Source organism: Ruegeria sp. CG1 (genome assembly GCF_056537265.1).
In genome coordinates, this window is record NZ_JBQFRF010000001.1 from 114,552 (window position 1) to 169,299 (window position 54,748).

The following is a 54,748-nucleotide window of genomic DNA, read 5'->3' on the forward strand; positions in this document are numbered from 1 at the left end:
TCTGACCGATGAATTGGCCATTGAGGTTGAGCTTGAAAAGCAACGAGAGCTGCTGTTCCAGAACGAAAAGATGTCTGCGCTTGGCGAACTACTCGCCGGTGTGGCGCATGAGCTTAACAATCCGTTGTCGGTTGTTGTGGGTCATTCGTTGATGTTGAAGGAAGAAATTTCTGACCCCGATCTCGGTGTCAGGATTGAAAAAATCGGCAATGCCGCTGAACGCTGCGCGAAGATTGTAAAGACCTTTCTGGCGATGGCGCGCCAGCAGCCCAGCAAGATCGAGCAGGTTGATGTTCCCAGCATGATTGAAACAGCTGCGGATGTCGCCGGGTACGGTAGCTCATCAGGCGAAATTCGCATTGAGCAAAGTCTGCCAGCAGACCTGCCCGCAGTTGCCGGGGATGCGGACCAGCTTACGCAAGTCGTCTTGAACCTTATCATCAATGCCGAGCAGGCCATGACCGCATCCGGCATCGGCGACCACATCATGCTGTCTGCCGAGGTGAAGCCTGCCATCGGAATGGTTGAGATCACGGTTCAGGACAATGGCCCAGGTATCCCCAAAGCCATACGCGCACGTATCTTCGAGCCGTTCTTCACCACAAAGGAGGTGGGTGACGGCACCGGGATTGGGCTTGCTTTCTGTCACCGGATCATTCTGTCCCATGGCGGTCAGATCAGGCTTGATCAGGCCGCAATGTCCGGCACCTGCTTCCGGATAACTCTGCCCGTCGCAAAGATGCAAAATGATGTGGCTGAAGAAAAACCCGAACCCGCCGCGAATTTTGCCAAGCACCGTGCATTGGTCGTGGATGATGAGGTCGAAGTGGGTGAGATCAATGCCGAGATACTGCGGAAGGACGGCTTTCACGTTGATTTCGTTACCTCAGGAGAAGAGGCGCTCAGGCAACTGCAGTCCGCCAGCTACGATGTATTCCTAAGTGATATGAACATGCCCGGTGTTGACGGACGCAAGATTTATGAGGCGCTGGTGGCGCGTTTTCCGAAAATGCTGACCCGGACAGCATACATCACCGGGGACACCATGGGTGAAAGCTCATTGGGACTGCTGAAGGAATCCGGTCTGCCCTATCTGGAAAAACCCGTCTCGCCTTCGGAACTGAGAATACTTGTCGGAAAGCTGCTCGCCGATCAGAAGGATCAAACGGATGAATGACCAGAAAACCCATATCCTGGTTTGCGATGACGAGATCGACGTGCGCGAGATGCTTCAGGAATATCTGAGCAAACGCGGGTACGAGGTTTCTGCAGCCGCTGGCGGAGAAGAGCTCCGGTCTGTCATCTCCTCTCGAGCTGTTGATGTCATGATCATGGATATCAATATGCCAAAGGAAGACGGTCTTTCGATCCTCAGATCGCTTCGTCCTGAAAACACGACGCCCGTGATCATGTTGACTGCAGCAGGCGATGTAGTGGACCGGATCATCGGGCTTGAGATGGGGGCAGATGACTATCTTGGAAAGCCGGTTGATCTTCGGGAACTGGAAGCGCGGATCAAGGCCCTATTGCGCCGAGGGGCCATCAACGAAAGTCTGCCCGCAGATGCCTCCGAAGGCAATTTGGCCCTTTTTGGCGACTACACGCTGGATAAAGAGGCAGCCAAACTTCTTGCGCCGGATGGATCCGAGGTCCCGCTAACGGCGATGGAGTATAGTCTGCTCAAGGTGTTTGCTGAAAACAAAGGGCGTGTTTTGAACCGTGATCAACTGCTTGAACAAGCGCATGACCGGTCCTGGGATCCGTTCGACCGCAGCATTGATATCCGAATATCCAGACTGCGCCGGAAGCTTGAAACCAACCCGGAAAAGCCGGAAATCATCAGAACCGTGCGGGGTATAGGTTATGTCTATGATCCCAAATAGGGTTTGCCGTTCCGAGCAAGCACATTGCGAGTAGCACCGTGGAAACCAAGCTCGTCACAACCATAATTGCTGACATTTCTGACAGCACTCCGTTCTACGAAGAAATGGGGGACGATCAGGCGCAGCAGTTGATTCAGTTTGAAATCGATCGATTGCGTGAGGTTCTACTTGGGTTTGGCGGAGTTCCTGTGGGGCAGAAAGGCGATGACGTCTTGTCCTATTTCAAGGAACCCGAGGCCGCCGTAAACGCGGTTGTAGAGATGATTCAGAAACCGCCTGGAACATTACTGTCGGTCCACGCGGGTGTTCATCAAGGTCCTGTTGTTATTGGCGATAATGGGATATTTGGCGAAACAGTTAATCTGACCGCACGTTTGGCGGCCGCGGCCAATCCGGGTGAAGCTTGTGTCAGCGAAAGCGTCGCCAAGGATCTAAGCCCCGAAAGTCTCCAGATGCTCACCCCAATCGGATCGCTTCGCCTGAAAGGTGTGAGTGACCCGGTCAAAGCTTATTCAGTCCTGGCCTCAACGGACGGGTTAAGCACCGTGATGCATCTGCCGACGCAGACGGCCAGCGGATCTGAGGGCATGCAGCAGAATGAAAGCTTTGCGCTCATTCTTTATCACGACGATCATACCTGGCGGTGTCGGGAAGGCGGGGAGCTAACGATCGGCAGATCCAGTCAATGCGATGTCATCCTGCCTGAGCTGTGGGTTTCGCGACTGCATGCGGTACTCAGCATGAAAGGCGGGAAGCTGATGCTGGCGGGTCGCAGTTCGTCGGGAACTTACGTACAATTCGAGAATGCGCGTGAAATCCAGCTTAAGCGCGAGAACATAATGCTGGCCGATAGCGGGCTGATATCGCCTGCACTATCAATTTTGCACTCTGATGCGCGCCCATTAGAGTTTGAGGTCGTCCGCCGATAAACGACGTGGCACGCCTGAATTCTGGCTTCTGTGGTGAAAGTCTCAGAAAGAAACTCGCGATTGTGCTAGAATCGGCACCAATTGCGTATTTCAACCAAGATTGGGAGGGAATGATGTCATTGAATACTTCAGGAAACCAGCTTCGTCAGGGCGCTCTGATCCTGGGTGCAATTACACTCTTGTATGGTGCTGATGCAACTGCCCAGTCAGCGATGCCCAATGCCTGCCCTGTGGATGGGTGTGAGGTGCAGATTGTATCGGTCGCCAAAGAGGGCGACGAACTGCTTGTAAACAATGACGCAAATTTCACTCCGGACGTATCGAAGAACCATTTCCATACATGGTGGGGCGACGGATGTTGTCTTTTTGGCGGATGAGGCAACCTTGGTGGCAATCGACCGATCTGGGGAACTGCATTGGTGGGATATCGCGACGCACCGTCGGCTCATGCCTGTCGAAAAGATCCATGCAGGCCCGACCTGGCGTATTGCGCTGGCACCAGACGGAAATTCTTTTGCGACAACCAGCGAAGCCGGTGTTGTTCGGGTTTGGGACAGGTTGAGCTTAGAGGTCGCATGTGCGTTGGGCAGTCCAACCTTCGATGAAGGGCGCAGGGTTCAGTATTTGGGAAGCGATGAGCCAACAACGACCTGTGATGCCTTCGCGAATTGATCACATGGCGAGTATTGAAAAGCACGGGCGGGCGCTTGGATTTGAAGCGGAACTAAGCAGGCGTGATCAGATTATGGTCGGTTCACAACGAAATCCGGCATGATCTGCGCCTGTGTGATTGCGTCATCGACGTCATGCCCTGCGAAAAAACCGTACCCCGAAATCAGGGCCGAGGCGATTCCGGCAGCATGGGCCCCCAATATGTCGGTATGCAAGCTGTCACCAACCATAAGCACGCGAGTTTTATCGACCCGGCCAAGTCGCTTAAAAGCCAAGTCAAAAATATTCTCAAATGGTTTGCCGAAGAATTCGGGTACAACGCCGGTTCGATCGGCAAGACGATGCGCGAACAGACCGGGTTCGTTTGAAAATCCGTGCTCGCGTGGTGCGACTATGTCCGGATTTCCAACCAATACAGGACGCGGGCGTTTTAGCAGGGCTGCTTCCAGATGGACTTGACGTGCCTCGGTCCAGACGGCTGAGCCGATCATCAGAAACCCCTCAACCGAGTCATAGGGCTCGGGATCGTCATCGAGATAAGTCAGGTTCAAATCTTCCAGATCGCGAAGGCCGGTGCTGGGTGTTGCCATCAAACCCCAATGCAGCGCGCGTTGACCGCCTAGCTCAGCCAGCAGTGTTGCGCGGCTTGTGATGATATCCTCTGGCGCAAAATCATATCCCAGCCGGGCGTATTTCTCGACGAGCGCCGCATGAGGGTGACCAGCTGCATTCGAGACGACCAGAACACGTTTACCCATGGCTTTGAGCTGATCAATCCGTGCGGCTGTACCGGGAATCGCAGTCTCGCCGATATTGAGGACACCGAACGCATCCAGAAGGAATACATCGAAGCCTTCAGCAATATCCATCAAAGTGTTCGCATGCTGATAGGATTGAACAGCTGGTTCAGCAGCCGGAAGTCGATGCCGAACGGCCTCGTAGGCTTCGAAAGCCTCTTGGGTCGTGAAGCGGCTCAAATAATTGCCCCTCGTACTTTGGCAGACACCCATTCGCTGATCATGACGGCAATCAGAATGACGATCAGGATAAGGCTGACCTGCGGCCATGCCAGAACGTTCAGCGACGCCGACAATTGCAGCCCGATGCCGCCTGCGCCCACAAGGCCAAGAACCGTAGACTCGCGAATATTGATGTCCCAGCGGAATACGGCGATCCCGGCAAAGGCGGGCAATATTTGCGGGACGATTCCATATGCCATGACCTGCCAGCGGGATGCGCCGGTGGCGGTGATGGCTTCGACTTGGGTGTGATCAATTTCCTCGATGGCTTCATAGAGAAGCTTGGCGCAGAAGCCGATCGAACGAATGGCTATGGCGATAACACCTGCGAATACTCCGGGTCCAATGATTGCGATTAACAAAAGCGCCCAGATTAGCGAGTTGATCGAGCGGGTTGAGACGATGATCAGTAACGCGATGGGGCGGATGAACACGGCCGACGGCGTGGTGTTGCGGGCGGCCAGAAAGGCGACCGGTACGGCAAGGAACAGCGCAATGATCGTACCAAGTGTGGCGATGTTCAGCGTGTCCCAGATCGGGCGGCCTAACTGCGTGATGTAATCCCACTTTGGTGGTGTCGCGCGGGTCCAGATATCGTTCGCGATCCGGGGTGCGTCCCACACAAAGAACCATGTCGTCGAGGCCGAGATGATCTGCCAGCAGTAGACAAAGACCGCCACACCCAACAGCCAGCAAAACCAACGCACAAGGCTTTGACCGGTCGTGCGTCTGCGCCAGATTTGCGTACTTTCATGTTCAAGCACTGGCATTACTGGACCCTCGCGCGGATGATACCCGAGAGGTATTCGAGCGCCATGACGATCCCGATGATCAGGATCAGAATGGCTGCCGCAGTGTCATACTCATAACGGTCAAACGCCGTATTCAGCGTGGCGCCAATGCCGCCGGCCCCCACAAGCCCAAGAATTGCACTTTCGCGAAAGTTGATATCGATCCTGTACATCGACAGCCCGACCAGTCGCGGCATGACCTGTGGCTGCACGCCGTAGTTGATCCATTGCATCCATCGCGCGCCCGAGGCTTTGATCGCCTCGGCCTGCACTTTGTCCATGGCCTCGATGTCTTCGGCCAAGAGCTTGGACAGGAAACCGATAGTGGCGAAGGACAGTGTCAGGAAGCCGGCCAAAGGTCCGAACCCAAAGATGGCAACCAGAAGAATGGCGACGATGATCTCTTGCAGGGCGCGGCTGATCGCAACAATGCCTCGGCAGATCACATAGACCGGGAGAGGCGCAATATTGCGTGCAGCGCCCAGTCCGATCGGGATCGATATCAGGATGCCCACCACCGACGCTGCAACCGTCATCACGATGCTCTCGAGAAGACCGCTCCAGATATCGCTCCAGCGCGATATGAAATCCGGGCTTGTGAAAGCAAGGACAAAAGCCCAACCGCGATCCAAGCCTTCATAAACCCGGCCCCAATCCACCTCGATGGTCATAAATGCCGCAATCAGATAGGCGACGAATCCAACGATCAAGGTCCAGCGCAGTAAGGCGTTTTTGACGAAGGCCGGTTTCCGCCAGCCTTTGCCCAGCAGGTCATCAAGTTCGGGATGGCTCATTCCGCGGCCTCGATCTCTTCGTCGTCTTCAACTTTCTCTATGGTCGCTTCCCAGTCTTCTTCGCCATAGATTTCGGTCAACTTGTCAGGCGTAAGCCCAGAGGGGAGGCCGTCAAATACGATTTCACCAAAGCGTAGGCCAACGACGCGCGGTACGAACATTTGCGCAAGGGCCACGTCATGAATGTTGATTATCGCGGCTAATCCGCGTTCCTGACACAGCTCGGTAATCAAGCGCATGATCTGACGGCTGGTTTTTGGGTCCAGTGAGGCGGTCGGTTCATCGACCAGCAGAAGCTTGGGATTTTGGATTAGCGCCCGGCATATTCCAACCCGCTGACGCTGACCACCTGACAGTTCGTCCGCTCGTTTGTCGGCCATATGCAACAGACCCACGCGATCCAGCAGGCGGAATGCTTCATCCACGTCAGACTGGGGGTAACGTCGCAGAAAGCTGCGCCAGAACCCGACATATCCCAACCGCCCTGACAACACGTTTTCCATCACCGTCAGGCGCTCGACCAGTGCATATTCCTGAAAGATCATCCCCATCTCGCGGCGCGCTTTTCTCAGCGCGCCCGAGCCGAGTTTTACCAGATCCACGTCGTCCAGCAGAACCTCGCCACTTGTGGGTTCAACCAAACGGTTAATGCAGCGGATCATGGTGGATTTGCCAGCACCGGAAGGTCCGATCAGCGCCAGAACCTGACCCTTGGGCACATCAAGATCGATCGCTTTCAGGGCCTGATCGCCGGTTTTATAAGTCTTTGTAAGCTTTTGAAGCCGCAGCATTTATGCCCCCGGTTCGGGTGGTAACGGGCCCCGCAGGGCCCGCCATATTAGAAATCGATTACTGACAAGCGTAGGAAACGCCGTTGGCCGCGTCGATCTTGCGGATGACGTCCCAGAACTCTTGATAGGTCATCTCAAGGAACTGACCTTCGTTCGACTTCGAGAACTCTGCTTCAAGAGTCGTGCCCTCCCAATCGAAGCTGAAGAAGGCATTGCGGATTTTCTCCTGCAGTTCCGGCGTCAGGTTGTAGACGGTGCCAAAGCCTGTCGTCGGGAAGGTCTGCGACTTGTAGATCGTGATGACGTCGTCTTCGTTGATCACATCGCGCGAGATCATCCGCGATTTGACCGAATTGGCGATCGAAGCGGCCAGATAATCCTTGTTGGCGACACCCAGGATCGAGTTGTCGTGTTTGCCCGAATAAACCGGTTCAAAATCGCGCTCGGGCAGCAGATCAAAGTCGCTTTTCAGGATCGCTGATGGCGCTTTGAAGCCCGAGTTTGAGGTGGGAGAAGTAAAGGCCAGTTGCTTGCCCTTGATATCCTCGACCTTTTCGATGCCCGAACCGGGATAGGTGATGATCTCCATCTCGTATCCGAAGTTTCCGTCTTTCGACGCCATGATCGTGAAAGGCCGGAATCCTGCGCAGTTCACAGCCAACGGGTTAGAACCAGTGTTGAAGCCAGCGATATGCAGACGCCCCGAACGCATGGCCTCAATCTGGGCCGCGTTGTTCTGAACCGGAAAGAAAACAACGTCTTTGCCAGTTTCCGCTTTCAGATGATCAAGAAAGTCTGACCATGCGGTTTTGTAAACAGCGGGGTCTTCGACTGGGGTGTAGGCAAAGATCAGGGTATCAGGATCAATCTGATCGGCAGGATCGGTGGGGATATCCGCGATCAGATCGCCGTCGGCATCGCAGAATCGTGCATCCAGATCACCGCGTGGGCAGTCCTGCGCTGAAGCGGTGCCCGATAGCGACAAGAGCGCGATTGCGGAAGCTCCGATCAGTAGTTTGATATCAAATTTCATTTCTTCCTCCCAGTCATGCGTGGCTTTTCTGTCCACGGTTTGTCGTTCTTTGTAAGGACTGCTCAGCGACAAGGATCTTCACCCCGGCGTCGTTGATCGCGCCCAGCAAATCCCCTGTTGGTTTGGTATCAGTCACGATTGAATTCAGCCCGTCAAGATCGCCCACACGGGTCAAACCTTTGCGGCCGAATTTCTCGGACCCGATCAGAAGATGTCGCGTTGCGGCACGTGTCAGCATCATCCGTTTGACGGTTGCGAAACCGCGCACGGTCTCTGACGGTCCTTCTTCCGAGAGGCCGGACGCGCCAATCATGCAACGATCGACGTTGAATCGAGATAGAAAGTCCAGCGTATCTGTCCCGATCGTGGCGGACTCGGCGGTCAGATATTCGCCGGGACACAGAATGACCTCGACCGGTGCGTGGCCAAGGGTCATGGCCACCGGTATCGAATTCGTAATCGCCGTGCAGTGGATACCCCGATACGCCAGCATACGGGCCATCTCGATCGTGGTTGAGCCGGAATCGATCATCACCGTCTCGCCTTCCTGAATCAGGTCAGCTGCGCATTTGCCGATCTTTTCACGCTCATCAAGGCGGGCGTGGGTGCGCTCATCCAGACTTGGATAACGTCCTTGTATCGGGGCAGAGGCACCGCCATGCGCCCGCGAGATCAGCCCATCATCAGCTAGGGCATCAAAATCCCTGCGCACCGTTTCCGCCGAAACATTGAAACGCTGCGCCAATTCGCTGATCCGGACGTGTGGGCGAAGCTTCAACTCCAACAATATCTCACGGCGGCGGTCGGATTTCTTGAACCGACTCTGGCCCTTGTTGGTTTTCTTATCGCGCGTTTCCGCTTTGGGCATCTGGCAATCCGACTCGGTTTCAATCTCACTTTTGTGGCGTTTCAGTCGTTTTGCAACAATTTCTGTTGCAAAGCCCACGATTCATTGTGAGACTTCAAAGAACTGTTTCTATTTCGAGGCGTAGCAATCGAAGTGCACCGGCGTTCTGGATGTAGCCACCTTGTTCAACAGCACGTATGTGTTGCCATTGCCCTTTGCGTAGTGCCAGAGCCAAGAGCGCGCGCATGAGCAAGACCGAATTCACAGATCAGATCGGTGCGCTTCCAGTGCGATGGGACAAGTCCGACAAGCTGCGGGTTCTCATGGTCACTTCGCGTGACCGGGGGCGGTGGGTCATCCCCAAAGGTTGGATGATGGATGGTAAGAAGCCTTGGCATGCCGCTGAAATCGAAGCTTTGGAAGAGGCCGGAGCTGTTGGCTTTATCTCCAAGAAATCGATCGGGTGCTTTCACTATGACAAGCGATACGAGGGTAAAAGCAGCGTGCCTTGCCGCGTAACGCTTTATCCGTTGATTGTGGAACGGCTCAAACGCCGTTGGAAGGAACGCGACGAACGCAAGCGCCACTGGTTCTCACCTGCCAAGGCCGCAAAGCTTGTCGAAGAGAAAGAACTGGCGCGTTTGTTAAAGAGCCTGTCAGATAATCAAGAGACGTTGGCTGTTATCGAAAAATTGCGAAAGGCCGCATGAGGAAGGGCATATAAGAGCCGGGAAATCCGGACGCAGTGAACTTAAAGGGAGAGAAATCAATGAAGAAATTTACATCCACAACGTTGGGATCGCTTATTGCCCTTGCCGCATCGATGTCAGCGGCACAGGCTGACAAGTTGACACTTTATTGTTCTGCGCAAGAGGATTGGTGCCAGCTTATGGCGCGCAGTTTCGAAGATGCGACTGGCATTGACGTCAATATGACCCGTAAATCCTCAGGTGAGACATTTGCTCAGATCCGTGCAGAAAGCTCCAACCCCAAGGGTGATGTCTGGTGGGGCGGAACGGGTGATCCGCATCTGCAGGCCGCAGAAGAGGGCTTGACGATGGAATACATGTCGCCGATGCGTGACCAGCTTCATGATTGGGCGATTTCTCAGGCGGAAAGCGCTGGTAACAAGACCATCGGCATCTATTCAGGTGCGCTTGGTTACGGCTACAATGCCGATCTTGTCGCCGCGAACAACCTTCCCGAACCTGCTTGCTGGAAGGACCTTCTGAAGCCCGAGTACAAGGGGCACGTTCAGATGGCGAACCCGAACTCATCAGGTACGGCCTACACGACTCTGGCCTCGATGGTGCAAATCTTCGGCGAGGACGAAGGATTTGAGTTCATGAAGGGGCTACATTCGAACATCAACCAATACACCAAATCGGGCTCGGCACCGATCAAGGCTGCTGGTCGAGGCGAGAATACAATTGGTATCGTTTTCATGCATGACGCAGTAAAGCAGGCGGTATCGGGTTTCCCGATCAAAGTCGTCGCGCCATGTGAAGGTACTGGTTACGAAATCGGTTCGATGTCGATCATCGAAGGCGCGCGCAACGAAGAAGAGGCCAAGAAGTTCTATGACTGGGCGTTGTCGCCCGATGCGCAGAACCTCGCCCTTCAGGTAAATGCCTTCCAAGTGCCGTCAAACAAAGGTGCTGAAACTTCGGAAAGCGCGCCTGACATGAGCCAGATCAAGCTGATCGACTATGACTTCAAGAAATACGGCTCGTCGGATGAGCGCAAGCGCTTGCTGCAGAAATGGGACGAAGAGGTTTCGGTACTGCCGCAGTAAATGACTGACGACACGACAAAAACGACCCATCCGGTTCTGATCTTCTGGGTCATCGCCGGGTGGGTCGGATTCTGCCTGCTGCCGTGGTACATGGTTGACGGTGGCCTGTGGTCGTTCGAGTGGCTGCTGGACGGCTACCCTTTCGACGAAGATTATGCGCCTGCTGCCTTTCTAATCGGGCAGGGTGAAAAGCTGTGGCTTGCTCCGCTTCTTATTGCACTCCTGCTGCCACTTCTGGTGTTAAGACGCGCCAAATCAGATCCGCTTTATGCCCGAATTTTGATCCTGTCAGGGGCGCTGGGCTTCGGCTGGCTGATCGCACAAGGGTTCAGCATCGGAATCCGAGGCTACAACTTCGACTGGCTCGAAACCCTGTTTGGCGAGCTCGGTGATCGGCAGTTCGGCATGGGCTATGGCGCGATGATCTGCGCGTCGAGTTTTCTGTTCCTTCTGACCCAGGGTGTCGCCGCACGTGGGGCGATTAACGGAGACGTCTTCGTGGTCAGCGCCATCGGTGGTGTGATCACCATCGTCACCGCGTTTGTATTCTTTCCTATCGCCAAGATGCTGTTCGCTGCCTTTGTGACGGAAGAGGGCGCGTACTCCATCGCAGTGTTCTTCTCGAAATTCTTTGACGACCGGCTTTGGGGGCTGGGATGTTTCTGGGGCGCACGATGCGGGGCGGCATGGAACTCACTGTTTCTGGCCATCCTCGTCGGCTTCATCACCACTGCGCTCGGCTTGTGCTTTGCGCTTGTCGTGACCCGCTCGGGCTTTCGGTACAAGCGCGCGTTGCGCGCACTGACGGTTCTGCCGATTATCACGCCACCGTTCGTGATCGGCCTAGCGCTGATCCTGCTGTTTGGATTGTCGGGTTCAGTAACGCAGTTCTTTGCCGAATTGTTCGGCACCCAACCCACTCGCTGGCTGTATGGCATGCCGGGTGTTCTGATTGCGCAGACGTTGGCATTTACACCCATCGCCTTCCTTGTACTGATTGGCGTCGTTGAAGGGGTGTCTCCCTCGATGGAAGAAGCGGCACAGACACTGCGCGCCAGCAGGTGGCAGACGTTCAAAACTGTGTCCCTGCCGTTGATGCGCCCGGGCCTTGCTAATGCTTTCCTTCTGGGCTTCATCGAAAGCATGGCCGATTTCGGCAACCCACTTGTGCTAGGTGGCAATTTCGATGTGCTGTCGACCGAGATTTTCTTTGCAATTGTTGGTGCGCAATATGATCAAGGCCGCGCTGCGGTTCTGGCCATGGTGCTTCTGTTCTTCACGCTTTCAGCCTTCTACGCGCAGCGAGCCTGGCTGGGTAAGAAAAGCTACACCACAGTCACGGGCAAAGGTGACGCTGGCGTACATCCATTGATGCCAACCGGCCTTTCCATCCCGGTGCTAACCGTCGCCCTTGGCTGGGCGGTGTTTACCATCGTCGTCTACGCCATGATCGTCTACGGCAGTGTGGTCGAGCTGTGGGGGGTCAATAATTCCCTGACGTTCAAGCACTACGTCACTGCCTTCTCGGTTCGGTTCGAGGCGGAAGGAATTCGCTGGACAGGGGCCGCATGGGACAGTTTCTGGACCACCATAACAATCGCCGCAATCGCCGCGCCGCTTACGGCTGCAGTTGGGCTCGTGACGGCCTATCTACTAACCCGGCAGAGTTTCGCAGGCAAAGACGCTTTTGAGTTCGGCACCATGCTGTCCTTTGCCATCCCCGGTACCGTGATCGGTGTCAGCTACATTCTCGCCTTCAACGTGCCACCGATCGAGATCACGGGCACGGGTGTCATCCTTGTTGTCAGCTTCATCTTCCGCAACATGCCGGTCGGTGTCCGGGCCGGCATCGCCAGCATGTCGCAACTGGATCGCAGCCTGGACGAATCCTCGCTGACGCTGGGCGCAAATTCCTGGCAGACTTTCCGCCGGATCATCCTGCCTCTGCTACGCCCGGCAATTCTTGCCGCCCTTGTCTACAGTTTCGTGCGGGCCATGACGGCGATTTCGGCGGTGATTTTTCTGGTCAGCGCGGAATATGACATGGCGACCAGCTATATCATCGGGCGGGTCGAGAATAACGACTATGGTCTCGCCATCGCCTATTCCACCACACTGATCTTTGTGATGCTGTCAGTGGTTGCCCTGATGCAGTTGATCGTGGGCCGGACCAAGATCGGGCGACGAATGACGCAGTCGCGGACCAATGTTTAGGAGAGTTTGACATGAGCCTGCAGTCCAAAGCCGCGCCGGTTCGGTTCGAGTCCGTGACAAAGATGTTTGGCAAGGATGTCGTTGCCGTAGACAACATTAACCTGCATGTCGAAGCCGGAAAGCTGGTCACGCTGTTGGGCCCGTCGGGCTGCGGCAAGACGACGACGCTGAGGATGATCGCAGGGCTCGAAATGGCCACCTCGGGAAAGATCACCATCGGGGATCGCGATGTGACCAAACTGCCCGCGACGGACCGCGACGTATCCATGGTGTTCCAGTCCTACGCGCTGTTTCCTCATATGAGCGTGCTTGAGAACGTGATGTATGGCCTCACGTTCTCGGGTCTTGCTAAAGACGAGGCCCGCCGCCGCGCTTTGGACGGTTTAGAGCTGGTTGGACTGAAAGGTTTTGACGGCCGCCTCCCGTCAGAACTGTCTGGTGGCCAACAGCAGCGCGTCGCTGTAGCGCGGGCTTTGGTGTTGGAACCACAGGTGCTGTTGTTTGATGAACCGCTTTCTAACCTCGACGCGAAATTACGCCGCCAGGTGCGCGAGGACATCCGGGCCATTCAGCAAGACCTTGGCCTGACCGTCGTCTACGTGACACACGATCAGGAAGAGGCTCTGGCGGTGTCCGACGAAATCGTCGTGATGCGGAATGCCGCGATTGCCCAGATTGGCACGCCCCGCCAGCTTTACGACGCCCCAAATGATCGCTTTGTTGCTGATTTTATTGGTGAGGCAAATCTGCTTGCCTGCCAGATCATCTCGGTCGACGGCGACATGGCCACCATCGAGATCGAAGGCTACCGCCATACCTTGGCATCCCGTGGCTTGACCGAAGGGCCTGCGACCGTCGCCATCCGGCCTTCTCGACTTGTGATTGGAGCCGCGCAAGGGGTTGCAGCGACCGTCTCCAAAGCCACCTATGTGGGTGTCCGAATGGAGTACACTCTGACTGGTGCGTTCGGCCAGGTCTTTGCAGTCCATGACGATGTCGATGCGCCGCTAGAGCCGGGTACAGAAGTACAGATGGCCTTCGCCGAGAAAGGTCCGGTGCTTTTGCCCGAATAGATGCCCTGTCTTCTAATCATCACGCACCCCGAGGTCATCATTGACCCGAACACCCCCATTCAGGACTGGGGGCTTAGCGCGGTAGGCCGCCGCCGCGCTGCGGCCTTCGCAACCAGCGGAATTTTTGCAGAAGTTACCCACCTATGGGCCAGCACCGAGCAAAAGGCCCGCGAGACGGCCGACATCCTGGCTGCGCCCCGAAGCCTGCGGATAAAACAAGATGCCGCACTTGGCGAGAATGATCGAAGCGCCACCGGTTTTTTGCCGCGTGACCGGTTCGAAGCTGCCGCTGACGCATTCTTTGCCCACCCCAACACCAGTTTTCGCGGCTGGGAAACTGCCGCTGCCGCCCAGCGGCGGATAAACCAAGCAGTAACTTCAATTATCGAAACGCATGATGGCAGTGACCTCGCCATCGTTACCCATGGGGCCGTCGGGACCCTTCTGTGGTGCTCCTTGTCGGGCCGCCCCATTGATCGGAGGTATGATCAGCCCGGGCAAGGCCATTATTGGCAAGCCGATCTAACGGACCTTAAACCGCTGAGCGGATGGCGCTCAATCGACTAGATTGTCAGGCCTGCCATGCGTTCTCAGAGATTTCACGCAAAGTATCAAACACATCCGGAGTACCAGCGATCACCCGACCGCCGTTGCGGATCATTACACCTGCGTCCTGATCTTCAACCACGCCGCCTGCTTCCGCGATCATCAATTGACCAGCCAGACAATCCCAGGCGTTCATATGTTCTTCGACATAGCCAAGCAGCCGGCCCGCTGCGACATAGGCCAGTGACAGCGCGCCACTGGCGTTTCTGTGAAACATGGCCCCACGCTCGATCAGGTTCGCGACGATTGGAACAATGTTACGGTTATCCACCCGGTTCGAATAACCCACTGCCACCGTTCCTTGATGCAGCGCGACACCCGAAGCGACCCTCATTGGCGCATCATTCAGTGTTGCCCCGCCTCCGCGCGAGGCTACGAAGGTCTCATTGATATTTGGGTCATGGATCACACCGATCTCCGTATTTTCCTCAGCGACGCCCGCCAGAACGATGGTCCAGGCCGGAATGCCATTGACGAAATTCGTGGTGCCATCAATTGGATCGATCACCCAGTCAAATCCGCTTGAGCCTTGTGTTTCACCATGCTCTTCGCCAAATATGCCATCGTTGGGCAAAGCCTCGGCGATCCTCTGGCGGATGAAGGTTTCGACATTCCGGTCTGCCTCGCTGACCCAATCCTGTGCGCCTTTTTGATCGACGATCAAACCGCCCCGGTCGGAGAAATATCTGGAGGCGATTGTGCCAGCTTCCTTGCAGATCGCGATCGCGAAGTCTTTGCGTTCTTTGAGGTAATCCATTGGGAATCCAAATCATATCTGTTGTTGGCCAAAACTGTGCAGGCTTGGTGATGGAATGGCAAATACCAAATGCTGGTGAACTCGGTCCGGGGCAGCCATTTACAGGCGTGCCTTCAACCGCATTTCGCGTCTTCAAAACGGGGCGCGCAGGTTTCGTGCTAAACACGATGCTGTAAGAATACGTCGCCGGGAACGATTTTAGCATTGAAGAAAATGGTAGCCCGTAGGGGAATCGAACCCCTCTTTCCAGGTTGAAAACCTGGCGTCCTAACCGATAGACGAACGGGCCATTTAGACCAGACAAGCACAAGTGGTAGCCCGTAGGGGAATCGAACCCCTCTTTCCAGGTTGAAAACCTGGCGTCCTAACCGATAGACGAACGGGCCACGCTGGCTTGTGGAGGGCCTTTTACGGTTTACCTTCCCCCCCCGCAAGACGAAAAACGCAAGGCTGTGAAACTTTTTTGGCCGTTCCTGAGCGGCGTTGAAACGGTTGTCAGACAGCTTCTGCCGCGTCTTCCAGTCGCAGCTGCACGCTCTGTCGTCCGCCCCAGGTATTCACCTCAAGCCGACCCGCGAAATGGAACCGCGCACCGCCGTGATTAGACAGGCGATCCCCCAACGGACCGTCGAACGCGCCAAAGGCGATGGCATCCAGTCCGCCAGACATTCCATCCGAAAGTGACAGCTTCAAATGTGTTTCGCCCACGCGTTTAGCAAAGCGCACTTGCAGATCAGGCAGCGCATAGCGCGGGGCAGGGGCACCGGCCCCGAAAGGACCCGCTTTCTCTACCTGTTCGATCAGATCGACTGTCGCGGCCCCGGGCATCAGCGCCCCGTCCAGTTTCAAGTCGCCGGGACCGCCTTGGCCTGCACCTTGTTTGGCCAGAAGCTCGGACAGGCGCGACATTGCAGGCTCCAACTGATCACGCATCACCGTCAGACCGGCCGCCATCTTGTGGCCACCCCCCTTGACCAGCAGCCCATCGGCAGCCAGTCGCTGGATCGACGCGCCCAGATCAACGCCCGAGATCGACCTGCCTGAACCTTTGCCCTCATCCCCGTCGAACCCGATCACGATAGCGGGCCGGTTTGCCGACTCTTTCAGTCGCGATGCAACGATACCTACCACGCCGGGATGCCAACCTTCGCCTGCAGCCCAGACCAGCGGCCCATCCAACCCACGGTCCTCGGCTTGCGCCAAAGCCGCCGCGCGGACCGCGTTTTCGATCTCGCGCCGTTCCGAATTCAGGGCATCCAACCGCTCGGATAAGGCTTTGGCCTCAGTGATCGAGTCCGTGCTCAGCAGCCGCGCGCCAAGATCAGCCTGCCCAATGCGACCGCCTGCATTGACGCGCGGCCCCAGAAGAAACCCCAGATGATAGCTATTGGGCGCGGTATCCATGCGCGCCACGTCTGACAACGCGACCAAACCAGGCCTTTGCCTTTGGGTCATCACTTTCAGGCCCTGTCGAACCAGCGCCCGGTTAGCGTCGATCAACGGCGCAACGTCCGCCACCGTGGCCAGCGCCACCAGATCGAGCATTGCCATCAGATCCGGCCCCTTGGCCCCGGCCTCACGCAACTGACGACCCGCCTCGACCAGCATCAGGAACACCACCGCAGCAGCGCAGAGATAGCCCAGATCGCCGCTTTCGTCCTGTCGGTTCGGGTTCACCACGGCGACGCAATCCGGCAGGGTTTCTGCACCCAAATGGTGATCCAAAACGATCACATCCGCACCCTTCGCCGCCGCGATAGGTTCGTGGCTCAGCGTTCCGCAATCCACGCAGATGATCAGGTCATGGCTAGCCGCCAGTTCCTGCATTGCAGGCACATTTGGCCCATAGCCTTCATCAATCCGGTCGGGCACATAAAGCGTCGCGGTAAGCCCCATCTGGCGCAGCCACACCAACAACAACGCAGCCGAACTGCCCCCGTCCACATCATAGTCAGCAAACACTGCGATCTTTTGGCGCTTGCGCACAGCCTGTAGAAACCGGGCCGCAGCGACGTCCATATCTTTCATCGATCGCGGGTCGGGCAGCAGTTCCTTCAACTTAGGTTCCAGGAAACCGGCGGCCTCCATCACCGGAACACCACGCCGTGCCAAAACCTGACAGACGGCGCGAGGCAGATCTGTCTGCTGCGCCATCATTTCTGCTGACCGCTCGACCTCAATCCCCGGTCCGATCCAGCGTCGCCCCGTCAGAGATTGCTCTACGCCCAGAAATGCCACATCTCACCTCATGCACTAAGGCCGGACCCCTGCGGATCCGGCCTCTTGGTCTTTTATGAATACTCTTGCTGAAGGCGCTGGCGCAAGCCGCTATGCTTCGTTGTGTGGCCACATCGGCGTGCGGTAGGACATCCGCCGCACCGAGCCCGTTTTTGATCGCATGAGCAGCGTCGTTGTTTCAACCCAACCCGGTTCCCGCTTGATGCGCGGCAGCAGTGAACCTCCGGTGACCCCAGTAGCGGCAAAGATTACATCCGCCGTTACCATCTCGTCGCGCGCATAAACACGGTCCAGATCTGTGATGCCCGCCTTGGCCGCCCGGCCACGTTCGTCGTCATTACGGAACAACAGGCGGCCAAAGATCTGACCGCCCATGCATTTCAGCGCGGCTGCGGCAAGCACACCCTCGGGCGCACCACCTTGACCCATATACATGTCGATGCCGGTCACTTCGCTTTCGGCGCAATGCATCACACCTGCGACGTCGCCATCTGTGATCAGGCGGATCGACGCACCGGTATCGCGGACTTCAGCAATCATCGCTTCGTGGCGGGGACGCTCCAATATGCATACGGTAATATCCGCAGGCTCACAGCCTTTGGCCTTGGCCAGCGCTTCAACTCGCTCGCGCGGGCTCATGTCCAAGCTTACGACACCTTCGGGAAAGCCCGGACCAATGGCCAGTTTGTCCATGTATACGTCCGGAGCGTGTAGCATTGAGCCGCGCGGGCCCATGGCAATGACGGTCAGCGCGTTGGGCATATCCTTGGCGGTCAGGGTTGTGCCTTCAAGCGGGTCCAGCGCAATGTCTACGCCCGGGCCGTTACCAGTGCCAACCTCTTCGCCGATATAGAGCATTGGCGCTTCATCACGCTCGCCCTCACCAATGACAACGACACCCTCAATGTCCAGAAGGTTCAGTTGTTCACGCATAGCGTTGACGGCAGCCTGATCGGCAGCTTTCTCATCACCCCGGCCAACCAGAGAGGCGGACGCCAGCGCGGCCTGTTCTGCCACCCGTGCAAGGCCCAGAGACAGCAGGCGGTCGTTGAAATCGATCTTGGCAGCGTTCATCTTCGCATATCCTTTGGTCAGCTAAGGCGTTTTATCCGGCATAGCCTGCGCGCAGCATAGGCCGCAAGGGGTCAGACTTGTTCGATACGCAGGGCGACGGGTTCTCCGGCCACCACATCGGTGGCGCGCAGGCCATCCAGTGCATGGTCCAGCGTCGCCCGCGTGGTTTTGTGGGTCACGATCAGCACGGGCGCTGTGCTTTCTGTGTGCCCATACTGCCGCATCCGGTCGATCGAGACTCCAGCATCGCCCAGAATCGCCGCGACCTTTGCCAGAGCGCCGGGTTTGTCCAGAAGACCGAGCCGCAGATAGTAGGGTGCAGGTAAGCCAGTAACGGCGGAGGCAGCGTCTTGCAGGGTCGTCGCGGGGCGGCCAAATGTCGGTATATGCAAGCCTCGCGCCAGATCGCAAACGTCGCCCATCACCGCGCTGGCAGTGGGACCTTCACCGGCACCGGGCCCGCGCAGAACGATCTGATCAACCGCATCCCCATCCAGCACAACCATGTTGGTCCCGCCTTCCAACTGACCTAGCGGAGAATTGCTCGGCACTAGACAGGGTTGCATCCGCTGTTCCAGTCCGCGCGCCGTTCGCTGTGCTACACCCAACAGCTTGATGCGATACCCCATGTCGTGGGCCTGATGGATGTCATCGAGGCTAATATGCTGAATGCCCTCGATCTCGATCCCGTCGAAATTCGGCTTGGTGCCAAAGGCAATCGAAGACAGCAGCGCCAGTTTGTGCGCCGCGTCGATGCCGCCAACATCCAGATTAGGATCAGCTTCAAGATAGCCAAGCTGCGCGCATTCCTCGAACAGGGCGTTATAGCCCAACTCCTGCGATTGCATCCGGGTCAGAATATAGTTGCAGGTACCGTTCATGACGCCCATGACACGCGTGATCTCGTTACCCGCCAGTCCTTCGGTCAGAGATTTGATTACCGGGATACCACCCGCGACAGCCGCTTCGAAGCGAATTACACGCCCTGCGGCTTCGGCCAATTCCGCCAATTCCTGCCCGTGAATCGCCAGCAGCGCCTTGTTTGCGGTGACGACATCCTTGCCACTGGTCAGCGCCGCCTCGACCGAAGCTTTCGCGGGGCCGTTCTCCCCGCCCATCAGTTCGACAAAAACATCGATGTCTTCGCGTTTGGCTAATGCAACGGGATCGGTTTCCCATGCATAATCCGAGAGGTTTACGCCACGGTCCTTGCTGGCATCACGGGCCGAAACTGCGGTGATCTCGATGCGACGCCCGGTGCGGGCGTGCAACAAATCGGCATGACGACGCACAATTTTGACCACACCCACGCCAACGGTTCCCAATCCGGCAATTCCAAGCCTCAGCGCCTGTGTCATTCCCTTGGGTCCTTTCTGCTCGCAATACCGCCCGCGATGGCGAAGTGTCCTTTGCGGGCTGCCTTAGCGGGTTCGAGGCAGGGGTGCAATCCGTCTAATCTTTTGGAGCTAGTGGCGTGGCCGAAATCCTAGTTAATCTCGGCATTCTGCAGCGCTTCGGCCTTTTCCGCCAACGCTTCGCTGCGTGCTGTCAGGTCTTCTTCTACCTCTTCCGCTTCGCTGATTGGATCGGTCGGAGGGCCGAGGGCGGGATCTAAAGCAATAAGCTTGGGGTAGGGTGCCTTGCGCAATGCGGCGGTTTCGCTGCCTTCCAACTCAGGGATATTTGCGCAGCCGGCGGTGGCCAGCACAAAGAGAATGGGCAGCAAAAGCTTCATCGTAGTCCTTCGGGTCGCAGCGTGTATCCCGTGATGCACGTTTTGTCGGAATGGTTCAAGCGGGGTTCTATCTGAACGTCTGTTCAGATACGATCGAAGCATGGCGCGTACACAAGGTTCTCATTCCGATATCACCGGCCCCCGTATTCGCGAGGCCGCACTGGGGCTGTTTGCCCGTCATGGCTATGCTGCGGTTTCAATGCGGCAGATCGCAGGCGAGGTGGGGGTGCAGGCTGGGGCACTCTATAATTACACGCCCGACAAGCAGAGCCTGCTGTTTCGGCTGATGCGCGATCACATGCAGGATCTGATGGCCGCCTATGACGATCTCGACCGGTTTGATAATCCACAAGATGCGTTGCGTCAGTTTGTCGGGTTCCACATCCGTTTTCACCTGCAGCGTCCCGACGAGGTGTTCATCGCTTACATGGAGCTGCGCAATCTGAACCCCGAAAATTTTGCCGAAATCGAGGCCCTGCGCCGCCGTTACGAGGACTCGTTAGAGCATATTCTGCGTAACGGGCAGCAATCGGGTCAATTTTCGGTCACCGATACTAAGATCGCCACATTAGCGGTGATTGCCATGCTGAATGGTGTGATCACTTGGTATCGCAGCGGCGGCCGCCTGTCGCTGGATGAGGTCGAGCAGGTGTATTGGGACATGGTCCGCAAAGCGGTTACCGCCTGACCAGCCCTTAGTGGGCCGGGCGGATGAACGTTCCGTTCCGCAACTCCCGAAACGCTTGCTGTAATTCTGCCTGCGTATTCATCACGATCGGGCCATGCCACGCCACGGGTTCATCGATCGGAGCGCCCGAGATCAAAAGAAACCGTACACCCTCGGGCCCGGCCTGAACCGTGATTTCGTCTCCGGTCCCGAACCGAACCAACGTCCTGTCTCCTGACATGTCGCGGATGTTGACCTCTTGCCCGGCGATCTCTTTCTCTAGAAGAATTCCAGTTGGCTGAGACGCATCCGCAAAGGCAGCGCTGCCTTCAAAGATATAGGCGAAGGCCCGGCGGTATGTGTCGATCGGAATGGTTTTTTTCACCCCTGCCGGTATGCTGATATCCAGGTATTGCGGATCGGCAGCGATACCGTCCACTGGGCCCGTACGTCCCCAGAATGTACCGACAATCACACGGACCTTTGTCCCATCATCATCGATGATTTCTGGAATATCAGTGCTTTGAACGTCCTGATAGCGCGGGGTGGCCATTTTCTGATCTGATGGCAGATTGCCCCACAGCTGGAACCCATGCATCTGACCGCTGGCTGACCCCTTGGGCATTTCCTGATGCAGGATACCTGACCCGGCGGTCATCCACTGGACATCTCCGGCACCCAGCGTGCCGCTATTGCCCAGCGAGTCGCTGTGTTCGACTGTACCGGACAGGACATAAGTGATCGTTTCGATGCCCCGATGCGGATGCCACGGAAAACCGGCCATATAGTCCAATGGGTTGTCATTCCGGAAATCATCGAACAGCAGAAACGGGTCCAGTTCCGACGGGTCCTGAAACCCAAACGCCCGGTGCAATTTGACGCCCGCGCCTTCCATTGTCGGGACCGCCTTGCGGAATTCCAAAGTTGGTCTGAGTGACATAAACGCCTCCTGATCCTTTGACCGGAACTTATGCGTCGGCCTGAGGCAGTCAATTTGCGCAGGAACACTGAAGCTGTGCGAAGATGCTCAGACAGGTGACGCGGTGCTGTCCTTTGCGTATCAAAGCGGTTAAAGCGGGCGGACAATCAGGAGAACAATATGCAAGAAGAAGTGCTGGCTACAGTCGCGGCCTCGGCACCGCGGCGCTGGACTGGGGTAGGGATGCTGGTAACGGTCGGGGCGTTGGTCATTTACGTCGCGTTGGCATCGCCGCCTGAGTTTGGCTGGCAGGTCTTCTTACTGGTTTCCGGGGCAGCCGCGTTCTGGTTGGCCCGTCGCATGTGGTACGCGACCGAAGACAGGATCGAGCTGACCCAATCCCAATTGCGCACAGGCTCGGGGCAGGTGATCTGCAATATCGAGGATGTCGAAGGCGTAGACCGGGGCGTGTTCGCATTTAAGCCATCAAATGGCTTCTTGGTAATCACTCATGCACGAAGCTCAAACCAGTGGGCGCCCGGTCTTTGGTGGCGTGTCGGACGAAGGATTGGCATAGGCGGCATGACAGCCGCCGCCGAGACCAAATACATGTCGGAAATGCTGTCGGCGATGCTTGCTGAAAAGAGTTAGACACCCAAGCAAGCAGGGTCGGTATTGACGATCTGGTCGAAAACACGCGGGTGTGTGAAGACCAGATTATCCATTTCAAAGTCAGCAAATTTGAATGCCATCTGGAATGGCGCTTTATATGTATTGTTGGTTTCGACCAGGATCATTGAGCCGTTATCAGGCATTACCGGAAGCCGTTGTTTGATTTTCACGATCTCTGCGTCGGTCCATTTCTGATATCCGGTGCCCCGCACGCAGGACCATAGAACATCGTGGAGATCGTTATCACCATCATAGGTCAGATAGGTCACACGCATCGAGACCGGTGCTCTGGTATCAACCATGTTTTCCAGAAGGTCGTACATGGTGTTGATATACGCGGCGTTAACATCTTCAGCTTCGCGTGAGAGCACATCCGCAACTGCGTAGGCTCCTTTGATGTTGATCGCGCTTTGGCGATAGCTGTCATAATAGGTGTAAGACGCAAACATTGACCAGAACAGCAGCGGCAATATCAGCATTGCCTCGACCGATAAGGCGCCGTCTTCTCGTTTGAGAAAGCGGTTCAGCAGTGCCTTGGGAAGGTTGCGATTCTCTTTGTTAATTCGAGGCATCGGCCACATCCACTGTTGTGTCAGATGAATCGTCAGGATCAGCTGATGAACCACCAAATGGTTCATGAACAAATACGGTCGTCGCCTGCAGTTCCCATTGGCCGTCGTTGTCCTGCTTCGCAATGCCGCTCAGCATCGAAAGCCCAAAAACAGGTGAAACCTCAAGACAGGCGCGGATAATCATAAGCTCATTTGAAGTCCCTTGTTCAAAAACAACTTCGTCCGGCTTACGAATTGTCTCCGGAGTGTCGACGCAATAGGGGGTTGGATCCAACTGATTGCCGACACGCGGATCAATGGACTTCATCTCGAGCGCAAGGTTTTCCGAGCAATTGGTTATCAGCGCTTCGTCACAGATCATTTTCTTCAGCAGCGCGTGATCCCATTCATCTTCCCCTTCAGGAAGGCGATTAAGCCGAACCTCCCGAATTGTCATATCCAGAGATCGTTCAAGATCGGCATGGTGGAAGGATTGCAATCCCAGATCCATGCCTGAATAAGCGACATACAGGAAGAATGGAAACCAGAAGATAAACTCGATAGACGAGTTTCCATCCTCATTCTTTCGAAATCTCCGAAGCCGATTCCGCAGTGTCTTTGTCATTGGGTCAGCCTCAGGTTTTGAATGGAGGTGCTGATTGAATCGAAGACGCGTTCAATCTGATTGCCGGTCGCTTCATAGTAACGGGCAGGTTTGATCGCGCAGTCTTTCAGCATCTGCTTAACACCGTAGGGTGCCTCAAAAGCGATCGAGAAGATGATGACATTATCTTCTTCAGCTTCTTCGCAGAGATCTACAACATTTGGATTTTTGGTCGAAGGACCAATTTCGGTCGTGGAGTCAGCTGCAAATTCTTCGCCGCGATCCCAGCCATAAGCGTGACGCAACATATTCCGAATTGCGTATTTTTCAGTATGCGCCCAGACATCAGGCCATTCCAGTTCTACCGGATCGGAATCTGTTGAAAGCCCTTCGGAGTCTTCGCGTGTTTGCGATCGATCCATCGAATAGCAGGTGCCGTTGTAGTAATCCGTACAGCGGTAGCGCATATAAGTCCCATTGCCATGGGCATGATCTTGGTATTTGTCGCGGGTCCAGCGCCTGTACGAACTGTCCCGCACAGTTGTGGCGACATTAGGCCAAGCCCAGCGGTCATACTCTTCATCGTAGATAGAATACGTTTCGGCATCTTCATTCCAATAGATGTCCGAGGGGCCGTCATTATAAGGCGGATTCACTTTGTGCTGATAAGTGTTTTCGCCATCCGTCATCAGCACCAGAACCTTGAGGGTGTCCGTGGTCTTGTTAGGGGCTGGCCGAATTGCGAACGAGTCCGGAATTTCTGAACTGTCTGCAATCTGAGCGATCAGCGGTTGGATACTATCGTCAAGCAAAGTTAGACCCCACTTGAGGCCCACATCGATCGAAGTCCAGCCGCTTGCCACAAGATTCTGGATCTGACCTTTCAGAATGTCAGGATCATTCTGGATTACCGTCATCTCTCGCCGATCTGTGGTGGTTTCAAGACGGCACGTATTGCTGGTTACCAACGTGTCGCTGAACCTTTTGTCGCTGGAGCCATTATCCTTGAAATGAAGAGTTTGCGGGACATAATCCCCTTTTGTGATGATGTTTCCTTCGTCGTCCACGATGTCGTAATAGTTGAAATCGGTCGTTGTGTAGTCCGAAGCCTGGAAATCGATGCAATTGGCCCTTTCGTTAGCCCCGATCGTGTTCAAAGCATTCATAAGGTAGTCAGGCACCGACACCTGTTCCGAATAGGGCACGATTGAGATCGACAATCTACCATCTTCAGATTTCAGGATCATCTCATCGATAAAGTCCTCAGCGGCACTTTTGAGGTTGGTCAGCTTTGTCCCGCGCATCGAACCCGAGACGTCCAGAACCAATGAAATTTCGACGTTACCAATCGATTCTTCGGCGATGCTGGTGGCGGTTGTATCAATGTAATCGACGCCACTCCATTTCATGAAGTGTGTCTCAATGCTCATGTCGGCGCTGGCTTCGACTTTCCGCTTTCCTTCAAGTTCTGCAACCTGAGTCACGGTTCCGTCGTCGTTTGTCGTGCATGTCTCGGGCTCGACCTTGATATTTTTGATGATATTCGTATCGAAACCTTCTTTGCGAATGTAATCATTCACCACGACCCGTGGGCAAAGCTCTTGGTCCAGGTCAGCTGCGGCAAGGACCGCGCGGTCCAGTGCGTATTGTAGCCTTACCCTTTCGCGATCATACCGCATGACGTCGACCGCGAACCCGGCCACGGTGAAGACTATCACGATCAGGAAAAGGGCAAGGATCGTCATCGTGCCTTCTGTCGAAGAAACAAAGTGCCGCAAGTGCCGCGAACAACTGTTTTCGCGGCAGAGACGGTTGAATTGGGCCTTCAAATCAAACTTGCGCATAATTGGTTCCTCGGTCGATCAGACACACTGATGCCAGCACTTCGCAACTTTAATAATTTACTCACGGATCGTGGCGAGATTTGGGCGCAGTGGACACTATGCTGCTCGTTTTTAACGAGATTCAGCTTTATTCCCGGTGTTATTGGTGGTTTTGTTTCGCGCCTTTGGACAATCGCGCGGCTTTCGTTAACGCCCGACTCACCAATGGAGCTGAAAAGTAAAGTTCACAAACTGATGAAAATACGTGCAGTTACTGATTGCGGTATTTGGCAAGCAGTGCGACAAAAAGTCATGACGTATCTCGTCTACCGGCACGGAGGATTTTATGACCGGCATTAAAGAACCCAGCTTTCGTGAGAGTGTTGATTTGATGTTCAACAGAGCGGCGTCTCTGATGGATTTGCCGCCCGGGCTAGAAGAGAAGATACGGGTTTGTAATGCCACCTACACCGTTCGGTTCGGGGTTCGTCTGCGGGGGCAGATCCACACCTTTACCGGATATCGTTCGGTTCATTCGGAACATATGGAGCCGGTAAAGGGTGGCATTCGCTATGCCTTGGCGGTGAACCAGGATGAGGTCGAAGCGCTCGCTGCGCTCATGACTTACAAGTGTGCACTGGTCGAAGCGCCCTTTGGTGGCTCGAAAGGGGGCCTTTGCATTGATCCTCGCCAGTATGAAGAACATGAGATGGAACAGATCACGCGTCGTTTTGCCTATGAGCTGGCAAAGCGCGATCTGATCAACCCATCTCAGAACGTCCCTGCGCCCGATATGGGAACCGGCGAGCGCGAAATGGCGTGGATGGCTGACCAATATGCGCGGATGAATACGACCGATATCAACGCGCGAGCCTGTGTGACAGGTAAACCGCTGAACGCGGGGGGCATCGCGGGCAGGGTCGAAGCAACCGGGCGCGGCATCCAATACGCGTTGCGCGAATTCTTCCGAAACCCGGAAGACGTCAAGAAGGCGAACCTGTCAGGCACGCTGGACGGAAAGCGCGTCGTCGTGCAGGGATTGGGTAACGTGGGCTATCACGCAGCCAAGTTCCTCAGCGAGGAAGACGGGTCGCGTGTGGTCGGCATCATCGAATGGGATGGCGCACTGTACAATCCCGATGGCATCGACGTAGAAGCCGTGCGGCAGTGGATCGTCAAGCATGGCGGCGTGAAGGACTATCCCGACGCCACACATTCCGCCGAGGGCGGCGCGGTACTTGAAGCCGAGTGTGACATCCTGATTCCGGCGGCGCTGGAGGGGGTAATAAACCTATCCAACGCCGAACGTATTAAGGCACCACTGATCATCGAGGCCGCCAACGGGCCTGTCACGGCGGGTGCGGATGAGATCATGCGCAAGAAAGGCACGGTGATCATTCCTGACATGTATGCAAACGCCGGTGGTGTGACCGTGTCCTATTTTGAATGGGTCAAAAACCTCAGCCACATCCGTTTTGGCCGGATGCAGCGGCGTCAGGAAGAAGCTCGGCATGAGTTGATCGTCAGCGAACTGGAACGGTTGGATCGGTATCTGGGTGATGCCTGGTCGATGTCACCGGATTTCAAGGCGAAGTACCTCAAGGGTGCGGGCGAGTTGGAGCTGGTGCGTTCGGGTCTCGATGACACGATGCGCATTGCCTATCAGTCGATGAGCGAAGTCTGGCATGATCGCGCTGATGTCGACGATCTGCGCACGGCGGCCTATATCGTTGCGATCGACCGCGTCTCAAAAAGCTATCGCGCCAAGGGCCTCTGAGCGCCCAGACAACAGAAGATTCTTGAGTGGCCAACCATCGGGTTGGCCACTTTTCATTTCGGCCGAAGTCGTCTGAGTGGATGGATTAGTCGCCCAGCGACAAGTTTTCGTCGAAAACAGGAGTGGAACCGGATTCTGGCGTTGTTACTGCTGGGTGAAGTTGGTTTGATGCCGACACACCTGTAGGGAGTTCTGAATGCGTTTCTCCGGCTTGCGCGTCCTGAAAGAGGGCCTGACCGGCAATAGAGGCTGGACGCCGCACTGGCGCGAGCCCGAGCCCAAATCCGAATATGACATCGTCATTATCGGTGGTGGGGGTCATGGGTTGAGCACGGCCTATTATCTGGCCAAGGAGCATGGTCTGACCAATATCGCTGTTCTGGAAAAGGGCTATATCGGTGGGGGCAATGTCGGGCGCAACACCACCATTGTGCGCGCGAACTACTTTTTGCAGGGCAATTCCGAGTTCTACTCGCACTCATTGAAGCTGTGGGAAGGTCTTGAGCAAGATCTGAACTACAATGTCATGCATTCGCAACGCGGGATCATCAACCTGTTCCATTCGGACGGGCAGCGTGATGCCGCTGCGCGCCGGGGCAACATGATGATCAGTCAGGGAGACGATGCTATCCTGCTCAATCGCGATGAATTGAGGCGGATGGTGCCCTATCTGAATTTCGATGACCTGAGGTTCCCTCTGTATGGCGGTCTCTACCACCCGCGCGGAGGTACAGCGCGACACGATGCAGTGGCCTGGGGCTATGCGCGCGGAGCGGACCAGCGCGGCGTGGATCTGATCCAGAACTGCGAAGTGACTGGTATTGATATCGAGAATGGCGTGGTGCGCGGTGTTCAGACCTCGCGTGGGCCGATCCGGGCCAAGAAGGTGGCGATGGTTGCTGCCGGGCGTTCAGGTCAGGTGGCGGCGATGGCTGGAATGAGGCTGCCGATTGAAAGCCATGTCTTGCAGGCCTTCGTGACCGAGGGTCTGAAGCCCTGCATCGATCATGTGGTGACGTTTGGCATGGGGCATTTCTATATCAGCCAGTCAGATAAGGGCGGTCTGGTCTTTGGCGGTGATCTGGATTTTTACGCCTCCTATGCGGCGCGAGGTAATTTACCTACCGTCGAAAGCGTGATGGAGGCCGGGATGGCGCTGATGCCGATGATCGGCAAGGCGCGGGTGCTGCGATCCTGGGGCGGGATCATGGATATGTCGCCCGATGGCTCTCCGATCATAGACCGAACGGATATTGATGGGCTCTATCTCAATTGCGGCTGGAACTATGGTGGCTTCAAGGCGGTTCCGGGTTCGGGGAATGTGTTTGCGCATCTGATTGCGACGGATCGGTATCACGAGAATGCCACCGGCTTCCGACTGGATCGTTTCCGCACCGGGCGCGGGATTATCGATGAAGAGGGCAAGGGCTCTCAGCACAATCTGCATTGAGGGGCGCGATGTTGGATTTGGGTATTATTGAAAAGATCAAGAAGGGCGCGCGGCTATGAGGATCACCTGTCCATATTGCGGCGAGCGGGATCGGCGCGAATTCTATTATCGCGGGGCGGCAGTGGATCTGGACCGACCGGCCCCGGATGCCGGTGAGGCGGCTTGGGATGATTTTGTCTACCAACGGGAAAACCCGGCAGGGCCGACACGAGAGCTTTGGTATCACGAAGGCGGGTGCGGTGCATGGATCGTGGTCACACGAAACACGGTCACGCATGAGATGATCGACGCGCAGCCGGCATCGGAGGAGCGGGCATGAGGATCGATGGAAAGGGTCTTATCGATCGTACGCAGTCGATTCCGTTTGTTTTCGATGGTGCCAGCTATAGCGGCTATGCGGGCGACACCCTGACCTCAGCGCTTTTGGCGAATGGCGTACGACTGATGGGGCGTTCGTTCAAGTACCACCGGCCTAGGGGTGTGCTGAGCGCAGGCAGCGAAGAGCCGAATGCGCTGATGACCGTGGGGGCAGGCGCAGGTCAAGAACCAAATATTCGCGCCACGATGCAAGAGATCTATCCGGGACTTGAAGCGCGCAGCCAGAATCGCTGGCCCAGCCTGAGTGTCGATTTGATGGGGATCAACGATCTGGCTTCCCCGTTTTTGGGCGCGGGTTTTTACTACAAAACCTTCATGTGGCCGAAAAGCTTCTGGGAAAAGCTATACGAGCCGATTATTCGACGTGCCGCCGGATTGGGAGCACTGTCGAGCGAAGACAATGCCGACAAGTACGAAAGCGCTTATGCCTTTTGCGATCTGCTGATTATCGGGGCAGGGCCTGCGGGGCTGATGGCCGCACTGGTCGCTGGTCGTGCCGGCGCGGACGTCATTCTGGCCGACGAAAACAGTCGCGTGGGTGGGCGTCTGCTGGCCGAGACCTATGAGGTCGACGGAAAACCGGGTCCCGTTTGGGTTGACGAAGTGCTGGCCGAGTTAGCCGCGATGGACAATGTCCGCATCATGACCCGGACCACTATCGCAGGTGCCTATGACCAAGGTACCTTTGCGGCGTTGGAACGCGTTTTTCACCATACGGATCACCGCCCCAACGGGGCGCCGTTGGAAACCTATTGGCGGATCGTGGCCAAGCGGTCAGTTCTGGCGGCAGGCGCGCTGGAGCGCCCGGTCGCATTCCGCAACAATGATCGCCCGGGGATCATGACCGCTGGCGCGGTGCGGGCGTATCTAAACCGATGGGGTGTCAGCCCGGGCCGCAATGTGACGATCTTCGGAAATACTGACGATATCCATCGCACTGCTCGTGATTTGTTGGATGCTGGTGTCCATGTGGCGGCTGTGATCGATAGCCGCCATGACGCGCCCTTGTCTGACGATTACGAGGTTCTACGCGGGGCGCAAGTTTGTAACAGTTCGGGCCGTAAGGGGCTGGAGGCGATTACAGTGCGCCGCGCCAGTGGAGAAGAACGGATACACACGGATTGCCTTGCCATGACAGGGGGCTGGAATCCTTCGGTTCATCTAACGTGTCACATGAATAGCCGCCCGATCTGGAAGCGTGAGATCGAGGCCTTTGTGCCAACGCCGGGGGCCGTGCCGGGCATGGTGACAGCGGGTGCGTGCAATGGATCTTTCTCAACTACAGCCTGCCTTCGTGAAGGGATTGAGGCAGCCAAAGGCGTGCTCGGCGATCTTGGCTACAAGGCCTCGAAGACTGTGCCACCGCAGGCCGAGGATACGCCATACGAGATCACGCAGCTTTGGGCCGTTCCCGGCAAAGGGCGCGCGTGGCTGGATTTCCAGAACGATGTTACAGTGAAAGACGTCAAACAGGCCTCGACTGAGAACTTCCGGTCAGTCGAGCACATGAAGCGCTATACGACGCAAGGTATGGCGACGGATCAGGGCAAGAATTCGAACGTGGCGGCGTTGGCCATTCTAGCGGACGTCACCGGGCGCGCGATACCCGAAACCGGAACCACGACGTTCCGCCCTCCGTATTCTCCTATCGCCATTGCCGCGCTGGGTGCTGGGGCTGAAGGCAAGGGTTTCAAGCCGCAACGCTTTATCACTTCGCACAAAGCGACCGTAGCGCGGAAAGCTCCGTTGGTTGAGGCCGGGTTGTGGTATCGCCCCAGCTATTTCCCAAAGGGTGGAGAAACCACGTGGCGGCAATCCTGTGACCGTGAGGTCAACATGGTGCGTCAGGCCGTCGGGGTGTGCGATGTCTCGACGCTTGGCAAGATTGACATACAGGGGCCGGATGCGGGGGCGTTTCTGGACTTCGTTTATACGAACATGTTCTCGACCCTCAAAGTTGGCCGAACGCGATATGGCCTGATGTTGCGTGAGGATGGATTCGTCATGGATGATGGCACCACCGCGCGGCTGGGAGAGACGCATTACCTGATGACCACCACCACGGCAGGTGCTGGCGATGTAATGAAGCATCTGGAATTCGTTCATCAGGGTCTGCGCCCTGATCTGGATGTCTCGTGCATCTCGGTCACTGAACAGTGGGCACAGTTTGCCGTGGCCGGACCAAAATCGCGTGAATTGTTGAACGATCTGCTGGACACACCTCTTGATGAAGAAAGCTGGCCCTTCATGGCTTGCGGATCGATCTCGGTGCTGGGTGTGCAGGGGCGTTTGTTCCGGATCTCGTTCTCGGGCGAGCATGCATATGAAATCGCCGTGCCTGCGCGCTATGGCGCGAGCCTGTTCGATGTTTTGACCGAGCGGGCTGAGACACTGGGCGGTGGTCTTTATGGGATGGAAGCGCTGAACGTTCTTCGCATCGAAAAGGGCTTTATTACGCATTCCGAGATCCACGGACGGACAACTGCCTATGATATAGGCATGGGTCGGATGGTGTCGCAGAAGAAGGATTGCATCGGCAAAACCATGTCGCAACGTCCAGGGCTTGAAGAGCCGGGGCGCGAGCGGTTGGTCGGACTCAAACCCATTGGCGAAAGCAAGGAATTGCTGGCGGGTGCGCATCTTTACCGGGAAGAGGCCGAGCCGGTGCGCATCAATGATCAGGGCTATCTGACCTCCGTGTGTTATTCCCCGACGCTGGAAACGATGTTGGGCTTGGGCTTCCTGGCGGACGGGCCTGAGAGGTATGGAGAAATCGTGAAAATGGTCGATCATCTGCGCGGCGTGACAACCCTGTGTGAAGTGGTGAACCCGGTTTTCTTTGACCCCGAAGGAGGGCGCGTCCGTGGATAATCTGACCGCCAAAACACCCTGCGACGGGTTGCTGCCTTTGACTATCGGCTCAGTAACGCTCAGCGAAGAGGATGTAGGGGCGATCCATTCGATCTCACCTTTCAAGGGTAAGCAAAAGGCGCTATCCGAAGCTTTGAAAGCAGCGCACGGGATGGCCTATCCATCGGCCAATCGCGCAACGGGTAAGGCTGGCGCGCGGGCGATCTGGTTCGGCCCGGCGCATGCGATGCTGATCGGGCCGTCTCCTGATGCGACCCTGACCGAGAATGCGGCCATTGTGGACCAATCAGATGCCTGGGCTGTGGTCCGGTTAGAGGGTGCTGATGTCGAAGACGTACTGGCGCGCGTAGTGCCTATTGATCTGCGTAAGGCGAACTTCAAGCGCGGCCACTCCGCCCGGACCCTGCTGTTCCACATGACCGCTTCGATCACGCGCGTTGGGGAGAACACGTTTCAGATCATGGTCTTCCGATCCATGGCTGAGACACTGGTTCACGATTTGAAAAGGGCGATGGAAGGCATCGCCGCGCGCGGGTAAGCTGCGCTGAAAGAAACGAATCTTCGGAGATCCCCATGTTGCGTATCGCTATCGTTGCGGCCGTGCTGGCCACGCCAGTGGTTGCACAGGAAACCAAGGAACAGAGCTGCAAGTATCAGGCCGACGTTGTTGCAGCGATACAGAAAGCACGACTTGACCGGGTCAAGGAACGCGATGTGGCGCAGGCGGTGGCCGACAGTGGTCCTACCTGGCCCGAGAACTACAATGCCGCTGTTCCGCTGATCACGCCTTGGGTATATGAGCAGAAGATGCGCGACGTGCGTAAGAAGGATCTCGGAGCTGCGTGGCTGGAGTTGTGTTTACAACAATAATCCACAGTCAGATCATTTCTCTGTGGACAACCGCGCGCCATCCCCTTGGCGCGCGTTTTCATTTCTGGCAGGTTTGACCCATGTCTTTGCCCCCCGGATTTCTGGATGAACTGCGCACGCGCCTCAGCCTGTCTCAGGTTGTTGGGCGTAAGGTCATGTGGGACCAGCGCAAATCCAATCAGGGCAAGGGGGATATGTGGGCGCCTTGCCCATTTCATCACGAAAAGACCGCCTCGTTCCACGTCGATGACCAAAAGGGATTCTATTACTGCTTTGGCTGCCACGCCAAAGGGGACGCGATCAGTTTTGTGAAAGAGACCGAGAATGTCTCTTTCATAGAAGCCGTGGAAATTCTGGCGCGCGAGGCTGGGATGCCGATGCCCGCGCGCGATCCCAGGGCGCAGGAGAAACAGGACCGCCGCTCGCAACTGGCCGAGGTGATGGAGCAGGCGGTGCAGTTTTTCCGCCTGCAACTCAAGACCGGCGCAGGGGCGGCGGCGCGTGACTATCTGGGGCGCCGAGGACTGGATGCGCAGGCGGTGGATCGGTGGGAGATCGGGTTCGCGCCGGACGGCTGGCAGGCGTTGTGGGATCATCTGACCGGTAAGAACGTGGCTGAGGAATTGATCATCGGAGCAGGGCTGGCCAAGCCGTCGAACAAGGGTAAGAAACCCTATGACACATTCCGCAACCGCATCATGTACCCGATCCGCGACCCGCGCGGGCGGTGCATTGCGTTTGGTGGCCGGGCGATGGATCCCAATGACAACGCCAAATACCTGAACTCGCCCGAGACCGATCTGTTCGACAAAGGCCGCAGCCTCTACAACCATGGCCCCGCACGACAGGCGGCAGGCAAGGGGCAGCCTTTGGTTGTGGCCGAGGGCTATATGGACGTGATCGCTTTGGCTGAGGCCGGGTTTGGCGCGTCGGTTGCGCCTTTGGGAACAGCGATCACCGAGCATCAGTTGCAACTACTTTGGCGCATCTCAGACGAGCCGATTATCGCTCTGGATGGCGATACCGCTGGTCTGCGCGCGGCGATGCGTGCCGTTGATCTTGCGCTGCCGCTGCTGGAGGTCGGGAAATCTCTGCGTTTTGCCCTGATGCCCGAAGGCAAGGACCCCGACGATCTGTTGCGTGCCGAAGGGCCGGGGGCGGTGCAGGGCGTGCTGGATGCTGCAATCCCGATGGTCAAACTGCTCTGGCAGCGCGAGACTGACGGCAAGGTCTTTGACAGCCCCGAACGCAAGGCGGCGCTGGACAAGTCGCTGCGTGAGAAGATCAAGCTGATCCGCGACCCCTCGATCCGATCGCATTACGGGCAGGAAATTAAGGACCTGCGCTGGCAATTGTTTCGCCCACAGCGACAATCGCAAAATCGAACGTGGCAACCGCGCGGAAAATGGCAACCTCAGGCGCAGCCTGCCACGCCCGGCGCGCGGGCGTCGTTTCTGGCCTCAGCTGAGGATGCGGATATTCAACTGCGCGAAGCGGCGATTCTCGCCATTGCCATTCTGAATCCGCAGGTTGTTGTGCAATTCGAAGCTCAGCTGGAAGAAATGGATTGCCACGACCCTGATCATGCGGCCTTGCGGGGGGCAATCCTGCGTCATGCGATTGACGATCCCGATAACCTGCAAGACCACATCATGCAAACTTTGGGGCCGGAACCCCTTGAAAACCTTCTGGCCCTTCGCCATGTCGCAGTGATCCCCTGTGTGTACAAACCGGGCGACGTTGAAAAGGCCGAGATGACGCTGGCCGAGGAACTCGCAAAGATCAAAGCGCTCCGGGGGTTGGATGCTGAGATTGCCGAAGCGGCAGAGGAATTGTCTGATCTGGCCGATGAGGCGCTGACATATCGGCTGGCGCAAGCCGCCGAAGAGCGCAACCGTACAAGCCGCAGCCAGAACGAAGACAGGGCCGTTTTCGACATCGCCGACAATGGTGCGCGAATCAACCGCGATGAGAAAGACGCGTTTGAGGCCATCACGTCTGGCATCAAATTCGAACGGAAACATCGATGAAGTGGTGTTTTCGTAAGGCACTGGAAAAGAAAAACGGGTAAACGGGTGGCCGAATCACTTCTACGCGCTAATGATTCGGTTCAAACGAATCACCCATCCCTGCAGGAGCATTGAATGGCCGCCAAGGATACGAACGAAGACCGCAAATCCGACGAGCAGGAACAGGAAATCTCGCTGGACATGAGCCAGGCCCAGGTCAAGAAGATGATCGCCGAGGCTCGCGAGAAAGGTTACATCACCTACGACCAGCTCAATCAGGTTCTGCCGCCTGATCAGGTCAGCTCGGAACAGATCGAAGATGTTATGTCGATGCTGTCCGAGATGGGCATCAACATCATCGAAGATGAAGAAGCCGAAGAAGAAGAAAACAAAGGCTCGACCGAACTGGTCACCACCGAAGGTCCGCGCGAGGTTGCGCTGGCTGGTGCTGCAACCGAAAAGCTGGATCGCACCGATGACCCCGTACGCATGTATCTGCGCGAGATGGGTTCAGTCGAACTGCTGAGCCGCGAGGGCGAGATTGCTATCGCCAAGCGGATCGAAGCCGGTCGGAACACCATGATCGCTGGTCTGTGCGAAAGCCCGCTGACCTTCCAAGCGATCACCATCTGGCATGACGAACTTTTGTCCGAAGACATTCTGCTGCGGGACGTCATCGATCTGGAAACCACTTTCGGCAACCAGATGGATGAAGACGGCGAGGTTGAAGAGCCGGTTGTCGATACCTCATCGGTGCAGGCGGCCAAGCCTGCCAAGGATGAGGGGCCGGAGCTTGACGCTGACGGCAACCCGATTGCCAATGATGATGACGATGATGACGACGATCAGGCCAACATGTCCCTGGCCGCGATGGAAGCAGCGCTGAAGGATCAGGTGCTGACCACGCTGGAACGCATCTCGACCGACTTCGCGATGCTGTCCGAAATGCAGGACAGCCGGATTTCTGCGACGCTGAACGAGGATGGCACTTTCAGCGCGAAGGACGAAGAAACCTATCAGAAGCTGCGCGCTGAGATTGTTGAACTGGTGAACGGTCTTCACCTGCACAACAACCGGATCGAAGCTCTGATTGACCAGCTCTATGGCATCAACCGGCGCATTATGTCACTGGACAGCTCGATGGTGAAACTGGCTGACCAGGCTCGCATCAACCGTCGCGAGTTCATCGATGCGTATCGTGGGCGCGAGCTGGATCCGAACTGGTTGGCTGAAATGGCTGAGAAGCCGGGCCGGGGCTGGCAGATGTTCATCGAACGCTCGACCGACAAGGTTGAGGAACTGCGCAACGACATGGCTCAGGTCGGGCAATATGTCGGTCTGGACATCCCTGAATTCCGCCGCATCGTGCAGCAGGTTCAGAAGGGTGAAAAAGAGGCGCGGCAAGCCAAGAAGGAAATGGTCGAGGCCAACCTGCGTCTGGTGATCTCGATTGCCAAAAAGTACACGAACCGCGGCCTGCAATTCCTTGATCTTATTCAGGAAGGTAACATCGGCCTGATGAAGGCGGTGGACAAGTTCGAATACCGCCGGGGCTATAAGTTCTCGACCTATGCGACCTGGTGGATCCGTCAGGCGATCACGCGTTCGATCGCGGATCAGGCGCGCACGATCCGTATCCCGGTGCATATGATCGAAACGATCAACAAGCTGGTCCGGACAGGTCGTCAGATGCTGCACGAAATCGGCCGCGAGCCAACACCGGAAGAATTGGCCGAAAAGCTGCAAATGCCGCTTGAGAAGGTGCGCAAGGTGATGAAAATCGCCAAAGAGCCGATCAGCCTCGAGACGCCCATCGGCGACGAGGAAGACAGCCAGCTTGGTGATTTCATCGAGGATAAGAATGCCGTGCTGCCGCTGGACAGCGCCATTCAGGAAAACCTCAAGGAAACCACCACACGGGTTCTGGCCTCTCTCACCCCGCGTGAAGAGCGGGTTCTGCGGATGCGCTTTGGCATCGGCATGAACACCGACCACACGCTGGAAGAGGTCGGTCAGCAGTTCAGCGTGACGCGCGAACGTATCCGCCAGATCGAGGCGAAGGCGCTGCGTAAGCTGAAACACCCGAGTAGGTCGCGTAAATTGCGGTCCTTCCTGGATCAGTAAATCGAAAGGCGCCTCATCCCGAGGCGCTTTTTTCTTTCGCCCGCTCACAATGACTGAACTTCAAATCAAATTGGCGGGAACTCGCAAGGAGTCCGGCGATGCCATCTTTATATCGCCGCTGTCCACTCATGGACAGGCCGGGGCGAGGTGATTGGGCTGATGACCCCCGGCCACGTTGTAGCTTCATGAAAGTGGATGAGAGACACGTTTGCGAAAAGCGGTCGGGGCCTGACCCGTCCAACGTTTGAAGGCGGTGGAAAACGCAGCCTGATCGGAATAACCGAGCGAATACGAGATTTCGGACAGATGCATACCGTTCTTGATAAAGGTCTGCGCTAGGTCACATCGTAAATCTTCAACGATCTCACGATATGAGGTGCCTTCATCAGCTAGGCGGCGAGCCAATGTTCGAGGGCTTAGGCCGAGCTGGGTGGCGGCGTCGTCCACCTGTACGATTCCCCCCGGCATCGCATCTGTGATCAACCCTTCGATCTGTGCTCGGGTTTTCTGTCTTGGCGACTGTCTTTCGGCCAGCAGGCGTTCGCCAAATTCAACCAAATGCGCGCGCAGGCTAGGGTCGTAAGTTGGGATCGGTGTTTCCAGCGAGGGCAGCGACAGGATGATTTCCAAGCGTTCGGCCCCGAAGGTAACTGGGAAACCTCCGATTTTCTGGTAGGTGGCTTGGTGTTGCCCAACTGTGTGCTGAAACCGTATCTCAATCGGATTCAGATTCAACTGAGTCAACGCCCGCATCCGGGCGATCGCGCCAAACAGCAGGAACTCGGTCCGCCGATGATAGCGGGAAAAGCTCGGGTCTTTCCAATCGGCCTCGAGCGAGGCAGCGTTACCTGAAAGGCGCAGATTGAAGGCCAGGGCCGGGTCGATAATGCCATGAAACCGCGCCGTATTCTCGATCACCTGCTTCAGATCACGAGAGTACTTGCTGATATAGGCCGTAATGCTGGAAGAAGAACTGAATTCCAGACCCGCCCGTGCCCCAAAGGTGATATCGCCAAGTGCATCGCAGGCGTGTCGGACAAACAGCGCTTCTTTGTGGGCGCTGTACCTTTTGGCAGGCGGTTCAATATCGCTGCGGGTCAATGCGCAGTCACTCAGGACCTGTTCCACCACGGTCGCGCTTGCGTGATCCTCAAGGGTCCGTGTCAGCAATTGAATGCGTGAAATGTCGACGTCCATCACCCAGCCCAAAAAACGCGTTACTGTAATACCGTTACCCTAGCGGCAAACCGTGGCAATGCGCCAGCCTCGGTGCTGATACCCAGGAATTGACCGCAACTCACAAAGATATGGCAGAAATGGCCATGTCCGTAGCCTTGGCCAATAGCTACATGACCGGTGTTGTCGGGTCAGCGCCTTTTGGGGAAAAGGTCAGAGCCTGAGCGAGCGGTCCACCAAGCCGTTTCAACGGGTTCCCCGGCACGCCCCTCTCATTCTTCTGGTCAGTCATGTCGCATTGCTGCGGCGCATTCGACGTGACAGCATCACGGGGAACCTTTTGTTATTTCTTGATCTCTCGTGGCTGATGATCTTTCCATCGATACAGATTTGATCGTCTTCGACGGTGAATGCGTGCTGTGTTCAGGGTTTTTTCACATCATGTTGCGCCATGATCGAGATCAGAAATTTCTATTTGCAACTGCGCAGTCACCGCTTGGGCAGCAGCTTTATACTCTCCTGAACCTGCCGACAGACGAATTTGAAACCAATTTGGTGATCGTCAAAGGAAAGGTGCACCAAAATCTCGACGCATTTGCCGCTGCGATGCATGCATTATATGTTCCGTGGCGGGTATTGTCCTTGTGTCGATACCTGCCGAGGTTTCTGAAGAACCCGCTGTACCGGATGATTGCCCGTAACAGATATGCGCTATTTGGGCGGCGGGATGAGTGCCTAGTTCCTGATCCTTCTCTCCGATCGCGGTTTGCCCAAGATGGATTCTGATCGTGATCCATTCCTGCAGGCGCTGGGTATAGATGAAGCTGTGCCTGGATTGGTCAGGGATTTGCACAGCGGGGAAGGTCGCTACTCTGGTCGATGCAGCATTCAGCGTGGCCGAGGCGTTTTGGTCGCTCTGGCACTTCGCATCGGGCGATTTCCACCTGCGGGCGAAGATTTGCCGGTCACCCTTACGATCCGAAAGCCCGGCGCATATTGGCAATGGGAACGGGATTTCGCAGGCCACAAAACGCGTTCACGGATCACTTTTGATCCGCTGTGTGGCATGGTGCGGGAACAGATCGGCGGGCTGACAATATGGTTGCAGCCGGTGAGAACTGATAAGGGGCTGACCATTGAGATCCGCCGCCTCGCTTTGTTTGGCATTCCGTGTCCGGGGTTTCTTTTGCCACGTTCCGGATCGACCGAGGCTGAGGACGTACAATTGAGGTTTCGCTTTGACATTTCGGCGACAGCACCTGGATTGGGACACCTGATCCGCTATCAGGGATGGTTAGAGCCTGTTCACGAACCACGTGGGTCAAGCTGACATGATCGTTAGTTCGCTTTGCTGACGATGGCGACGCACTAGTCTATATTTCACATGGAAACAGGAAGATGGTCACGATGAAACAGACAATACTTTGCGCATTTGCAGCACTGCTTATGACCAGCTCTGCGGGCGTTGTCGATGCAGCGCCGAACGGTTATCGAACAGAACCGATGAGCGGCACAGACTTCGAGGTCATTCCAAGGACACGTCAGGATACTGATGGATATTGGTGCGCCGCTGCTGATTTTGCCCGCCGGAAATTGGGTGCTGGGTGGCAGCAACAAATCTACGTTCTGCGCGGCTATGGCCCCAGCGTGACAACGGGACGCCGGACGGCGGTACAGTTCACACTGAAACAACCCGCCAATGTCCCGCAGAAAGGCAGCTTTTCGGTCACAGCCGGGTTCCAGCCGGGTGACAGCATGTCGGTACAGGGCGCAAATGCACGGTGCGGCGTCCGTCCGTTTATCAATTGACCTGCGATGCAGACAGAATTCTCGATTCAGACACAGGGCGTGGGGCTCTATGAGATTACCGCCCCTGTGCGCAGTTGGCTGAGGCCGGTTTCGGACGGTTTGCTGACGCTCTTTGTGCGCCACACTTCTTGTTCGCTGCTTATTCAGGAAAACGCCGACCCCGAGGTGCAGACTGATCTGCGCGCATTCTTTGATCGGCTGGTGCCGCAATCGGATCATCCGTCGATGGCTTATCTGCGCCACACCTATGAGGGGCCGGACGACATGCCAGCCCATATCAAGGCCGCGATGATGCCTGTTTCGCTGTCGATACCGGTGTCAGATGGGGTACCTGCGCTGGGCACATGGCAGGGGATATATCTGTTTGAACACCGCAACGCGCCGCATGAAAGAAAGGTCGCTGCGCATTTTGGGTGACGCTTTATATTGGGGTGGAAAATTCCGACTACCCAAACTCTAGAGGCTGTCCTATAGTTGTGGATAAGTAAGCCGCAGCGCTTACAAAAAGTGGCCAGCTAGGGACGAGGAGACGGCGGATGCGCTGCCCGTTTTGCGGAAATATCGATACTCAGGTCAAAGATTCACGCCCGGCAGAGGATCACGTCGCGATCCGTAGACGGCGGTTCTGCCCGGCCTGCGGCGGACGGTTCACCACCTATGAACGCGTGCAACTGCGTGATCTGGTCGTCATCAAAACCAACGGTAAGCGCGAAGACTTCGACCGCGACAAGCTGGAACGCTCGATCCGTATTTCGATGCAGAAGCGGCCCATTGATCCCGATCGGATTGATCAGATGATCTCCGGTATCGTGCGCCGTCTTGAAAGCATGGGGGAAACCGATATCCCTTCGAATAAAATCGGTGAAATTGTAATGGAAGCGCTGGCCCGGATTGATACGGTCGCATATGTTCGCTTTGCGAGTGTGTACAAGAATTTCCAGGCGGCCGATGATTTCGAGGAGTTTGTCCACGAGTTGCGCCCGCCGCAACCTTCGACGGATGAGTGAGCGATACAGATAAGCGATATATGGCGCTGGCCCTATCATTGGGGCGGCGCGGCCAAGGCACCTGCTGGCCGAATCCGTCCGTCGGGTGTGTCGTCGTGCGCGATGAACGCATCGTTGGTCGCGGCTGGACGCAGCCCGGGGGTCGTCCGCATGCAGAACCTATGGCTCTGACGCAGGCGGGTAAGGCCGCGCGAGGTGCCACCGCCTATGTCTCGCTTGAACCCTGTTCACACTACGGAAAGACGCCGCCCTGTGCCGAAGCGCTGATTGCGGCCGGTGTTACCCGTGTGGTCTCGGCGATCGAAGACAGCGATCCTCGGGTCGCAGGGCAAGGGTTTGCCATGTTGCGCGAGGCCGGGATTGAGGTCACCACCGGTGTTCTGGCGGAACAGGCAGCACGCGACCACGCAGGGTTTTTCCTGAAAACCGAGCAGGGCCGCCCGTTTGTGACTTTGAAACTGGCCAGCAGCTTTGATGGACGGATTGCTACGGAAACCGGGCACAGTCAGTGGATCACAGGTCCAAATGCTCGCCGCGCGGTGCATGCGATGCGTGCGCGCCACGATGCGGTGATGGTTGGGGCAGGGACAGCGCGCGCCGATGACCCGTCGCTGACGGTTCGTGATCTGGGCGTGCAGCATCAGCCGGTGCGCGTGGTGGTCTCGCGCCATCTGGATTTGCCCTTGATGGGGCAACTTGCGCGAACCGCGTCCGATATCCCTGTCTGGCTCTGTCACGGCCCCCATCCAGACCCCGAGCGTGCGCGTGCGTGGGAGGGGTTGGGTGCCCGTCTGATCCCTTGTGCGCTGGATGGTCATCACGTGGATGCCGCTGATCTGTTGCATCAGCTTGGGCAGGCCGGTTTGACGCGTGTCTTTTGCGAAGGCGGATCAGCATTGGCCGCATCTTTGCTAAAGGGCGATCTGGTCGATGAATTGGTCGGCTTTACAGCAGGACTGACCATCGGGGCAGAAGGGCTGTCCGCGATCGGGGCACTGAGGCTTGATACTCTGGATACTGCCCCCCGATTTGATCTGATCGAAACACAGGTCGTTGGCGGCGATATCCTACATCGCTGGGCGCGCGTGACGCACTAGCCTTCAGCGCCACCAATGCGCATGCGTCGCCAGCGCGCCCTGAAATTTGGACAAGATGCGATTTACGGGTCCGGTAGGGGATGGTGTGCCCTGCGCAAGCCGTTCGACCGCGATTTCGACGGGGCAGGTCTGTCCTGTCACCGGATCGAGATAGCGGGGGTAGTCAATCAGCGTTGCGTGCACCAATCCCATCAGCGAAGGCCGCGCGCCACGTCGCGCAGGTACTGCCCCCAGATCCGTTGTCAGCCCCCAACCGGCGTAGAACGGCGCGCCGAGTGTGGTGACCCGGACGCCACGCAGCAAAGCCTCGAACCCCAACAGAGAGGTCATAGTCCAGACCTCATCCACCTGTGTAAGCAGGGTGGCAGGATCGGTGCCTTCTACAATGACGTCGGCCAGATCGGTTTCGATCTTGCCATCGCGCAACCCAGCCTCAACATCCGGATGAGGTTTGTAGATCAGCACAGCGTCGGGATTGGCCTCGCGCGCCGCGCGTAGCAGATCGAGGTTGGTGCGGATATTGCTTGTTCCCAACCGGATTGAGGCGTCATCTTCAACCTGACCCGGCACCAGAATACGATGACCCGTCGGCAGGTCCGGGGCGGGGTGGCCGATGTTGTACTTGCTCAGACCTTCGGCCAGCAACCGGGCCGTCAGCCGTTCGGCGCGGAGCCTCTGATCAGGGCGCAAGGTTTCGCGTGTGGTGATCCATTCCTCCAGGCGGCTGGGATGCGTTGGGTCGTAGTAGATGCCGATATCATCGGTCACCAGCGACAGCGGCGGCACCAGTTCCGCGCCCAACCCGCGGGATCGTAAAAAGCCATCCTCAATCCGGGTTGCATTCAGCGTCTCACCGGCCCGGCTGGCCCAAGCCATATGGGGTTGCTTGGTGTTCTCTGGCTGCTCGGCCACGAAACGCACCTTGCTGTACTGGCCGAACATGCGCTGCAGGTGGCGGCGCTTCCACACCCGCATCCCGGAGGCGGTCCAGCCTTTGTGGTCCTGCCGCCAGGCTCGGGTTTGTGCCTCAAGCGTATCGAGCACGCATTCCAATTCGCACAACCGATCATGGTAGGGATCATACCAGCGCGGATACAGGATCATCGCCGCCGTAAAAAGCTGAGCCCGCGTGAGATTGCGTTGTCGACGGGGCAGGGGCGCATCATCCTGCGTCAGCCCCCACCCAGCGTAGAATGGTTGCCCGAACACGCGGGGTTTGTGCCCGGCCAATATGGCCTCAAACCCCATTTGCGACGACAGCGTGTAAACCCCGATCGCCCCTTCAAGCAGCGACCATGGACTGATGGGGCTGTCCAGGATCGACACCCTGTCACTCAGGTCCTGATCGGAAAAATACCCCTTGCGGTGGCCTGCCGTGGTTTCAGGGTGGCTTTTGATGAGGATGCGCGCACCGGGGTTTTCCTCTTGCGCGATGACCAGCATCTCGCGGAACCGTGCGTAGTCGCCGTTGCTTGCGGTGACGGCTGCATCTCCCTGCGTCTGATCGATCACCAGAACGTAGCCCGGATCGGGAGGTGTCAGGTCAAGGTCAAAGGCCGAGTATTTGCTTAGATGCAGCTCTCGGATGCGCGCGATTGCGCCCCGCGCACGATCCAGCAGGGCGGTGTCATCCAGCGGATGCGTGGCCAACAGAGTTTCCAGATCCGAGGGCACACTCGGATCAAAATGCAGACCCGATCGATCCAACAACAGACCCATGGGTGCCTCACCGCTTCGTCCAGGGTGCAGAGACCGCAGGAACGCGTCTTCGACCCTCAGGACGGGCACATCGCGTTTCTGCGCGATACCCATGCCCCGATGGGCTGTCGGGCTGTTGCCCCAGACCCCGACCAGATCGTCTGGCTGTGGCAGACCAAGCCGGATGTCATACCCGGCCAGAGACACTATACGACGCAGCCGCGACTGTGTCAGGAACCCACCGTTGTAAACAAAAAGCCGGGAGCGTTCGCCCCCGGCCGTGTTCTCCGGTTCAGAGAGCATTCATCAGTTACCCGTAAGCGTCGCCACATTTGCAAATGGCGTCAGACCTCCGGCAATCAGCGAGACAGATTTGCTCCACTGTGCATATGGGGCCTCGGTGACGTATATCGTGTCATCGTCTCGGATCACGAAATCGCGGGCGATGAACAGGCCATTGGGCGCGGTCAGGTTCAGCAAATAGATCATGCGCTGATCACCCTGTAGCTCGGGACGTCCCATGACATTGCGCGCCACATCCTGCCGTTCCTCACGCAGAACAAAAATACCGGTCGGGTCTGAAGATAGCGGCTGTAAGCCTCCGACCTGTGCCAGCGCCTCAAGGGCGGATAGGTCCTGACTTTCAAAGGCCACGCGGGATTGTCCGCCGGTCGAACCCAGCGCGATGTATGAGCGACTGTCCTGTTCGACCAGAATGCGATCGCCGCCGCGCAGGGCGATATCGGTTTCCGGGTTGCGGAACAGATCGTCGTACCAGATGGTTCCACTTTGCTTGCCCCTGATCACAGTGACCAATGCGATATCGGATGCAACTGCCACCCCGCCTGCTTGCGCGAGCATGGTCGATAACGAGCCAGTTGGTCGCTCAATCGGATAGATTCCCGGCGCGCCGATAGTTCCGGTCAGAGAAACGGTCGACCCATCGCCCGGAGTGCGCGACACTTGGACCTGCGGATCCGGAGTCTGTTCCTCCAGCTTCGAGGAAATCAACGTGCGGAGCTGTTCGGGCGTATTGCCCGCTGCACGCAGCCGCCCTGCATAAGGAACAAATATGTAACCTTCGCTGTCGACCTGCACCTGATCCAGAACGGTTGCGCCACCGGCTGCGGAACTTAGCAACCCATCCTCGACATTTTCCCAGATGCTGAGGCTCAGAATATCGCCGGGGCGTACGGTATCGGATGCGACGCTTTGCGCGCTGCGGAAGGATTTCGAAAACCCGTATTGCGGAATCACCGATGTGGCCCGCGCAACACGGTCGTCGACCTCAACCACAAAGGCGTTACCCCCGTTTTCGACCGACCCGGCTAGAATTTCGTTTTTGTTCGGCCCGGATTTGGGAAGCTGGCATGCTGCCAGCAGGCCAAGGGTCGCCACAAGGGAAACCCCCCGGATCCATCGGGTAGGAAAGCGCTGCACTGCCGATTTACCTCAATCGTCTTTGTTTTGGGAAGGTTACCCGCATCGCTTCGAAACATCCAGCAGCAGGTTGCCCGCGATCATTCAACAACGCGCAACTGTGGCGTTGTGGCCTCTTTATCGGAGAGCAACCCTTGATAGGGGTCCTGAGCCGATAGCATCATATCAGCCGCTCGCCGCAGCAATTGACGACGCCCTCGGCGAGAATAGAACCCCCCGGGGACTTGGCAGGTTTCCAGAAGAAATTGGCGATAAGCCCGATAGGCCTTGCCGCCCGGGGCATCTGGCTGGGCAAAGAATGCCTCAATCGATTGCCGAGATACGAATTCGGGCTTGTCATAAACCGACTGCCCAAAAATCCGCAAAGGTATGCCACGCCACAGAACCTGCTGGCCTGCCGTGGAATTCACCGTCACGGCGGATTTTGCATCGTCTAGCAACCTGGCCAGCTTACCACCGGGCACATAGTGAATTCGGTTTGTGATGCCGTGCTGTGCTGCAAGCTGGCGCGCCCGCAGCCGCAGCGGTTCACGGTGGTTCTCAAGCGGGTGTTCCTTGATGACAAGGTGGTGATGCGCAGGGGCACCTTTGTCGAATCCGGCGATCACTTGTTCGAGAAAATCGGACATACCGGAAAAATCCGAGTGATATTGGACCGAGCTGTCATGCCCCAATTGCAACAGCACAAGGTGATAGGGAAAACCGCTCCACCTGACCTGTGCTGTGGCCCAGCCCCGCTGTAGCCTGTGAATGGGCATCAGTGTCAGGCGTTTGAAGTATAGACGAAACTCTTTCGAGACCGGCAGCTCTCGATGGGGTCGGAAATTCCGGTATCTGCGATTCAGAAACAGCACGAACCAGTGATAGAGGGCACCGTAAAAGATGTGCTGGCGCATATCGCCCCAATGGGAAGGCGGTGGGGGGGCGTGCCCTTCGGACTGTTCCAGCGCCGTCTGCATCTGCGCCACATCCAGTTCCATCAGGCGTGAGTTTCCGTTCGACCCGTTTCGTTCATAGGTCACCCACCAAGGGCGCAGGTAGCCTTCTTCAAACACATGAACAGTGGTCCCGCGTGCTTTGGCAATCTCAACTGCGCGTGCATGCACGGGCCGGGTGTCGCCATAGAGCACGATATCGGTCACATCATAGTGGGTGAGCAATTCGCTTAAGGTCTCCGGCCAATCATCTGGCGCGCCGCGATATGGAATGTAACTGGATTTGTCGCCCCAGAAAGCCTGATCGCCCGCGTTGAAGCCGACTCGCCAGACCTGAGCACCCGCAGCCCGCAGCATCCGACCAAGCGCGTTAAAGAACGGACCATGCGGTCCTTGTAGAAACAGGAACACACGCCGGTTAGGGCTGTTGGCCAAAGGGATCATGCGGTCTGCTCGTGTGGTGACTTTTGGTGCGTTTGTATAAAATTATGCCTCTTTGTCGTTTTCACGGCAAGGCAGGGCTTGCCGGTAGAGCTGCGTGCCTTTACCTCGGCTATTGAAGCTAGGTTCAGAGGGTTAATGACATGTTCACAGGGATCGTCACTGATATTGGCACCGTTACCGAACTGGACCAGCAGGGAGACCTGCGGGCACGGATCAAGACAAGCTATGAAACGGCGGGCATTGATATTGGCGCTTCCATCGCAAGCGATGGCGTCTGTCTGACCGTCATTACACTGGGCGATGACTGGTATGATGTCCAGATCAGCGCTGAGACGGTTTCGAAAACCAATTTGGACAGTTGGCAGGTGGGCAAGCGCGTCAATCTGGAACGTGCCTTGAAGGTCGGGGATGAATTGGGAGGGCACATCGTCTCGGGCCACGTGGATGGCGTGGCAGAGGTGGTCTCTGTGATAGACGAGGGTGACAGCACGCGGGTGACATTGCGGGCGCCTGCCAATCTGGCCCGGTTTATCGCTCCGAAAGGGTCCGTTGCACTGAACGGCACATCGCTGACGGTTAATGATGTGGACGGGTGTGACTTTGGTATCAACTTCATCCCTCACACCAAAGAGGTCACCACATGGGGTGACGTCTCGGTTGGTGATCGCGTGAACCTTGAGATCGATACCCTGGCCCGATACGTCGCGCGACTGGCCGAGATGTCCTGACCTTCAGGTGGAAGGTCCAAATTTGGCCGTCAGCCTCTTGGACAGCCACCAGAAGCATGAAGCCAGCAGGATTGAGACATACCCGTCGATGGCGTAGTGCCAGGCGAGGTGAACCGAGCCTAGTAGGATGATGAAGGCAAACACCGACAGCGCCCAGCCGAGCCAACGCGAATAGGTGAAGCCGTAGAACGCCAGCAGCACGGTAGAGGCAACATGCATGCTGGGCATCGCCGAGATTCCGCCTGCTAGCCCATTATTCCGATAACCATCCAACAGCATTTCATGCACATTCAGCGCCCAGACCGGGCTGATTTCGTGTGATTTGCGTAACAACTCCATCTGCGGAACGAAGTCAGAGCCAAGATTGAAGGGTTCGTAGTAAACGGGACCAACCGAGGCAAAGATGGTTGCAATCACATTGCCGCCTACAAACCAGCACAGTGCAAACGCCACCAGAAAAACGGTGCTGCGGTTCGGGTCACTGCGGTCCAGACAGGCGACGCAAACCGCAATGTAAATCATGGGAAACCAGATGTGATAGGCGCCATTCACCGCAGTGGTTACGATCGGGGATCCCAAAATGGGCCATAGCCAGGTCCACGGATCGACGCCGCCGTGCAGAAACCGGTCCCATTGCACGAATTGCTCATCCCAGAGCGTCGGGTTCACAGCATGTATTTCGTTCTTCAGGAAGGTATAGGTCAGGATAAGTGCGACGATGCTGAGAAAGTAGATAACCGCATCGGTCGCTTTTTCAACATCTGCCATCTTGGATCGCAGATCTTGCAACATCCATTGAATTGGCTTTTTGGGTCGCACGACGAACATGGCAACGCCAAGTCGCCAAAGAACGAAATTTGCGAACATGAAACCAAGCAGACGAACTGAGATGACAATCAGGGAAGAGGTCGAAAAATCCCAATATGACCGTCCTACATAGATGCTAACCGCAATGGCATAGACCATCTGCAGTGCAATGAGTGATAGCAGCAGCCTGTTTCGCCGAAGGGCGTTTACACGCACGAAATTTGCAGCGGGCAGATCAGCGGTCTTAGACACTGGGCTCAAATTCTCGTCTAGCTAGGACATTATACAATGACTGGTGCCCAGGATATCAGGCGATCCAAGGGCCCAATTGGGGCAATTTGTGGACAAAGTTCACGCAACCGGCCTAAAGGTTCAGCTATTGGCAACAATGCGCAGAAAAGGCCTAAGTCAAAACTGGCGCATAGGATTGGTAAACTGAGTTGGCACCAGATTTCATCGCTGGCCCTATAGCGCTGGGCATATCTATCTATCTCGCAGTGCTTACAGGCTGGTCTTTGTGTTCACTCTGGTCTATCCCGCCATTCAAACCCGTTGTGCGAAAGGCTGCCCTATGAGTTTTGAAACCCCCGGACCGGTAGAGGCCCAATTGCGCGAGGCGATCAGTCCGATCGAGGAAATCATCGAAGAGGCCCGTAAGGGCCGGATGTACATTCTTGTGGATCACGAGGACCGCGAGAACGAGGGTGATCTGGTGATCGCGGCCGAGTTCGCTGACGCGGAGGCGATCAATTTCATGGCGACCCATGGGCGCGGGTTGGTCTGCCTGCCGATGACGGCGGAACGGATCGATAGTCTGGGCCTGCCGATGATGGCGGTGAACAACTCTTCGCGTCATGAGACAGCCTTCACCGTGTCGATAGAAGCCCGCGAGGGAGTTTCGACGGGAATATCGGCCGCTGATCGCGCACTAACGGTGGCGACCGCGATCAACGAGCAAAACACTATGGCTCACATAGCGACCCCAGGCCATGTCTTCCCCTTGCGCGCCAAAAGGGGCGGGGTACTGGTGCGGGCGGGGCATACCGAGGCCGCCGTTGATATCTCGCGTCTTGCCGGGCTGAACCCCTCGGGCGTGATCTGCGAGATCATGAAGCCCGATGGCACAATGGCGCGCCTGCCTGATCTGGTCGCCTTCGCCAAAGAGCATGACATGAAGATCGGCACGATCAGTGATCTGATCGCCTATCGCTCGCGTAACGACAATCTGGTGGTTGAAACTTCGCGCGAGACGGTGAATTCCGAATACGGTGGCGAATGGGAGATGCGGATTTTCACCGACCAGACCCACGGTATCGAACACGTTGTCATGATCAAGGGCGACATCACAACGCCCGAGCCGGTCCTGACCCGGACCCACGCCCTGCATGAAGCGCCCGATATTCTGGGTCTTGGCCCGAAATCTTCACGAGAGCTGCCCCGCGCGATGGAAAAGATCGCCGAAGAGGGGCGCGGCGTCGTTTGCCTTTTCCGTCAGCCGCGAAATTCGCTGTATGCCGCAGACGACGAAGGCCCGCGCACGATCAAGCAAACCGGTCTGGGTGCGCAGATCCTGTCCAAGATGGGTATTCAGGAACTGGTGCTGCTGACAGACTCGCCTGAAACCGTGTATCTGGGGCTCGACGCGTTTGGACTGTCAATCGTCGGCACACGCTCGATCCTCAAGGAAGACTGATAATGGCTGAAAAAGACAAACATGGCATTCTGCCGACTCCCAGCTTCGACAAGCCGGTGAAACTGCTGCTGGTGGTGGCTCCGTTCTACCGTGCCATCGCTGACAACATGGTCGCTGGTGCCAAGGCCGAAATCGAGGCCGCAGGCGGAACCTGCGACGTGGTCGAAGTGCCCGGTGCGCTGGAAATCCCGACTACAATCGCCATGGCCGACCGTCAGTGCAACTACGACGGCTATGTCGCGTTGGGCTGTGTCATTCGGGGCGAGACGACGCATTATGAAACCGTCTGCAACGACTCTAGCCGTGCAATCCAGTTGATGGGCCTGCAGGGCCTGCTGATCGGCAATGGCATCCTGACTGTCGAAAACGACGAACAGGCCGAGGTACGAGCAAACCCCGAAAAGATGAATAAAGGCGGTGGAGCGGCGGCTGCGGCCTTGCATCTGATCGCGCTCAGCCGTAAGTGGGGCTCTTCCAAAAAGGGCGTGGGCTTCAAGCCACCGTCCGAGTCCATCCTTGTGGCGGGCGACAGCAACGGACCCACGACAGCATGACCCAGACAGACGCGCCGAAACCGGCCAACCAGAAACGCCTGATGAAATCCGCCGCCCGGCTTTATGCCGTGCAGGCGCTGTTCCAGATGGAGCAGTCGGGCCAGACGACTGAACAGGTTGTGAATGAGTTTCTGGATCATCGGTTTGGCGCGGTCTACGAGGGGGATGAGATGCTGGATGGCGATATCAGTGTCTTCCGTAAGTTGGTGGATGACGCCGTGAACTATCAGGCCACCATCGACCAGATGACCGATCGTGCATTGGTCGCCAAATGGCCCATTGCGCGCATCGATCCGACCCTGCGCGCTGTGTTTCGCGCGGCCGGGGCTGAGTTGACCCAGAGCGACACGCCGCCAAAAGTCGTGATCACCGAATTCGTCGATGTCGCACGTGCGTTCTTCCCGGAAGGCAAAGAGCCCAAATTCGTGAACGCTGTGTTGGATCACATGGCGCGCGAAGCCCAGCCCGAGGCGTTCTGACGCCTTTACCGCGACCCTGCACGCGCTAGACTCACCATCATAGCGCAAGGAGGTTCGCCATGCCCAAACTGGTCCGTCTCTACATTACGCAAGTCATCTGGGGCTTTGTGATCTCGGCCGTCTTTGTCGGGGTGCTGCTGGCGCTCAACGTGGCCAATCTACGGCATCTGATCACCAGTTCGGAAATCGGTCTGATCGCGTTGGCCATGATCTGGTTCATGAACGGGATCGTCTTTGCGGGAGTGCAGTTCGCCTATGCGATCATGAGCATGGCTGAGAAGCCGAACAAACCACGTGGCGGAACACCGATTGCGCATGGCTTGAAGCCTGCGCCGATCAAACAGGAAGTGCGTGCAGGGCGCTGATTTATTAGGTAAATATGTGGCGGGACCACCAGTCAACCGTGCGGTTTGATTCCCGAGGACCTGTATGTACAGGTGGGCGCCAGGTAATCAGGCCAGGACCTGAACAGAGCCAGCCCCCTCGGAATTGCTTAAGGCCACCAGAATGCTACCTGTCACAAGAAGGGCAGAACCCGCCACGGGCCTAAGTAGGGCCTGAAGCAGGTTCGCACAAGGGGTTAAGCATCAACAGTTTCGTGCAATGCGGTGCGCATCTTGCCGAAATGTTCATCCCATCCGTCATCCAGCGAAAGGATCAGGCCAAAGGCGTCAGCCCCTTGAGGTAAGCCCTCGTGCAGCAATCCAAGGCGTGTGCCGCCGGCGACGGGTTCCAGCGTCCACTTGACCACACTTTCGGCGCCGCCCATCGGTTTAATGGTGAATGTATATTCAAGATACTCTGGACGTCTCGCTTCACGCACTTCACCCCAAATCAGAAGGTCGCCACTGGTCGTCCCGAACATCTCAAGCTTTTGTCCAGCGGCCAGGGGACGTTCGGGTTTGTGAAACCACTCGGCCAACCGGTCGGGATCAGTCAAATAGTCCCAAACGATTTCTGGCGTAGCGCGGAAAAAGATTGTTTTCTGCAAAACTGCGTCTGTCATTTCTTATTCCCTTCGATAGCTTTCTTCAGATTTGCGAGGCGATCATCCCAGAACCGGTCGAAGTAGCTGAGCCAGTCCAGAACCGGAGCCATTCCTTTGGGTTCAAGGCGATTGATGCGTTCGCGTCCACGAGCTTCGACCGTGATCAATCCTCCGTCGGACAAAACGGTCAGATGCTTTTTGACGGCAGCGCGGGTCATGTCGAAACGTTCGGTTAGTTGAGCGATCGTCATATCCTGTGCTGCCAGCATCTGAACGATGTCGCGGCGGGTCGGGTCCGCCAGGGCGCGAAATGCGTTTTGGGTCTGTGTATTCATCGGGCACCTCTTATTGGATACCATTTGGTTTCACATTATTGCGATACCAAATGGTACTATGTCAAGCTGCTTGATTTTTGTTCATGAATTGTTCACATTCTCGGAATGACACTAATTATGCAGCCCGGACAAAAGCTGGCCCGTGGTGTTTCGCGTCACTTGTTGACCCACGGCTATGTTTCGATTGAAGAATTTGTCCCTACCCGAGGGCTGCGGGTCGATGTGATGGGGTTGGGCCCAAAGGGCGAGATATGGGTGGTCGAGTGTAAATCCAGCCGCGCCGATTATCAGTCGGATTCTAAATGGCAGGGCTATCTTGACTGGTGTGACCGATTCTTTTGGGCGGTTGATACGGATTTCCCGACCGAGCTTCTGCCTGCGGAAACAGGCTTGATCATCGCTGATGCCTATGATGCTGAAATCATCCGAATGGGGCCAGAAACCAAGTTGGCTCCGGCGCGGCGCAAAAAGATGGTTCAGAAATTCGCGATGGATTCTGCACGTCGGTTGCAGGCCTTGCGCGACCCCAGGGTTTAGCTTTTGATGGCGCGCGCGGCTTGGGCTGCGGCGCGGATTTCCTCGGCGATTTCTTCGGCCTCTTCGGGGTCGAAATCCATTGGAATCTCAATACCGGCACCTTCAATGAACAGCCGCACCATACCATGATCGGTGGGGCCGATCTGCAGGTTCGCTTCGATATCGCGTTCGGTGTTGATGCTCATGTTCGCCTCCGGGAAATGCGCTTTGGTGCTAACGCGCGATGGGTTGAGAATCAAGCCGACTATGGGTTCAGATAGGGCATGGAGACGGCAACGCTCAGACCTTTCCGCGCCGAGGATGCGCCATGGCTGGTAGAACAGCATGACGTGCTCTATTCCCGCGACGAGGGGTTTGATGACAGTTTCGGCCCGCTGGTTGCCCGCATTCTGACGGAATTCATCGCGGATCATGATCCAACTTGCGAACAAGGCTGGATCGCCGAGTGCGACGGGGATCGTTTGGGTAGTATTTTCTGTGTCAGGCTGGATGATCAAACCGCCAAGCTGCGGTTGTTTCTGCTGCTGCCCGAGGCTCGTGGACAGGGGCTGGGCAAGCGGCTACTGACCGCCTGCATGGGTTTCGCCCGCGACGCAGGATATCGCCAGATGGTGCTGTGGACCCATGAGAGTCACGCCGCCGCTTGCGGGCTGTATCGTGCGTTTGGGTGGGAGCTTGTCGACAGCAAGCCGGTGCATTCCTTCGGTGTCGATCTGGTCGAACAAAGCTGGCGAATTCAGCTTTAATCCCCTTGCAATCCCCGTACGCCTTCGCTAAATCGCCCCTCACAAGTGCCGCCTTAGCTCAGTTGGTTAGAGCGCTGGATTGTGGATCCAGAGGTCCCCTGTTCAAGCCAGGGAGGCGGTACCATCTCCCAAAACCCAAGAACGGTTTGCCGGTTGCAGGTCTTTCTGTATACCCGGTACTTGGCGAAAGCTGCGTTCCGATGACATGAGCAAGATATGCCGGATAAGAAACCTGTAGACATCCGTAGAAATGCGAGACTGTCTGTTGCACCCATGATGGATTGGACCGACAAGAATTGCCGGTTTCTGCATCGTTTGCTGAGTTCTGAGACCTTGCTTTATACTGAAATGGTCACAGCGCCTGCTTTGGTGCGCGGCGGCGCGCTGCATCTGCTGGACTTTAATCCTCAGGAGTACCCAGTTGCGTTGCAGCTAGGGGGTTCGGACCCGCAGGAATTGGCGCAGGCGGCCAAGCTGGGGGCTGAAGCCGGATATGACGAGATCAACTTGAACTGTGGGTGTCCGTCTGACCGTGTGCAATCAGGGACATTCGGTGCGGTATTGATGCGCGCACCCGAAAAAGTCGCGGAGTGCGTTGCGGCGATGCGCGAGGCGGTGAAGGTCGAAGTCACGGTGAAATGCCGTATCGGTGTTGACGAACAGGAACCTTCAGAAGTGCTACCTGCATTCCTCGACCAGATTCGCAAGGCCGGTTGTCGGCGGGTGACGATCCATGCGCGCAAAGCTTGGTTGCAGGGGTTAAGTCCCAAGGAAAACAGAGATATTCCGCCACTGGATTATGATCTGGTGCATCGGATGAAGGCTGATTTTTCGGACATGCATATCTCGATCAATGGTGGCATTACGTCGCTTGCTCAGGCGCAACAGCATCTGGAGGCTGGGCTTGATGGTGTCATGATCGGTCGTGCCGCCTATCACCAACCGACAGATATTCTGGCGGCTGCGGACCCGTTGATCTTTGGAACGGGCAGCGTCGCGGATCCCATTGAAGTGGTGCAAAATATGCTGCCGTATGTCGAGGCGCATCTTGTCGACGGTGGTCGATTGCACCAGATCACGCGGCATATGCTGGGCCTGTTCGCGGGGCGTCCCGGTGCGCGGGGATGGCGGCGGATGCTCTCCGAAGGTGCTGTGCGCGAGAATGCCGGCCCAGAAGTGATCCTGCAGGCTCTGGACTCTGTTGCTGCGCTATCGCAGGTGGAACAGGTAGGCTAAGACGGCTTCGAGCCGCTAAGGGGGAATGATGCCCGAGACGATGTTGCTGGCCCAGATGCTGGGCCTTTTGCTT

General features: G+C 56.7%; 58 protein-coding genes and 3 tRNA genes (2 of these 61 only partly in view). 36 read left to right on the forward strand and 25 right to left on the reverse strand.

Annotated features, from left to right (window positions below; translation table 11 throughout):
* The 4 genes in view from ACR0AU_RS00565 to ACR0AU_RS00580 are tightly spaced (at most 38 nt apart) and all read left to right on the forward strand, a layout consistent with a single transcriptional unit that may run on beyond the window.
* Nucleotides 1-1,177, forward strand: partial view of an ATP-binding protein gene (locus ACR0AU_RS00565; RefSeq protein ID WP_480438707.1) — the 3' portion only. The gene continues 1,055 nt to the left of window position 1, outside the view; the window shows 1,177 of its 2,232 coding nt (coding positions 1,056-2,232); its start codon lies off the left edge, out of view; it ends in the stop codon at nt 1,175-1,177.
* Entirely contained in the window at nt 1,170-1,883 is a 714-nt protein-coding gene (locus ACR0AU_RS00570; RefSeq protein ID WP_170396223.1) for a response regulator, read from the forward strand. The genes ACR0AU_RS00565 and ACR0AU_RS00570 overlap by 8 nt, the downstream gene beginning before the upstream one ends.
* Nucleotides 1,884-1,921: 38 nt before the next feature.
* The gene (locus ACR0AU_RS00575) at nt 1,922-2,812 is read left to right on the forward strand and encodes an adenylate/guanylate cyclase domain-containing protein (protein WP_170733438.1); all 891 of its coding nucleotides are present in this window, start codon (nt 1,922-1,924) and stop codon (nt 2,810-2,812) included.
* 5 nt (nt 2,813-2,817) lie between these two features.
* Nucleotides 2,818-3,189 carry a hypothetical protein gene (locus tag ACR0AU_RS00580; RefSeq protein WP_170733437.1) on the forward strand — a complete coding sequence of 124 codons (372 nt, stop codon included), beginning with the start codon at nt 2,818-2,820 and terminating at the stop codon, nt 3,187-3,189.
* A gap of 366 nt (nt 3,190-3,555) precedes the next feature.
* Here the strand turns inward: ACR0AU_RS00580 and ACR0AU_RS00585 are convergent, their stop codons facing one another.
* The 6 genes from ACR0AU_RS00585 to ACR0AU_RS00610 are packed head-to-tail and all read right to left on the reverse strand — an operon-like array spanning nt 3,556 to nt 8,780.
* A complete protein-coding gene (locus ACR0AU_RS00585) occupies nt 3,556-4,494 on the reverse strand; it encodes an HAD-IIA family hydrolase (RefSeq protein ID WP_170733436.1) in 939 nt (312 codons plus the stop codon).
* Nucleotides 4,458-5,273 (reverse strand): phosphonate ABC transporter, permease protein PhnE, encoded by an 816-nt coding sequence (gene phnE / locus ACR0AU_RS00590; protein WP_170733435.1) that lies wholly within the window; start codon nt 5,271-5,273, stop codon nt 4,458-4,460. Before phnE (ACR0AU_RS00590) ends, ACR0AU_RS00585 begins: the two co-directional genes overlap by 37 nt.
* Nucleotides 5,273-6,088 (reverse strand): phosphonate ABC transporter, permease protein PhnE, encoded by an 816-nt coding sequence (gene phnE, locus ACR0AU_RS00595; RefSeq protein ID WP_170403405.1) that lies wholly within the window; start codon nt 6,086-6,088, stop codon nt 5,273-5,275. Before phnE (ACR0AU_RS00595) ends, phnE (ACR0AU_RS00590) begins: the two co-directional genes overlap by 1 nt.
* Complete coding sequence (gene phnC / locus ACR0AU_RS00600) at nt 6,085-6,879, reverse strand: phosphonate ABC transporter ATP-binding protein (RefSeq protein WP_170403402.1); 795 nt, start codon at nt 6,877-6,879, stop codon at nt 6,085-6,087. The genes phnE (ACR0AU_RS00595) and phnC overlap by 4 nt, the downstream gene beginning before the upstream one ends.
* 58 nt (nt 6,880-6,937) lie before the next feature.
* Complete coding sequence (gene phnD, locus ACR0AU_RS00605) at nt 6,938-7,912, reverse strand: phosphate/phosphite/phosphonate ABC transporter substrate-binding protein (protein WP_170733433.1); 975 nt, start codon at nt 7,910-7,912, stop codon at nt 6,938-6,940.
* Between the two features lie 13 nt (nt 7,913-7,925).
* Nucleotides 7,926-8,780, reverse strand: coding sequence for a DeoR/GlpR family DNA-binding transcription regulator (locus ACR0AU_RS00610; RefSeq protein WP_170626606.1), 855 nt, complete (start codon nt 8,778-8,780; stop codon nt 7,926-7,928).
* A gap of 224 nt (nt 8,781-9,004) precedes the next feature.
* Here ACR0AU_RS00610 and ACR0AU_RS00615 point away from each other — a divergent pair, with 224 nt between their 5' ends.
* From ACR0AU_RS00615 to ACR0AU_RS00635, 5 genes are read left to right on the forward strand one after another with little or no spacing between them, the layout of a single operon-like run.
* Complete coding sequence (locus ACR0AU_RS00615; RefSeq protein WP_170396245.1) at nt 9,005-9,469, forward strand: NUDIX hydrolase; 465 nt, start codon at nt 9,005-9,007, stop codon at nt 9,467-9,469.
* A 59-nt stretch (nt 9,470-9,528) separates the two neighbouring features.
* On the forward strand, nt 9,529-10,554 hold the full coding sequence (locus ACR0AU_RS00620; protein WP_170733432.1) for an ABC transporter substrate-binding protein: 1,026 nt from the start codon (nt 9,529-9,531) through the stop codon (nt 10,552-10,554).
* Nucleotides 10,555-12,768, forward strand: a complete 2,214-nt coding sequence (locus ACR0AU_RS00625) for an ABC transporter permease (RefSeq protein WP_170733431.1) — start codon at nt 10,555-10,557, stop codon at nt 12,766-12,768.
* A gap of 11 nt (nt 12,769-12,779) precedes the next feature.
* Nucleotides 12,780-13,841: an ABC transporter ATP-binding protein gene (locus ACR0AU_RS00630; protein ID WP_170597896.1), complete on the forward strand. Its 1,062-nt coding sequence runs from the start codon at nt 12,780-12,782 to the stop codon at nt 13,839-13,841.
* On the forward strand, nt 13,842-14,408 hold the full coding sequence (locus ACR0AU_RS00635; protein WP_170565768.1) for a histidine phosphatase family protein: 567 nt from the start codon (nt 13,842-13,844) through the stop codon (nt 14,406-14,408).
* Between the two features lie 4 nt (nt 14,409-14,412).
* On the opposite strand, the gene ACR0AU_RS00640 is transcribed toward ACR0AU_RS00635, so the two are convergent.
* From ACR0AU_RS00640 to ACR0AU_RS00670, 7 genes are all read right to left on the reverse strand, one after another.
* The gene (locus tag ACR0AU_RS00640) at nt 14,413-15,204 is read right to left on the reverse strand and encodes an inositol monophosphatase family protein (protein ID WP_170733430.1); all 792 of its coding nucleotides are present in this window, start codon (nt 15,202-15,204) and stop codon (nt 14,413-14,415) included.
* 214 nt (nt 15,205-15,418) lie between these two features.
* A tRNA-Glu gene (locus ACR0AU_RS00645) sits at nt 15,419-15,493 on the reverse strand.
* A gap of 22 nt (nt 15,494-15,515) precedes the next feature.
* A tRNA-Glu gene (locus ACR0AU_RS00650) sits at nt 15,516-15,590 on the reverse strand.
* A gap of 109 nt (nt 15,591-15,699) precedes the next feature.
* Nucleotides 15,700-17,442, reverse strand: coding sequence for a single-stranded-DNA-specific exonuclease RecJ (recJ, locus tag ACR0AU_RS00655; RefSeq protein ID WP_170733429.1), 1,743 nt, complete (start codon nt 17,440-17,442; stop codon nt 15,700-15,702).
* Nucleotides 17,443-17,532: 90 nt separating this feature from the next.
* Nucleotides 17,533-18,516, reverse strand: coding sequence for a class II fructose-bisphosphatase (gene glpX, locus ACR0AU_RS00660; RefSeq protein WP_170422349.1), 984 nt, complete (start codon nt 18,514-18,516; stop codon nt 17,533-17,535).
* Nucleotides 18,517-18,587: 71 nt separating this feature from the next.
* The gene (locus ACR0AU_RS00665) at nt 18,588-19,874 is read right to left on the reverse strand and encodes a homoserine dehydrogenase (protein ID WP_480795143.1); all 1,287 of its coding nucleotides are present in this window, start codon (nt 19,872-19,874) and stop codon (nt 18,588-18,590) included.
* 128 nt (nt 19,875-20,002) lie between these two features.
* Nucleotides 20,003-20,251 carry a hypothetical protein gene (locus ACR0AU_RS00670; RefSeq protein WP_170396262.1) on the reverse strand — a complete coding sequence of 83 codons (249 nt, stop codon included), beginning with the start codon at nt 20,249-20,251 and terminating at the stop codon, nt 20,003-20,005.
* 100 nt (nt 20,252-20,351) lie between these two features.
* On the opposite strand from ACR0AU_RS00670, the gene ACR0AU_RS00675 reads away from it, so the two are divergent.
* Nucleotides 20,352-20,939: a TetR/AcrR family transcriptional regulator gene (locus tag ACR0AU_RS00675; RefSeq protein ID WP_170422345.1), complete on the forward strand. Its 588-nt coding sequence runs from the start codon at nt 20,352-20,354 to the stop codon at nt 20,937-20,939.
* A 7-nt stretch (nt 20,940-20,946) separates the two neighbouring features.
* Here ACR0AU_RS00675 and ACR0AU_RS00680 read toward each other — a convergent pair whose 3' ends face one another.
* Entirely contained in the window at nt 20,947-21,858 is a 912-nt protein-coding gene (locus ACR0AU_RS00680; RefSeq protein WP_223117849.1) for a pirin family protein, read from the reverse strand.
* 159 nt (nt 21,859-22,017) lie between these two features.
* Between ACR0AU_RS00680 and ACR0AU_RS00685 the strand changes: the two genes are divergently transcribed.
* Complete coding sequence (locus tag ACR0AU_RS00685; RefSeq protein WP_170422341.1) at nt 22,018-22,488, forward strand: hypothetical protein; 471 nt, start codon at nt 22,018-22,020, stop codon at nt 22,486-22,488.
* Here ACR0AU_RS00685 and ACR0AU_RS00690 read toward each other — a convergent pair.
* From ACR0AU_RS00690 to ACR0AU_RS00700, 3 genes are read right to left on the reverse strand one after another with little or no spacing between them, the layout of a single operon-like run.
* Entirely contained in the window at nt 22,485-23,081 is a 597-nt protein-coding gene (locus ACR0AU_RS00690; protein ID WP_170396270.1) for a hypothetical protein, read from the reverse strand. The two genes, ACR0AU_RS00685 and ACR0AU_RS00690, sit on opposite strands and share 4 nt — an antisense overlap.
* Nucleotides 23,068-23,685: a TadE/TadG family type IV pilus assembly protein gene (locus ACR0AU_RS00695; protein ID WP_170396272.1), complete on the reverse strand. Its 618-nt coding sequence runs from the start codon at nt 23,683-23,685 to the stop codon at nt 23,068-23,070. The genes ACR0AU_RS00690 and ACR0AU_RS00695 overlap by 14 nt, the downstream gene beginning before the upstream one ends.
* Entirely contained in the window at nt 23,682-25,409 is a 1,728-nt protein-coding gene (locus tag ACR0AU_RS00700; RefSeq protein WP_255612046.1) for a pilus assembly protein TadG-related protein, read from the reverse strand. The genes ACR0AU_RS00695 and ACR0AU_RS00700 overlap by 4 nt, the downstream gene beginning before the upstream one ends.
* Before the next feature lie 129 nt (nt 25,410-25,538).
* Here ACR0AU_RS00700 and ACR0AU_RS00705 point away from each other — a divergent pair, with 129 nt between their 5' ends.
* The 9 genes from ACR0AU_RS00705 (at nt 25,539) to rpoD (ending at nt 36,966) form a co-directional block, all read left to right on the forward strand.
* Nucleotides 25,539-25,847 (forward strand): hypothetical protein, encoded by a 309-nt coding sequence (locus tag ACR0AU_RS00705; protein WP_170512807.1) that lies wholly within the window; start codon nt 25,539-25,541, stop codon nt 25,845-25,847.
* Entirely contained in the window at nt 25,834-27,264 is a 1,431-nt protein-coding gene (locus ACR0AU_RS00710) for a Glu/Leu/Phe/Val family dehydrogenase (protein WP_170396277.1), read from the forward strand. Before ACR0AU_RS00705 ends, ACR0AU_RS00710 begins: the two co-directional genes overlap by 14 nt.
* 196 nt (nt 27,265-27,460) lie before the next feature.
* The gene (locus tag ACR0AU_RS00715; protein ID WP_170626613.1) at nt 27,461-28,714 is read left to right on the forward strand and encodes a sarcosine oxidase subunit beta family protein; all 1,254 of its coding nucleotides are present in this window, start codon (nt 27,461-27,463) and stop codon (nt 28,712-28,714) included.
* A 55-nt stretch (nt 28,715-28,769) separates the two neighbouring features.
* On the forward strand, nt 28,770-29,033 hold the full coding sequence (locus tag ACR0AU_RS00720) for a sarcosine oxidase subunit delta (RefSeq protein ID WP_170396281.1): 264 nt from the start codon (nt 28,770-28,772) through the stop codon (nt 29,031-29,033).
* Nucleotides 29,030-31,963 carry a sarcosine oxidase subunit alpha family protein gene (locus ACR0AU_RS00725; RefSeq protein ID WP_480795144.1) on the forward strand — a complete coding sequence of 978 codons (2,934 nt, stop codon included), beginning with the start codon at nt 29,030-29,032 and terminating at the stop codon, nt 31,961-31,963. The genes ACR0AU_RS00720 and ACR0AU_RS00725 overlap by 4 nt, the downstream gene beginning before the upstream one ends.
* Nucleotides 31,956-32,501 (forward strand): sarcosine oxidase subunit gamma family protein, encoded by a 546-nt coding sequence (locus ACR0AU_RS00730; RefSeq protein ID WP_170511881.1) that lies wholly within the window; start codon nt 31,956-31,958, stop codon nt 32,499-32,501. The genes ACR0AU_RS00725 and ACR0AU_RS00730 overlap by 8 nt, the downstream gene beginning before the upstream one ends.
* Nucleotides 32,502-32,536: 35 nt before the next feature.
* Nucleotides 32,537-32,833, forward strand: a complete 297-nt coding sequence (locus tag ACR0AU_RS00735) for a hypothetical protein (protein WP_170396287.1) — start codon at nt 32,537-32,539, stop codon at nt 32,831-32,833.
* 80 nt (nt 32,834-32,913) lie between these two features.
* On the forward strand, nt 32,914-34,863 hold the full coding sequence (dnaG, locus tag ACR0AU_RS00740) for a DNA primase (protein ID WP_480795145.1): 1,950 nt from the start codon (nt 32,914-32,916) through the stop codon (nt 34,861-34,863).
* Between the two features lie 114 nt (nt 34,864-34,977).
* The gene (gene rpoD / locus ACR0AU_RS00745) at nt 34,978-36,966 is read left to right on the forward strand and encodes an RNA polymerase sigma factor RpoD (RefSeq protein ID WP_170733419.1); all 1,989 of its coding nucleotides are present in this window, start codon (nt 34,978-34,980) and stop codon (nt 36,964-36,966) included.
* 183 nt (nt 36,967-37,149) lie between these two features.
* On the opposite strand, the gene ACR0AU_RS00750 is transcribed toward rpoD, so the two are convergent.
* Complete coding sequence (locus ACR0AU_RS00750) at nt 37,150-38,163, reverse strand: AraC family transcriptional regulator (protein WP_170565787.1); 1,014 nt, start codon at nt 38,161-38,163, stop codon at nt 37,150-37,152.
* Between the two features lie 339 nt (nt 38,164-38,502).
* Here ACR0AU_RS00750 and ACR0AU_RS00755 point away from each other — a divergent pair, with 339 nt between their 5' ends.
* The 6 genes from ACR0AU_RS00755 (at nt 38,503) to ribD (ending at nt 42,055) form a co-directional block, all read left to right on the forward strand.
* Entirely contained in the window at nt 38,503-38,928 is a 426-nt protein-coding gene (locus tag ACR0AU_RS00755; RefSeq protein ID WP_170733418.1) for a DCC1-like thiol-disulfide oxidoreductase family protein, read from the forward strand.
* Nucleotides 38,918-39,472 carry a DUF4166 domain-containing protein gene (locus tag ACR0AU_RS00760; RefSeq protein WP_170422328.1) on the forward strand — a complete coding sequence of 185 codons (555 nt, stop codon included), beginning with the start codon at nt 38,918-38,920 and terminating at the stop codon, nt 39,470-39,472. Before ACR0AU_RS00755 ends, ACR0AU_RS00760 begins: the two co-directional genes overlap by 11 nt.
* Before the next feature lie 77 nt (nt 39,473-39,549).
* Nucleotides 39,550-39,951, forward strand: a complete 402-nt coding sequence (locus ACR0AU_RS00765) for a hypothetical protein (protein WP_255612048.1) — start codon at nt 39,550-39,552, stop codon at nt 39,949-39,951.
* Between the two features lie 6 nt (nt 39,952-39,957).
* The gene (locus ACR0AU_RS00770; RefSeq protein WP_170403327.1) at nt 39,958-40,368 is read left to right on the forward strand and encodes a secondary thiamine-phosphate synthase enzyme YjbQ; all 411 of its coding nucleotides are present in this window, start codon (nt 39,958-39,960) and stop codon (nt 40,366-40,368) included.
* Nucleotides 40,369-40,487: 119 nt separating this feature from the next.
* Nucleotides 40,488-40,958, forward strand: a complete 471-nt coding sequence (gene nrdR, locus ACR0AU_RS00775; protein WP_039534475.1) for a transcriptional regulator NrdR — start codon at nt 40,488-40,490, stop codon at nt 40,956-40,958.
* Nucleotides 40,955-42,055: a bifunctional diaminohydroxyphosphoribosylaminopyrimidine deaminase/5-amino-6-(5-phosphoribosylamino)uracil reductase RibD gene (ribD, locus tag ACR0AU_RS00780; RefSeq protein ID WP_480795146.1), complete on the forward strand. Its 1,101-nt coding sequence runs from the start codon at nt 40,955-40,957 to the stop codon at nt 42,053-42,055. The genes nrdR and ribD overlap by 4 nt, the downstream gene beginning before the upstream one ends.
* Nucleotides 42,056-42,058: 3 nt before the next feature.
* Here ribD and ACR0AU_RS00785 read toward each other — a convergent pair whose 3' ends face one another.
* The 3 genes from ACR0AU_RS00785 to ACR0AU_RS00795 form a co-directional block, all read right to left on the reverse strand.
* The gene (locus tag ACR0AU_RS00785) at nt 42,059-44,056 is read right to left on the reverse strand and encodes a capsular polysaccharide biosynthesis protein (RefSeq protein WP_480795147.1); all 1,998 of its coding nucleotides are present in this window, start codon (nt 44,054-44,056) and stop codon (nt 42,059-42,061) included.
* A gap of 3 nt (nt 44,057-44,059) precedes the next feature.
* Entirely contained in the window at nt 44,060-45,193 is a 1,134-nt protein-coding gene (locus tag ACR0AU_RS00790) for a polysaccharide biosynthesis/export family protein (RefSeq protein ID WP_170565801.1), read from the reverse strand.
* Nucleotides 45,194-45,273: 80 nt separating this feature from the next.
* Entirely contained in the window at nt 45,274-46,572 is a 1,299-nt protein-coding gene (locus ACR0AU_RS00795) for a capsular biosynthesis protein (protein ID WP_170733415.1), read from the reverse strand.
* Between the two features lie 140 nt (nt 46,573-46,712).
* Between ACR0AU_RS00795 and ACR0AU_RS00800 the strand changes: the two genes are divergently transcribed.
* Complete coding sequence (locus ACR0AU_RS00800; protein WP_170612455.1) at nt 46,713-47,300, forward strand: riboflavin synthase; 588 nt, start codon at nt 46,713-46,715, stop codon at nt 47,298-47,300.
* A 3-nt stretch (nt 47,301-47,303) separates the two neighbouring features.
* Here the strand turns inward: ACR0AU_RS00800 and ACR0AU_RS00805 are convergent, their stop codons facing one another.
* Complete coding sequence (locus ACR0AU_RS00805) at nt 47,304-48,359, reverse strand: phosphatase PAP2 family protein (RefSeq protein WP_480795148.1); 1,056 nt, start codon at nt 48,357-48,359, stop codon at nt 47,304-47,306.
* Nucleotides 48,360-48,678: 319 nt separating this feature from the next.
* Here ACR0AU_RS00805 and ribB point away from each other — a divergent pair, with 319 nt between their 5' ends.
* From ribB to ACR0AU_RS00825, 4 genes are read left to right on the forward strand one after another with little or no spacing between them, the layout of a single operon-like run.
* Nucleotides 48,679-49,800: a 3,4-dihydroxy-2-butanone-4-phosphate synthase gene (gene ribB / locus ACR0AU_RS00810; protein ID WP_170403318.1), complete on the forward strand. Its 1,122-nt coding sequence runs from the start codon at nt 48,679-48,681 to the stop codon at nt 49,798-49,800.
* Nucleotides 49,801-49,802: 2 nt separating this feature from the next.
* Entirely contained in the window at nt 49,803-50,354 is a 552-nt protein-coding gene (locus tag ACR0AU_RS00815) for a 6,7-dimethyl-8-ribityllumazine synthase (RefSeq protein WP_170396313.1), read from the forward strand.
* Nucleotides 50,351-50,833, forward strand: coding sequence for a transcription antitermination factor NusB (gene nusB / locus ACR0AU_RS00820; RefSeq protein WP_170396315.1), 483 nt, complete (start codon nt 50,351-50,353; stop codon nt 50,831-50,833). Before ACR0AU_RS00815 ends, nusB begins: the two co-directional genes overlap by 4 nt.
* Before the next feature lie 59 nt (nt 50,834-50,892).
* Complete coding sequence (locus ACR0AU_RS00825) at nt 50,893-51,198, forward strand: hypothetical protein (RefSeq protein ID WP_170403312.1); 306 nt, start codon at nt 50,893-50,895, stop codon at nt 51,196-51,198.
* 215 nt (nt 51,199-51,413) lie between these two features.
* Here ACR0AU_RS00825 and ACR0AU_RS00830 read toward each other — a convergent pair whose 3' ends face one another.
* Both ACR0AU_RS00830 and ACR0AU_RS00835 read right to left on the reverse strand, forming a co-directional pair.
* Complete coding sequence (locus tag ACR0AU_RS00830; RefSeq protein ID WP_170733413.1) at nt 51,414-51,839, reverse strand: SRPBCC family protein; 426 nt, start codon at nt 51,837-51,839, stop codon at nt 51,414-51,416.
* The gene (locus tag ACR0AU_RS00835) at nt 51,836-52,156 is read right to left on the reverse strand and encodes a metalloregulator ArsR/SmtB family transcription factor (protein ID WP_170396321.1); all 321 of its coding nucleotides are present in this window, start codon (nt 52,154-52,156) and stop codon (nt 51,836-51,838) included. Before ACR0AU_RS00835 ends, ACR0AU_RS00830 begins: the two co-directional genes overlap by 4 nt.
* Before the next feature lie 117 nt (nt 52,157-52,273).
* On the opposite strand from ACR0AU_RS00835, the gene ACR0AU_RS00840 reads away from it, so the two are divergent.
* Nucleotides 52,274-52,693, forward strand: coding sequence for an MmcB family DNA repair protein (locus ACR0AU_RS00840; protein ID WP_480795149.1), 420 nt, complete (start codon nt 52,274-52,276; stop codon nt 52,691-52,693).
* Here the strand turns inward: ACR0AU_RS00840 and ACR0AU_RS00845 are convergent.
* Nucleotides 52,690-52,878 carry a DUF6324 family protein gene (locus tag ACR0AU_RS00845; RefSeq protein WP_170396325.1) on the reverse strand — a complete coding sequence of 63 codons (189 nt, stop codon included), beginning with the start codon at nt 52,876-52,878 and terminating at the stop codon, nt 52,690-52,692. The genes ACR0AU_RS00840 and ACR0AU_RS00845 overlap by 4 nt on opposite strands.
* A gap of 78 nt (nt 52,879-52,956) precedes the next feature.
* On the opposite strand from ACR0AU_RS00845, the gene ACR0AU_RS00850 reads away from it, so the two are divergent.
* The 4 genes from ACR0AU_RS00850 to ACR0AU_RS00865 all read left to right on the forward strand — a co-directional run.
* Nucleotides 52,957-53,439, forward strand: a complete 483-nt coding sequence (locus ACR0AU_RS00850; RefSeq protein ID WP_170597945.1) for a GNAT family N-acetyltransferase — start codon at nt 52,957-52,959, stop codon at nt 53,437-53,439.
* 47 nt (nt 53,440-53,486) lie between these two features.
* Nucleotides 53,487-53,563 (forward strand) — tRNA-His (locus ACR0AU_RS00855).
* A gap of 92 nt (nt 53,564-53,655) precedes the next feature.
* Nucleotides 53,656-54,675, forward strand: coding sequence for a tRNA dihydrouridine(20/20a) synthase DusA (gene dusA / locus ACR0AU_RS00860; RefSeq protein WP_170597948.1), 1,020 nt, complete (start codon nt 53,656-53,658; stop codon nt 54,673-54,675).
* 28 nt (nt 54,676-54,703) lie between these two features.
* On the forward strand, nt 54,704-54,748 hold the beginning of the coding sequence (locus tag ACR0AU_RS00865; protein ID WP_170597949.1) for a sulfite exporter TauE/SafE family protein. The gene runs 780 nt beyond the window's last position; only the first 45 of its 825 coding nucleotides appear in the window; the start codon lies at nt 54,704-54,706; the stop codon falls past the right edge of the window.

What these genes read in the sequence shown, in the direction of transcription:
- ACR0AU_RS00570 (WP_170396223.1), top strand. Translation starts at nt 1,170, where the DNA reads ATGAATGACCAGAAAACCCATATCCTGGTTTGCGATGACGAGATCGAC.
- ACR0AU_RS00585 (WP_170733436.1), bottom strand. Translation starts at nt 4,494, where the DNA reads ATGGGTGTCTGCCAAAGTACGAGGGGCAATTATTTGAGCCGCTTCACG.
- phnE (WP_170733435.1), bottom strand. Translation starts at nt 5,273, where the DNA reads ATGCCAGTGCTTGAACATGAAAGTACGCAAATCTGGCGCAGACGCACG.
- phnE (WP_170403405.1), bottom strand. Translation starts at nt 6,088, where the DNA reads ATGAGCCATCCCGAACTTGATGACCTGCTGGGCAAAGGCTGGCGGAAA.
- phnC (WP_170403402.1), bottom strand. Translation starts at nt 6,879, where the DNA reads ATGCTGCGGCTTCAAAAGCTTACAAAGACTTATAAAACCGGCGATCAG.
- phnD (WP_170733433.1), bottom strand. Translation starts at nt 7,912, where the DNA reads ATGAAATTTGATATCAAACTACTGATCGGAGCTTCCGCAATCGCGCTC.
- ACR0AU_RS00610 (WP_170626606.1), bottom strand. Translation starts at nt 8,780, where the DNA reads ATGCCCAAAGCGGAAACGCGCGATAAGAAAACCAACAAGGGCCAGAGT.
- ACR0AU_RS00615 (WP_170396245.1), top strand. Translation starts at nt 9,005, where the DNA reads ATGAGCAAGACCGAATTCACAGATCAGATCGGTGCGCTTCCAGTGCGA.
- ACR0AU_RS00620 (WP_170733432.1), top strand. Translation starts at nt 9,529, where the DNA reads ATGAAGAAATTTACATCCACAACGTTGGGATCGCTTATTGCCCTTGCC.
- ACR0AU_RS00625 (WP_170733431.1), top strand. Translation starts at nt 10,555, where the DNA reads ATGACTGACGACACGACAAAAACGACCCATCCGGTTCTGATCTTCTGG.
- ACR0AU_RS00630 (WP_170597896.1), top strand. Translation starts at nt 12,780, where the DNA reads ATGAGCCTGCAGTCCAAAGCCGCGCCGGTTCGGTTCGAGTCCGTGACA.
- ACR0AU_RS00635 (WP_170565768.1), top strand. Translation starts at nt 13,842, where the DNA reads ATGCCCTGTCTTCTAATCATCACGCACCCCGAGGTCATCATTGACCCG.
- ACR0AU_RS00640 (WP_170733430.1), bottom strand. Translation starts at nt 15,204, where the DNA reads ATGGATTACCTCAAAGAACGCAAAGACTTCGCGATCGCGATCTGCAAG.
- glpX (WP_170422349.1), bottom strand. Translation starts at nt 18,516, where the DNA reads ATGAACGCTGCCAAGATCGATTTCAACGACCGCCTGCTGTCTCTGGGC.
- ACR0AU_RS00665 (WP_480795143.1), bottom strand. Translation starts at nt 19,874, where the DNA reads ATGACACAGGCGCTGAGGCTTGGAATTGCCGGATTGGGAACCGTTGGC.
- ACR0AU_RS00670 (WP_170396262.1), bottom strand. Translation starts at nt 20,251, where the DNA reads ATGAAGCTTTTGCTGCCCATTCTCTTTGTGCTGGCCACCGCCGGCTGC.
- ACR0AU_RS00675 (WP_170422345.1), top strand. Translation starts at nt 20,352, where the DNA reads ATGGCGCGTACACAAGGTTCTCATTCCGATATCACCGGCCCCCGTATT.
- ACR0AU_RS00680 (WP_223117849.1), bottom strand. Translation starts at nt 21,858, where the DNA reads ATGTCACTCAGACCAACTTTGGAATTCCGCAAGGCGGTCCCGACAATG.
- ACR0AU_RS00685 (WP_170422341.1), top strand. Translation starts at nt 22,018, where the DNA reads ATGCAAGAAGAAGTGCTGGCTACAGTCGCGGCCTCGGCACCGCGGCGC.
- ACR0AU_RS00690 (WP_170396270.1), bottom strand. Translation starts at nt 23,081, where the DNA reads ATGCCTCGAATTAACAAAGAGAATCGCAACCTTCCCAAGGCACTGCTG.
- ACR0AU_RS00695 (WP_170396272.1), bottom strand. Translation starts at nt 23,685, where the DNA reads ATGACAAAGACACTGCGGAATCGGCTTCGGAGATTTCGAAAGAATGAG.
- ACR0AU_RS00700 (WP_255612046.1), bottom strand. Translation starts at nt 25,409, where the DNA reads ATGACGATCCTTGCCCTTTTCCTGATCGTGATAGTCTTCACCGTGGCC.
- ACR0AU_RS00705 (WP_170512807.1), top strand. Translation starts at nt 25,539, where the DNA reads ATGCCAGCACTTCGCAACTTTAATAATTTACTCACGGATCGTGGCGAG.
- ACR0AU_RS00710 (WP_170396277.1), top strand. Translation starts at nt 25,834, where the DNA reads ATGACCGGCATTAAAGAACCCAGCTTTCGTGAGAGTGTTGATTTGATG.
- ACR0AU_RS00715 (WP_170626613.1), top strand. Translation starts at nt 27,461, where the DNA reads ATGCGTTTCTCCGGCTTGCGCGTCCTGAAAGAGGGCCTGACCGGCAAT.
- ACR0AU_RS00720 (WP_170396281.1), top strand. Translation starts at nt 28,770, where the DNA reads ATGAGGATCACCTGTCCATATTGCGGCGAGCGGGATCGGCGCGAATTC.
- ACR0AU_RS00725 (WP_480795144.1), top strand. Translation starts at nt 29,030, where the DNA reads ATGAGGATCGATGGAAAGGGTCTTATCGATCGTACGCAGTCGATTCCG.
- ACR0AU_RS00735 (WP_170396287.1), top strand. Translation starts at nt 32,537, where the DNA reads ATGTTGCGTATCGCTATCGTTGCGGCCGTGCTGGCCACGCCAGTGGTT.
- dnaG (WP_480795145.1), top strand. Translation starts at nt 32,914, where the DNA reads ATGTCTTTGCCCCCCGGATTTCTGGATGAACTGCGCACGCGCCTCAGC.
- rpoD (WP_170733419.1), top strand. Translation starts at nt 34,978, where the DNA reads ATGGCCGCCAAGGATACGAACGAAGACCGCAAATCCGACGAGCAGGAA.
- ACR0AU_RS00750 (WP_170565787.1), bottom strand. Translation starts at nt 38,163, where the DNA reads ATGGACGTCGACATTTCACGCATTCAATTGCTGACACGGACCCTTGAG.
- ACR0AU_RS00760 (WP_170422328.1), top strand. Translation starts at nt 38,918, where the DNA reads ATGGATTCTGATCGTGATCCATTCCTGCAGGCGCTGGGTATAGATGAA.
- ACR0AU_RS00765 (WP_255612048.1), top strand. Translation starts at nt 39,550, where the DNA reads ATGAAACAGACAATACTTTGCGCATTTGCAGCACTGCTTATGACCAGC.
- ACR0AU_RS00770 (WP_170403327.1), top strand. Translation starts at nt 39,958, where the DNA reads ATGCAGACAGAATTCTCGATTCAGACACAGGGCGTGGGGCTCTATGAG.
- nrdR (WP_039534475.1), top strand. Translation starts at nt 40,488, where the DNA reads ATGCGCTGCCCGTTTTGCGGAAATATCGATACTCAGGTCAAAGATTCA.
- ACR0AU_RS00785 (WP_480795147.1), bottom strand. Translation starts at nt 44,056, where the DNA reads ATGCTCTCTGAACCGGAGAACACGGCCGGGGGCGAACGCTCCCGGCTT.
- ACR0AU_RS00795 (WP_170733415.1), bottom strand. Translation starts at nt 46,572, where the DNA reads ATGATCCCTTTGGCCAACAGCCCTAACCGGCGTGTGTTCCTGTTTCTA.
- ACR0AU_RS00800 (WP_170612455.1), top strand. Translation starts at nt 46,713, where the DNA reads ATGTTCACAGGGATCGTCACTGATATTGGCACCGTTACCGAACTGGAC.
- ribB (WP_170403318.1), top strand. Translation starts at nt 48,679, where the DNA reads ATGAGTTTTGAAACCCCCGGACCGGTAGAGGCCCAATTGCGCGAGGCG.
- ACR0AU_RS00815 (WP_170396313.1), top strand. Translation starts at nt 49,803, where the DNA reads ATGGCTGAAAAAGACAAACATGGCATTCTGCCGACTCCCAGCTTCGAC.
- nusB (WP_170396315.1), top strand. Translation starts at nt 50,351, where the DNA reads ATGACCCAGACAGACGCGCCGAAACCGGCCAACCAGAAACGCCTGATG.
- ACR0AU_RS00825 (WP_170403312.1), top strand. Translation starts at nt 50,893, where the DNA reads ATGCCCAAACTGGTCCGTCTCTACATTACGCAAGTCATCTGGGGCTTT.
- ACR0AU_RS00830 (WP_170733413.1), bottom strand. Translation starts at nt 51,839, where the DNA reads ATGACAGACGCAGTTTTGCAGAAAACAATCTTTTTCCGCGCTACGCCA.
- ACR0AU_RS00835 (WP_170396321.1), bottom strand. Translation starts at nt 52,156, where the DNA reads ATGAATACACAGACCCAAAACGCATTTCGCGCCCTGGCGGACCCGACC.
- ACR0AU_RS00840 (WP_480795149.1), top strand. Translation starts at nt 52,274, where the DNA reads ATGCAGCCCGGACAAAAGCTGGCCCGTGGTGTTTCGCGTCACTTGTTG.
- ACR0AU_RS00845 (WP_170396325.1), bottom strand. Translation starts at nt 52,878, where the DNA reads ATGAGCATCAACACCGAACGCGATATCGAAGCGAACCTGCAGATCGGC.
- ACR0AU_RS00850 (WP_170597945.1), top strand. Translation starts at nt 52,957, where the DNA reads ATGGAGACGGCAACGCTCAGACCTTTCCGCGCCGAGGATGCGCCATGG.
- dusA (WP_170597948.1), top strand. Translation starts at nt 53,656, where the DNA reads ATGCCGGATAAGAAACCTGTAGACATCCGTAGAAATGCGAGACTGTCT.